At 69.6% G+C, this 56,178-nt stretch carries 54 protein-coding genes, 1 rRNA gene and 1 pseudogene (1 of these 56 only partly in view); 23 read left to right on the plus strand and 33 right to left on the minus strand.

Annotation, left to right across the window (positions count from 1 at the left end; all coding sequences use genetic code 11):
• Positions 1–91, plus strand: a 5S ribosomal RNA gene (gene rrf, locus AB0I98_RS37460); the annotation flags it as partial.
• A 69-nt stretch (positions 92–160) separates the two neighbouring features.
• A complete protein-coding gene (locus AB0I98_RS37465; RefSeq protein WP_362949692.1) occupies positions 161–706 on the plus strand; it encodes a GNAT family N-acetyltransferase in 546 nt (181 codons plus the stop codon).
• Between the two features lie 22 nt (positions 707–728).
• Here AB0I98_RS37465 and AB0I98_RS37470 read toward each other — a convergent pair whose 3' ends face one another.
• The 7 genes from AB0I98_RS37470 to AB0I98_RS37500 form a co-directional block, all read right to left on the minus strand.
• Positions 729–2,189: a type IV secretory system conjugative DNA transfer family protein gene (locus AB0I98_RS37470; RefSeq protein WP_362949694.1), complete on the minus strand. Its 1,461-nt coding sequence runs from the start codon at positions 2,187–2,189 to the stop codon at positions 729–731.
• A 20-nt stretch (positions 2,190–2,209) separates the two neighbouring features.
• On the minus strand, positions 2,210–3,631 hold the full coding sequence (locus AB0I98_RS37475; RefSeq protein WP_362949696.1) for an ATP-binding protein: 1,422 nt from the start codon (positions 3,629–3,631) through the stop codon (positions 2,210–2,212).
• Between the two features lie 6 nt (positions 3,632–3,637).
• Positions 3,638–5,194 carry an SCO6880 family protein gene (locus AB0I98_RS37480; RefSeq protein ID WP_362949698.1) on the minus strand — a complete coding sequence of 519 codons (1,557 nt, stop codon included), beginning with the start codon at positions 5,192–5,194 and terminating at the stop codon, positions 3,638–3,640.
• Positions 5,191–6,522: a hypothetical protein gene (locus AB0I98_RS37485; RefSeq protein WP_362949700.1), complete on the minus strand. Its 1,332-nt coding sequence runs from the start codon at positions 6,520–6,522 to the stop codon at positions 5,191–5,193. Before AB0I98_RS37485 ends, AB0I98_RS37480 begins: the two co-directional genes overlap by 4 nt.
• A complete protein-coding gene (locus tag AB0I98_RS37490; protein ID WP_362949702.1) occupies positions 6,512–7,354 on the minus strand; it encodes a hypothetical protein in 843 nt (280 codons plus the stop codon). Before AB0I98_RS37490 ends, AB0I98_RS37485 begins: the two co-directional genes overlap by 11 nt.
• 191 nt (positions 7,355–7,545) lie before the next feature.
• Positions 7,546–7,854, minus strand: a complete 309-nt coding sequence (locus AB0I98_RS37495) for a hypothetical protein (protein ID WP_210582519.1) — start codon at positions 7,852–7,854, stop codon at positions 7,546–7,548.
• Positions 7,855–8,156: 302 nt separating this feature from the next.
• Positions 8,157–8,762 (minus strand): TetR/AcrR family transcriptional regulator, encoded by a 606-nt coding sequence (locus AB0I98_RS37500; RefSeq protein WP_362949704.1) that lies wholly within the window; start codon positions 8,760–8,762, stop codon positions 8,157–8,159.
• Between the two features lie 71 nt (positions 8,763–8,833).
• Between AB0I98_RS37500 and AB0I98_RS37505 the strand changes: the two genes are divergently transcribed.
• Positions 8,834–9,760: an oxidoreductase gene (locus tag AB0I98_RS37505; RefSeq protein WP_362949706.1), complete on the plus strand. Its 927-nt coding sequence runs from the start codon at positions 8,834–8,836 to the stop codon at positions 9,758–9,760.
• A 20-nt stretch (positions 9,761–9,780) separates the two neighbouring features.
• Here the strand turns inward: AB0I98_RS37505 and AB0I98_RS37510 are convergent, their stop codons facing one another.
• The gene (locus AB0I98_RS37510; protein ID WP_362949708.1) at positions 9,781–10,197 is read right to left on the minus strand and encodes a hypothetical protein; all 417 of its coding nucleotides are present in this window, start codon (positions 10,195–10,197) and stop codon (positions 9,781–9,783) included.
• A gap of 101 nt (positions 10,198–10,298) precedes the next feature.
• On the opposite strand from AB0I98_RS37510, the gene AB0I98_RS37515 reads away from it, so the two are divergent.
• Entirely contained in the window at positions 10,299–11,057 is a 759-nt protein-coding gene (locus AB0I98_RS37515) for a PIG-L family deacetylase (RefSeq protein ID WP_362949804.1), read from the plus strand.
• Between the two features lie 19 nt (positions 11,058–11,076).
• Here the strand turns inward: AB0I98_RS37515 and AB0I98_RS37520 are convergent, their stop codons facing one another.
• From AB0I98_RS37520 to AB0I98_RS37545, 6 genes are all read right to left on the minus strand, one after another.
• Positions 11,077–11,508 carry an SRPBCC family protein gene (locus AB0I98_RS37520; protein WP_362949710.1) on the minus strand — a complete coding sequence of 144 codons (432 nt, stop codon included), beginning with the start codon at positions 11,506–11,508 and terminating at the stop codon, positions 11,077–11,079.
• 101 nt (positions 11,509–11,609) lie between these two features.
• Positions 11,610–12,377 carry an SDR family oxidoreductase gene (locus AB0I98_RS37525; RefSeq protein WP_362949712.1) on the minus strand — a complete coding sequence of 256 codons (768 nt, stop codon included), beginning with the start codon at positions 12,375–12,377 and terminating at the stop codon, positions 11,610–11,612.
• Positions 12,378–12,486: 109 nt separating this feature from the next.
• Positions 12,487–13,641, minus strand: a complete 1,155-nt coding sequence (locus tag AB0I98_RS37530) for an RNA polymerase subunit sigma-70 (protein WP_362949714.1) — start codon at positions 13,639–13,641, stop codon at positions 12,487–12,489.
• A gap of 148 nt (positions 13,642–13,789) precedes the next feature.
• Positions 13,790–14,023 carry a DUF397 domain-containing protein gene (locus tag AB0I98_RS37535; protein ID WP_362949716.1) on the minus strand — a complete coding sequence of 78 codons (234 nt, stop codon included), beginning with the start codon at positions 14,021–14,023 and terminating at the stop codon, positions 13,790–13,792.
• The gene (locus tag AB0I98_RS37540) at positions 14,016–14,201 is read right to left on the minus strand and encodes a DUF397 domain-containing protein (RefSeq protein WP_362949718.1); all 186 of its coding nucleotides are present in this window, start codon (positions 14,199–14,201) and stop codon (positions 14,016–14,018) included. The genes AB0I98_RS37535 and AB0I98_RS37540 overlap by 8 nt, the downstream gene beginning before the upstream one ends.
• An 11-nt stretch (positions 14,202–14,212) precedes the next feature.
• Positions 14,213–15,067, minus strand: coding sequence for a helix-turn-helix transcriptional regulator (locus AB0I98_RS37545; protein WP_362949720.1), 855 nt, complete (start codon positions 15,065–15,067; stop codon positions 14,213–14,215).
• Positions 15,068–15,205: 138 nt separating this feature from the next.
• Here AB0I98_RS37545 and AB0I98_RS37550 point away from each other — a divergent pair, with 138 nt between their 5' ends.
• The 7 genes and pseudogenes from AB0I98_RS37550 (at position 15,206) to AB0I98_RS37580 (ending at position 21,385) form a co-directional block, all read left to right on the plus strand.
• Positions 15,206–15,652 carry an ATP-binding protein gene (locus tag AB0I98_RS37550; protein ID WP_362949722.1) on the plus strand — a complete coding sequence of 149 codons (447 nt, stop codon included), beginning with the start codon at positions 15,206–15,208 and terminating at the stop codon, positions 15,650–15,652.
• A 5-nt stretch (positions 15,653–15,657) separates the two neighbouring features.
• Positions 15,658–15,980 (plus strand): annotated as a pseudogene (locus AB0I98_RS37555) (hypothetical protein); the annotation flags it as partial.
• Positions 15,981–16,016: 36 nt separating this feature from the next.
• Positions 16,017–17,030, plus strand: a complete 1,014-nt coding sequence (locus tag AB0I98_RS37560) for a bifunctional lytic transglycosylase/C40 family peptidase (protein ID WP_362949724.1) — start codon at positions 16,017–16,019, stop codon at positions 17,028–17,030.
• Positions 17,031–17,049: 19 nt separating this feature from the next.
• Entirely contained in the window at positions 17,050–17,496 is a 447-nt protein-coding gene (locus AB0I98_RS37565; RefSeq protein ID WP_362949726.1) for a helix-turn-helix transcriptional regulator, read from the plus strand.
• Between the two features lie 10 nt (positions 17,497–17,506).
• Entirely contained in the window at positions 17,507–17,920 is a 414-nt protein-coding gene (locus tag AB0I98_RS37570; RefSeq protein WP_362949728.1) for a VOC family protein, read from the plus strand.
• Between the two features lie 138 nt (positions 17,921–18,058).
• Entirely contained in the window at positions 18,059–20,419 is a 2,361-nt protein-coding gene (locus tag AB0I98_RS37575; protein WP_362949730.1) for an excinuclease ABC subunit UvrA, read from the plus strand.
• Between the two features lie 258 nt (positions 20,420–20,677).
• The gene (locus AB0I98_RS37580) at positions 20,678–21,385 is read left to right on the plus strand and encodes a phosphatase PAP2 family protein (RefSeq protein WP_362949733.1); all 708 of its coding nucleotides are present in this window, start codon (positions 20,678–20,680) and stop codon (positions 21,383–21,385) included.
• Positions 21,386–21,468: 83 nt separating this feature from the next.
• Here AB0I98_RS37580 and AB0I98_RS37585 read toward each other — a convergent pair whose 3' ends face one another.
• Positions 21,469–23,034, minus strand: coding sequence for an FAD-binding oxidoreductase (locus AB0I98_RS37585; RefSeq protein WP_362949735.1), 1,566 nt, complete (start codon positions 23,032–23,034; stop codon positions 21,469–21,471).
• Between the two features lie 472 nt (positions 23,035–23,506).
• On the opposite strand from AB0I98_RS37585, the gene AB0I98_RS37590 reads away from it, so the two are divergent.
• The gene (locus AB0I98_RS37590; protein ID WP_362949737.1) at positions 23,507–24,340 is read left to right on the plus strand and encodes a hypothetical protein; all 834 of its coding nucleotides are present in this window, start codon (positions 23,507–23,509) and stop codon (positions 24,338–24,340) included.
• A 135-nt stretch (positions 24,341–24,475) separates the two neighbouring features.
• Entirely contained in the window at positions 24,476–24,652 is a 177-nt protein-coding gene (locus AB0I98_RS37595) for a hypothetical protein (RefSeq protein ID WP_362949739.1), read from the plus strand.
• A gap of 94 nt (positions 24,653–24,746) precedes the next feature.
• Here AB0I98_RS37595 and AB0I98_RS37600 read toward each other — a convergent pair whose 3' ends face one another.
• On the minus strand, positions 24,747–25,103 hold the full coding sequence (locus AB0I98_RS37600) for a metal-sensitive transcriptional regulator (protein ID WP_246886631.1): 357 nt from the start codon (positions 25,101–25,103) through the stop codon (positions 24,747–24,749).
• A 227-nt stretch (positions 25,104–25,330) separates the two neighbouring features.
• On the opposite strand from AB0I98_RS37600, the gene AB0I98_RS37605 reads away from it, so the two are divergent.
• Both AB0I98_RS37605 and AB0I98_RS37610 read left to right on the plus strand, forming a co-directional pair.
• Positions 25,331–25,951 (plus strand): DUF47 family protein, encoded by a 621-nt coding sequence (locus AB0I98_RS37605; protein ID WP_210582535.1) that lies wholly within the window; start codon positions 25,331–25,333, stop codon positions 25,949–25,951.
• 9 nt (positions 25,952–25,960) lie between these two features.
• A complete protein-coding gene (locus tag AB0I98_RS37610) occupies positions 25,961–26,959 on the plus strand; it encodes an inorganic phosphate transporter (RefSeq protein ID WP_362949741.1) in 999 nt (332 codons plus the stop codon).
• 208 nt (positions 26,960–27,167) lie between these two features.
• Here AB0I98_RS37610 and pstB read toward each other — a convergent pair whose 3' ends face one another.
• The 10 genes from pstB to AB0I98_RS37660 form a co-directional block, all read right to left on the minus strand.
• Positions 27,168–27,944 carry a phosphate ABC transporter ATP-binding protein PstB gene (gene pstB, locus AB0I98_RS37615; RefSeq protein WP_328361965.1) on the minus strand — a complete coding sequence of 259 codons (777 nt, stop codon included), beginning with the start codon at positions 27,942–27,944 and terminating at the stop codon, positions 27,168–27,170.
• A 53-nt stretch (positions 27,945–27,997) separates the two neighbouring features.
• Complete coding sequence (gene pstA / locus AB0I98_RS37620) at positions 27,998–29,059, minus strand: phosphate ABC transporter permease PstA (protein ID WP_362949743.1); 1,062 nt, start codon at positions 29,057–29,059, stop codon at positions 27,998–28,000.
• On the minus strand, positions 29,056–30,057 hold the full coding sequence (gene pstC, locus AB0I98_RS37625) for a phosphate ABC transporter permease subunit PstC (protein WP_362949745.1): 1,002 nt from the start codon (positions 30,055–30,057) through the stop codon (positions 29,056–29,058). The genes pstA and pstC overlap by 4 nt, the downstream gene beginning before the upstream one ends.
• A gap of 104 nt (positions 30,058–30,161) precedes the next feature.
• Positions 30,162–31,286, minus strand: a complete 1,125-nt coding sequence (gene pstS / locus AB0I98_RS37630) for a phosphate ABC transporter substrate-binding protein PstS (protein WP_362949747.1) — start codon at positions 31,284–31,286, stop codon at positions 30,162–30,164.
• 220 nt (positions 31,287–31,506) lie between these two features.
• The gene (locus AB0I98_RS37635; protein WP_362949749.1) at positions 31,507–31,929 is read right to left on the minus strand and encodes an NUDIX hydrolase; all 423 of its coding nucleotides are present in this window, start codon (positions 31,927–31,929) and stop codon (positions 31,507–31,509) included.
• A gap of 38 nt (positions 31,930–31,967) precedes the next feature.
• Positions 31,968–33,116 carry a CHAD domain-containing protein gene (locus AB0I98_RS37640; RefSeq protein ID WP_362949751.1) on the minus strand — a complete coding sequence of 383 codons (1,149 nt, stop codon included), beginning with the start codon at positions 33,114–33,116 and terminating at the stop codon, positions 31,968–31,970.
• Positions 33,097–35,328, minus strand: coding sequence for an RNA degradosome polyphosphate kinase (locus AB0I98_RS37645; RefSeq protein WP_362949753.1), 2,232 nt, complete (start codon positions 35,326–35,328; stop codon positions 33,097–33,099). The genes AB0I98_RS37640 and AB0I98_RS37645 overlap by 20 nt, the downstream gene beginning before the upstream one ends.
• Positions 35,329–35,640: 312 nt before the next feature.
• Positions 35,641–36,624, minus strand: coding sequence for an ABC transporter permease (locus tag AB0I98_RS37650; RefSeq protein ID WP_362949755.1), 984 nt, complete (start codon positions 36,622–36,624; stop codon positions 35,641–35,643).
• Complete coding sequence (locus tag AB0I98_RS37655; RefSeq protein ID WP_362949757.1) at positions 36,621–37,487, minus strand: ABC transporter ATP-binding protein; 867 nt, start codon at positions 37,485–37,487, stop codon at positions 36,621–36,623. The genes AB0I98_RS37650 and AB0I98_RS37655 overlap by 4 nt, the downstream gene beginning before the upstream one ends.
• Positions 37,484–37,891 (minus strand): GntR family transcriptional regulator, encoded by a 408-nt coding sequence (locus tag AB0I98_RS37660; protein ID WP_362949759.1) that lies wholly within the window; start codon positions 37,889–37,891, stop codon positions 37,484–37,486. The genes AB0I98_RS37655 and AB0I98_RS37660 overlap by 4 nt, the downstream gene beginning before the upstream one ends.
• A 122-nt stretch (positions 37,892–38,013) precedes the next feature.
• Between AB0I98_RS37660 and AB0I98_RS37665 the strand changes: the two genes are divergently transcribed.
• The 5 genes from AB0I98_RS37665 to AB0I98_RS37685 are packed head-to-tail and all read left to right on the plus strand — an operon-like array spanning position 38,014 to position 42,435.
• Positions 38,014–38,556 (plus strand): RNA polymerase sigma factor, encoded by a 543-nt coding sequence (locus AB0I98_RS37665; protein WP_210582547.1) that lies wholly within the window; start codon positions 38,014–38,016, stop codon positions 38,554–38,556.
• A 39-nt stretch (positions 38,557–38,595) separates the two neighbouring features.
• Positions 38,596–39,423, plus strand: coding sequence for a zf-HC2 domain-containing protein (locus tag AB0I98_RS37670; RefSeq protein ID WP_362949761.1), 828 nt, complete (start codon positions 38,596–38,598; stop codon positions 39,421–39,423).
• Entirely contained in the window at positions 39,420–40,280 is an 861-nt protein-coding gene (locus AB0I98_RS37675; protein WP_362949763.1) for an ABC transporter ATP-binding protein, read from the plus strand. The genes AB0I98_RS37670 and AB0I98_RS37675 overlap by 4 nt, the downstream gene beginning before the upstream one ends.
• Positions 40,277–41,788 carry an ABC transporter permease gene (locus tag AB0I98_RS37680; RefSeq protein ID WP_362949765.1) on the plus strand — a complete coding sequence of 504 codons (1,512 nt, stop codon included), beginning with the start codon at positions 40,277–40,279 and terminating at the stop codon, positions 41,786–41,788. Before AB0I98_RS37675 ends, AB0I98_RS37680 begins: the two co-directional genes overlap by 4 nt.
• Complete coding sequence (locus tag AB0I98_RS37685) at positions 41,776–42,435, plus strand: ABC transporter (RefSeq protein WP_362949767.1); 660 nt, start codon at positions 41,776–41,778, stop codon at positions 42,433–42,435. Before AB0I98_RS37680 ends, AB0I98_RS37685 begins: the two co-directional genes overlap by 13 nt.
• 84 nt (positions 42,436–42,519) lie before the next feature.
• Here AB0I98_RS37685 and mshD read toward each other — a convergent pair whose 3' ends face one another.
• Positions 42,520–43,446 (minus strand): mycothiol synthase, encoded by a 927-nt coding sequence (mshD, locus tag AB0I98_RS37690; protein ID WP_362949769.1) that lies wholly within the window; start codon positions 43,444–43,446, stop codon positions 42,520–42,522.
• Positions 43,447–43,568: 122 nt separating this feature from the next.
• Here mshD and AB0I98_RS37695 point away from each other — a divergent pair, with 122 nt between their 5' ends.
• Together AB0I98_RS37695 and AB0I98_RS37700 are read left to right on the plus strand one after the other, a co-directional pair.
• The gene (locus AB0I98_RS37695; RefSeq protein WP_362949771.1) at positions 43,569–45,377 is read left to right on the plus strand and encodes a bifunctional metallophosphatase/5'-nucleotidase; all 1,809 of its coding nucleotides are present in this window, start codon (positions 43,569–43,571) and stop codon (positions 45,375–45,377) included.
• An 82-nt stretch (positions 45,378–45,459) separates the two neighbouring features.
• Positions 45,460–46,665, plus strand: coding sequence for a DUF2993 domain-containing protein (locus AB0I98_RS37700; protein WP_362949773.1), 1,206 nt, complete (start codon positions 45,460–45,462; stop codon positions 46,663–46,665).
• A gap of 12 nt (positions 46,666–46,677) precedes the next feature.
• Here the strand turns inward: AB0I98_RS37700 and AB0I98_RS37705 are convergent, their stop codons facing one another.
• Positions 46,678–48,741 (minus strand): pectinesterase family protein, encoded by a 2,064-nt coding sequence (locus AB0I98_RS37705; protein WP_362949775.1) that lies wholly within the window; start codon positions 48,739–48,741, stop codon positions 46,678–46,680.
• 180 nt (positions 48,742–48,921) lie between these two features.
• Between AB0I98_RS37705 and AB0I98_RS37710 the strand changes: the two genes are divergently transcribed.
• Positions 48,922–52,236, plus strand: coding sequence for a tetratricopeptide repeat protein (locus AB0I98_RS37710; protein WP_362949777.1), 3,315 nt, complete (start codon positions 48,922–48,924; stop codon positions 52,234–52,236).
• Positions 52,237–52,270: 34 nt separating this feature from the next.
• On the opposite strand, the gene AB0I98_RS37715 is transcribed toward AB0I98_RS37710, so the two are convergent.
• The 5 genes from AB0I98_RS37715 to AB0I98_RS37735 all read right to left on the minus strand — a co-directional run.
• Positions 52,271–53,158 (minus strand): hypothetical protein, encoded by an 888-nt coding sequence (locus AB0I98_RS37715; RefSeq protein WP_362949779.1) that lies wholly within the window; start codon positions 53,156–53,158, stop codon positions 52,271–52,273.
• A gap of 274 nt (positions 53,159–53,432) precedes the next feature.
• Positions 53,433–54,890 carry a HAMP domain-containing sensor histidine kinase gene (locus AB0I98_RS37720; protein WP_362949781.1) on the minus strand — a complete coding sequence of 486 codons (1,458 nt, stop codon included), beginning with the start codon at positions 54,888–54,890 and terminating at the stop codon, positions 53,433–53,435.
• On the minus strand, positions 54,887–55,624 hold the full coding sequence (locus AB0I98_RS37725; protein WP_328362034.1) for a response regulator transcription factor: 738 nt from the start codon (positions 55,622–55,624) through the stop codon (positions 54,887–54,889). Before AB0I98_RS37725 ends, AB0I98_RS37720 begins: the two co-directional genes overlap by 4 nt.
• Before the next feature lie 64 nt (positions 55,625–55,688).
• The gene (locus AB0I98_RS37730; protein WP_362949784.1) at positions 55,689–55,874 is read right to left on the minus strand and encodes a hypothetical protein; all 186 of its coding nucleotides are present in this window, start codon (positions 55,872–55,874) and stop codon (positions 55,689–55,691) included.
• Between the two features lie 9 nt (positions 55,875–55,883).
• Positions 55,884–56,178: the final stretch of a trypsin-like peptidase domain-containing protein gene (locus AB0I98_RS37735; protein ID WP_362949786.1), read on the minus strand. It continues 872 nt past the right edge of the window; only the last 295 of its 1,167 coding nucleotides appear in the window; its start codon lies beyond the right edge, outside the window; it ends in the stop codon at positions 55,884–55,886.

The raw sequence follows: 56,178 nt of genomic DNA on the forward strand, positions 1-56,178 counted from the left end.
GCCCGGTTACATTCCGAACCCGGAAGCTAAGCCTTACAGCGCCGATGGTACTGCAGGGGGGACCCTGTGGGAGAGTAGGACACCGCCGAACAAAACTTGAGAAAACCCCCGTACCGATAACCGGTACGGGGGTTTTCTGCGTTCAGCTACGGTGTCAGGCATGAACTACAAGGTCCGTTCCATACGTGCCGACGAATGGCCCGCGGTGAAGGCCCTGCGGCTTCTCTCCTTGCAGGATCCCGTGGCGCATCTCGCCTTCCTGGAGACCTACGAGCAAGCCGCAGCGCATCCCGACTCCTTCTGGCAGGAGCGGGCCGCGTCGAGCGCCGAAGGAGCGTCGGGTGCGCAGCAGATCATTGCTGAGGGGCCGGACGGGGAGTGGGTGGGCACCCTGACCGTGCTGATGGAGGAGGCCGGGGTGACGGACTGGGCCGGGTTTCCCGTCGAGCGCAGGCAGGGGCATGTGGTCGCGGTGTTCGTGCGGTCCGACCACCGTGGCATCGGGCTGACCGAGGTGCTCTTCGACGCCGGCCTGGAGTGGGCGTGGGCGCAGGGTGCCGAGCGGGTGCGGCTCATTGTGCATGAGGACAATGGGCGGGCTCAGCGGCTGTACCGGAAGGTGGGGTTCGTCCCGACCGGGGTGACTGTGCCGTTGGGGCAGGCCGACGGGGAGCGCGAGTTGGAGTTCGCGATCGAGCGTGAGTGATGTCGGACGGCGCGCAGTGACGTCAGACCGGGAGTTCGTCGTGTGGCCAGCGGGTGCGGGCCTGTTCCCGGGACCGGAGCAGGGCCAGGGTGGGCAGGCCCCGGTCCGCTCCGGTGGCCAGCAGCTCCGGGAGCTGGGGGAGCGGAGCCACGGCGGCGACGTCGTCCAGGACGAGCGTCAGTGGTGGGTCGAGGCGACCGGAGGATGACCGTTCGGCCATGCGCCGGCCGCGCTCGACCACGCTGGAGACGAGGGCCGTCAGGAAGGGCATCGCGCCGGGACTGGTCCTGGGGTCCTCGATGGATTCACCCACCACATAAAGCGTGCCCCCTTCGTCTACGAAGGAATCCAGGGCGAGAGCGTCGCTTCGGTTGGGTGTGCAGGTCTCTCGCACGTTGATCGTGGAGAGGGCGGCGAGGGCTCTGGTGGTCAACTCCTGGGCGATGTCCCTGCGTTCGGGATGTGCCGTGAGGGTTGCCTCCAGTTCGCCGGCGGCTCCGGGGGCCGCCTTCGGGTTGGTACGGAGGATTCGTACGGCGTCCTGGACCTGCATGCCCTGTGACCAGCGGTGGACGTGACGGATGGTGCGGCCGTCGATGGCGGCGGCGTGCAGATAGCTTCGCAGGAGCGTTTCGGCGGTGTCGGCCACGGCCTGGTCGATCTTCGCGGTCGGCCGGACCGGGCCGAGCAGGGCCGCGGCTCGCGCGACCGCCGTCGCCTTGTCCTCGCAGCCGGCCGTGGGTGACCAGTGGAGGCGGGCCGGGGTGTCGCAGAGGTGCGTGGGGTCGTAGAGGAGGACGGGGCCGAGTTTGGCTCGGGGGTCTTTCGTGTCCTGCCAGACGGACGGGTTGGACGTGACGACCAGGGTGGGGCCTGTCGCGTCTCGTACGGCTTGGGTCGCGGTGGTCTGGCGGGCTTCCCTGGGGGCTACGACGATCTTTTCCCACCCGCCCACCTGTTCACCGTTGGCCGGGAAGCGGGCCGGCTCCACCGGGGGCACCGTTTCCCGCGCCACCACCGCGGGCTCGGGCAGCGACTTCGGCTCGGGCTCCGCGCGCGGCATCGGGACCTCCTGGACCAGAGGTTCCTGGACCGGTGCCTTCCGTTCCACTCGCCTGTTCGCCCGGACCACGCGCCATCTCGCCACCGTGCCCATCACGAACACCGTGAGGACGACCAGGATCATCAGCTGGCCGATGAACAGGCCCCAGAAGAGGCCGTAGCCGGAGAGTTGGGCGGCGGGGGTGTCGGGCCAGGCGCCGGTGATGTCGTGGGGGTGGGCGATGAGGTGGCGCATGGCGAGGGGGGTGCGGGTGAAGGTGACCGCTTCCGGCCAGGCGCCGTGCGAGAACACGCCGGCCAGGCCCGCCGCTGACCAGATCAGCAGGGTCATGCCGAGGAGGAACGCGAGTATGCCGATCAGCAGGCCGTCGGAGATGCCGCCCTGGGCGTCCTGACGGCGGTTGCGGTCGTCGTGTCTCATTTCACGCTCTTCTCACGCTCTTACGCCACCGTCGACTCCGAAGAGCCGTCCAGGTCACCCAGGTGCTGTTCCACGAAGGCCGCCGCACGCTCCTCCGCCTCCAGCTCGGCGGCGCGCAGGGCGTCGTCCGTGAGGTCGGTGGAGGACTCGGTCATCGCGCGGTCGGTGAAGACGAGGGGCCGTTCCGTCTCGGTGACCAGGTGTTTGACGACCTGGACATTGCCGTTGACGTCCCACACCGCGATGCCTGGAGTGAGCGTCGGGATGATCTCGACGGCCCACCTCGGCAGACCCAGCACCCGGCCTGTCGCCCTCGCCTCGTCCGCCTTCTGGGCATAGATCGTCCGCGTCGACGCCATCTTCAGAATCGCCGCCGCCTCCTTCGCCGCCGCCCCGTCCACCACGTCGGAGAGGTGATGGACCACGGCCACGAAGGACAGGCCCAGCCGTCGGCCGAACTTCAGCAGGCGCTGGAAGAGCTGGGCCACGAAGGGGCTGGCGATGATGTGCCAGGCCTCCTCGACCAGGAAGATGCGCTTCTTCCGGTCGGGGCGGATCCAGGTGTGCTCCAGCCAGACGCCGACGATCGCCATGAGGATCGGCATGGCGATGGAGTTGCGGTCGATGTGGGACAGGTCGAAGACGATGAGCGGGGCGTCCAGGTCGATGCCGACCGTCGTCGGGCCGTCGAACATGCCGCGCAGGTCACCGTCGACGAGACGGTCCAGCACCAGCGCCACGTCCAGGCCCCACGCCCGTACGTCGTCTATGTCGACGTTCATCGCCTCGGCCGACTCCGGCTCGGGGTGCCGTAGCTGCTCGACGATGTCGGTGAGGACGGGCTGGCGTTCGACGATCGTCTCGTTGACGTAGGCGTGGGCGACCTTGAGGGCGAAGCCGGAGCGTTCGTCCAGGCCGTGGCCCATCGCCACTTCGATGATCGTGCGCAGGAGCGCCAGCTGGCCCGTCGTCGTGATCGCCGGGTCGAGCGGGTTGAGCCGGATACCCATGTCCAGGGCCGCCATCGGGTCCAGCCGGATAGGAGTTATCCCCAGCTCCTGCGCGATCAGGTTCCATTCGCCGACGCCGTCCTCGCCCTGGGCGTCGAGGACGACGACCTGGCGGTCGCGGAAGCGCAGTTGCCGTAGGACGTAGGTCTTCTCCAGGGCCGACTTGCCGTTGCCGGATTCGCCGAGGACCAGCCAGTGGGGGGCGGGGAGCTGTTGGCCGTAGAGCTGGAAGGGGTCGTAGATGTAGCCCTTGCCGGAGTAGACCTCGCGGCCGATGATCACGCCGGAGTCGCCGAGGCCGGGGGCGGCGGTGGGGAGGTAGACCGCCTGGGCCTGGCCCGTGGAGGTGCGCACCGGGAGGCGGGTCGTCTCGACCTTGCCGAAGAGGAAGGACGTGAAGGCGTCGGTGAGGACGGACAGCGGATCCCGCATCAGGTCCTACCTCCGGATGCCGGTGGCGAAGGGCAGTGTGTTGACGAAGGCGCGGTGGTGCTCGCGGTCGCACCACTCGATCTTCAGGTACGACTTCCCGGCCGAGGCCCTTATGGTCCGCTTGTCGCGCGCCAGGGCTTCCGGATTGCGGGAGGAGACGGTGATGTAGCCGACCAGGTTGACCCCGGCGGCGCCGCTCGCGAGGTCCTCTCCGCGTTGGTCGAGACGGTTGTGGGAGGCGATGTCGCGCGGGTCGACGGTGCGGTTCATCTTGGCCTGGCGGGACGCCTCGGCCTCGTCGTTCGTCTTTTCGGTCAGCATGCGTTCAATGGCTACCTCGGTGGGCTCGAGGTCCATCGTCACGGCGACCGTTCGGATGACGTCCGGGGTGTGGACGAGGAGCGGGGCGAGGAAGTTGACGCCGACCGGGGTCATCGGCCACTCCTTCACCCAGGCCGTGGCGTGGCACCAGGGCGCGCGGGTGGAGGACTCGCGGGTCTTCGCCTGGAGGTACGTCGGCTCCATCGCGTCCAGCTCGGCCGGCCACGCGTTGCGCTTCGTCATCGCCTGGATGTGGTCGATGGGGTGGTCCGGGTCGTACATGGAGTGGATGAGCGAGGCGAGACGGCCCTGGCCCAGCGGCTGTCGTACGCGGATGTCGGCTTCCTGGAGCCGGGAGCAGATGTCGGTCAGCTCACGGGCCATGACGACCGCGAGGCCCGCGTCCCGGTCCGCCTTGCCGCCGTGCGGGCGGGCCGCGCGGGCCATGGCGTTGGCCTCGGCGGCGAGTTCGCGGGAGTAGTGCATACAGGCGACGAGGTAGGCGCGGTGCTGCTCGCTGCTCGTCGACACCATCGACTGGAGCTGGTCGTACGACTGAGCGAGCCAGCCCGGTGCGCGGTCGTCGCCGCGTACGGCGACGTCCTTGGCGTGCGCGTCCGGGTCGGCGGGGAGGGTGCGGGCGAGCATCTGCAGCCGGGTGACGAATCCGTCGCCGTTCGCCACGTGCTTCAGCAGGGTGCCGAAGCGGTCGACGAGGGCTTCCTGGTCCTCGCTGTCGCGCAGGCCGACGCCGGGGCCCTCGATCTCGATGGCGGCGGTGACGGTCTTGCGGTCCGCGTGCAGCAGTACGGCGATCTCGTCGGGGCCGAACGGAGCGGCCAGCCAGGTGATCCGGCCGATGCCCGGCGGCGGGCCAACTTCGATCTCACGGCCGTCGAGCTGGATGCCGGCCTCCATGACGGCGGAGCGGTACACGGTGCCCTGCTTGAGGGTGCGCTTGTAGGTGCGGTTGATCTCGTACCACTTGTAGAACGTCCGGCGCTTGTACGGCACGTAGACCGCGGCCAGCGCGAGCAGGGGGAAGCCCGTCAGCAGCACGATGCGCAGGGACAGGACGGGGACGAGGAGGCCGCACATCATGCCGAGGAACGCGCCCGCGATGATCAGCGCGATCTCACCGGTCTCACGATTCCGGCCGACGATCGCGTTCGGCCGGGCGCGGCCGATCAGATATGTACGGCGGGGCGTGACCGGATGGGACAGGTGGGTCTCGGTCGTCAACGCCCTTCACCTCCCGTGCGGTTGGTACTGCTGTTGCGGGTGTTGCTGGCGTGAGGTGTGTTGACGTTGCTGCTCGAACGGGGGGCGGGTGCGGCGGAGGGGACGGATCCGCCGCCGTTCGAATTGCGTGTGCTGTGCGCGGCGACGCCGCCGGAGGCGGGGTTCGCGGGGCGGGGCGTGTTGGCCTGGTTGCCGCCGCCGTTGTTGTCGGCGCGGGAGCTGTGTGTCTTGATGCCCTGTGCGACCAGGGTCGCCGGGGAGCTGATGACCGCGGCGGCCTTGCCTTCGGCGCCCTGCATGATGCGGTTGTTGCGGGAGCCGGCGATCTCGTCGCCGAAGCCGGGGACGAAGCGGTAGATCATCGCCGACGCGAAGATGGCCAGCAGGATGATGGCGAGGCCGGAGACGACGGCGGAGAAGGCGTCGGGGCCGTCGTCGGTGGACAGCGCGCCGGCGAGGCCGAGCACGATCACGATCACAGGCTTCACCAGGATCACCGCGATCATGATGCCCGCCCAGCGGCGGACGTGACCCCACAGGTTCTTGTCGACGAGGCCGGCGTAGACGACGGTGCCGAGGAGGGCGCCGACGTAGAGCAGGGCGGCTCTGATGACCAGCTCCAGCCACAGGACGCCGGCGGCGAGGATCGACACGAGCGAGACGACGATCAGCATGATGGGGCCGCCGCCGATGTCCTCGCCCTTCTCCAGGGCGCCGGAGAAGGTGCCGAAGAAGGTGTCCGTCTGATCGCCGGTGGTCTTTGCGAGGACGTCGGTGACGCCGTCCGTCGCCGATACGACCGTGTACAGGATCAGGGGGGTGAAGGCGGATGCCAGCACGGTGAGCCAGAGAAAGCCGATGGCTTCGCCGATCGCCGTGGACAGGGGCACGCCCCGCACGGCTCGCTTGGCCACGGCCAGCAGCCACAGGAGCAGCGTGAGGATCGTCGACGCCGCGAAGACGACGGCGTACTGCTGAAGGAACTTCGTGTTCGTGAAGTCGACGTTCGCGGTGTCCTGTACGGCGTCACTGAGCTTGTTGACGGTCCAGGCGGCGGCGTCGGCGCAGCCTTTGGCGAGGGAGGAGAGGGGGTCGAGGGTGGAGGTGGGGTCGTCGAGGGTGGATCCGCCGGAGGAGCCGCTGCTGTTGTTGCCGCGTTCGCAGTAGTCCTTGGCGGGACCGCGGATGAGGTCGCAGGGGTCGTTGCTGCCCGTCGGCGTGGGGGTGGGCGTGGGCGCGGCGACGGCGTTGGTGGCGAGCAGCACCGCTGAGGTTTGTACGGCGGCGAATACCGCGGTGACCTTGAGGAACCGGTGGTTAGCGCGCATACGTGAAGCCTCCGTACTCCTCGACTGCCTTCGTCATGTCGTCGGATGTGGAGGCCCGCTGGTCGCGCCCCACGGGCACGGGGCCGTCCTTCTGCTGGAAGTCGGTGACCTTCCAGTCGTTGTCGGTCCATGTCAGCTGGTAGGTGGTGGTGTACCAGCTTTCGGACACCGGGTTGGTCGAGCTCTCGCCGGACAGGCCGAAGAGCGAGGTGTACCAGACCTCGACGGTTGCCGTGCTCGTGCTGAACGCCGTGGCCTTGGTGCCCACCGGGATGACCCGGGAGATGAAGGTCTGGCCGTTCGGAGCGGCGCCTTCCTTGGTGAGGCCGATGTTCGTGAGGAACTTCTCGCTGGAGTACGCAGTGTCCAGGTCGGCCTGCCGGGTGGCGGCGATATCGGGGGCGTAGACGGTGTTGACGATCTCGTGCCGCCGGTCCTTGTTGAACATCTCCGCCGACCCCAGCGCGACCGAGTAGTTGGCCGCCGCACTCTCCGCCCCCTGCTGATCCTGCGCGAACCCCGACGGAATTCCGCCCACCTCGGTCTGGACCGGCAGTTCCCCGCTCGCCGCCGTGCTCCCCGCCTCCGGCTTGTCCGCGCTTGTTCCGGTGCGCGTAGGGGAATCGTCTCCTCCGCGGTTGGCGAATGCGATGGCGGCGATGAGGAGGACGACCACGCCGACCACCGTGATGAGGCTCCGTGAGGAGGAGCGGGGGCCGCGTCTTGCGCCGCCGTAGACGTCGCCGGTGCCGTCGCCTTCGGGCAGGCGGGTGCGGGTGTGCCCGGTGCCGCCGTAACCCCCGGAGGGCTCGTGCTCGTCCCCGAGACTCATGCGCCGTACGCCCCCTCGATGTCATAGCGGACCGCGTAGATGTACGACGGTAGCCGTGCTGGTTCCCGCACGGGCGCGGTGTGGTGACTCGACATCAGGGACATCAGGGAAACGCAACCTCAGCCGGGGGCACGACGGGCGGGTGGGGTAGGGGAGAGGGGGACCGGACCGGCGCCCGGAGGGGCAGGTCGCTAGACGGCCATGCCGTACACGATGGTGAAGAGTGTGCCGAGTGAGCCGATGATGAAGACTCCGGTGAGGCCGGCGACGATGAGGCCCTTGCCCTGTTCCGCGCTGAAGGTGTCGCGCAGCGCTGTCGCGCCAATGCGCTGCTTCGCGGCGCCCCAGATGGCGATGCCGAGGCAGAGCAGGATGGCGACCGCCATGACGACCTGGATCATCGTCTTCGCTTCGGCCCCCAGTGCCCCGAAGGGGCCCCAGTCCGGAGCGATCCCGCCGATGATGGTGTTGATGTCTCCCTTGTCGGCCGCAAAGAGCATGTAAGTCACCGCCCCTGTTGGGTAGTTCCGCATCCCCTGCGGTGCGCAGAGGTCAGGTCTCATTCTCGCCGACAATTCCGCTGTCGTATGTCGACTTGGCGCCATTGATGGGCGGGATTCGTACGAATAGCTCGTACGGTCACTCTGTGTATCACGGCGGGTTACGCCGGGCAATGAGGCCTGAGCGGAACCTTCGTGTGGTTCCGTCGTTGACCTCCGGATGAAGGCTATCCTCCGCCGACCCGGGTGTACGAACGGGCCGTGGCTCAGCAGCCGCCGCCTGCCGGTGAGGTGACGTGCCGTCAGCGGGGCTTGAGGCCGTGCAGCATGTGGTGGACCAGCTCGTCGACGCCGTCGAGGGCGGCCTCCGGGGTGAGCATGCAGGCGGCCGTCATGGAGGCGAGTCCGTGGAGTGCGGCGCCCGTGAAGAGCGTGAGGTGCTCGGGGTCCGCCTCGATGATCTCGCCGCGCTGCTGGGCGTCGGCGAGGACGCGGGCCAGTGAACCGATGGTGCGGTCGACGGCGGCTGCCATCTGCTCGGCGGCGTCGGGTTCGTGCTTGCGGGCGTACATCAGCTCCAGCAGGGCGGCGTTGTCGATGGAGAACTGGAGATAGGTGCGGGCGAGCCTGGTGAGCCGGGACTCGAGCGGCAACGCGGGGTCGTCGGCGGTGTTCAGGGCCTGGGCGAGGCGCTCGTATCCGCTGAGGGCGAGGGCGTTGAGCAGGGCCTGCTTGTCCTTGAAGTGCCGGCCGGGGGCCGCGTGACTGACGCCGATCTCGCGGGCCAGCTCGCGCAGGGACAGCTCGGCGACGCCCTTCTCCCGCAGGGTGCGCTCGGCGGTGGCGAGCAGGGCGGAGCGGAGGTCGCCGTGGTGGTAAGGGCGGCTGGCTGCGGGCATGGGGCTCATCGTAACTCGATGTAGGCGACGTCAGCTTTGTTGGCATTGACATCATTGTAGGCGGCGCCTACATTCGAAGCATGGCTGAGACAACGAGCAAGCAGACTCACAAGTGGGATGCCTCGCACCTCCCCGACCTCACCGGCCGCACCGTCGTCGTCACCGGCGCCAACAGCGGCATCGGGCTCACCGCGGCGGACGCGCTGGCCCGTGTGGGGGCGCATGTGGTGTTCGCCGTACGGGATCTGGAGCGCGGGCGGGCGGCAGCGGCGACCGTGTCCGGGAGTACGGAGGTGCGGCGGCTGGACCTGGCCGATCTGCGGTCCGTACGTGACTTCGCGGACGGATGGCGGGACCCGATCCACGTCCTGATCAACAACGCGGGCGTGATGATGCTGCCGCGGCAGCGGACCCGGGACGGCTTCGAGATGCAGTTCGGCACGAACCATCTGGGCCACTTCGCCCTGACGAACCTGCTGCTGCCGTACGTCCAGGACCGCGTGGTGACGCTGTCGTCGGGCGCGCACCGCTGGGGAGCGGTGACCATCACCTTCGACGACCTGAATCTGACGGCCGGGTACACGCCGCGCCGGGCCTACGCCCAGTCCAAGCTGGCGAACCTGCTCTTCACGCTGGAACTGCAGCGCCGGCTGACGGAGTCGGGCTCGTCGGTACGGGCGTACGCGGCCCACCCCGGGTACGCGGCGACCAACCTCCAGAGCCACGCGGCGAATCCGGTCGCCCGCGCCGGGATGGCGTTGGGCAACAGGTTCTTCGCCCAGGCCGACCGCGCGGGTGCCCTGCCCACGCTGTACGCGGCGACGCAGGATCTGCCGGGTGCGAGCTACGTCGGACCGGACGGGCTGGGCGAGATGCGCGGGGCGCCGACGCTGGTGGGCCGTACGCAGGCGGCGAGCGATCCGGCGGTGGCCCGCCGCCTGTGGACGGTGTCGGAGGAACTGACCGGAGTGACCTGGCCGTTGAGGCAGCCGGCCGCTCAGCGGTAGAAGGACCGACCGCTACGCCGTCAGCCCTCCGGCTGCGTCACGGTCAGTGCCCACCGAAGGGTGTCAGCCGAGGCATCCACACCCACGCCGAAAGAGCCCGCAACCACGCCTGCGGGCAGGGTCACCGAACCCACCCCCGCCGTCCCGGCAGGACAGTCGACCGAGAACGCGGCGACCTGCACCTCCTGCGACTCCATCGTCACCCGCACGCTGCCGCCGCCCTCGCAGGCCACCGTGAGCACGGTCGGCAGCCCCCGCCACGCGCCCCCCGACACGACGCCGCCGTCCCCCGTCCGCTCGTCCACCCAGACCAGGCCCTCCGGACCGGGATGGGGCAGCAGGCCATCGCTCGACGCGGCGGCCGGACCCGCCGCCACCCCCGTCAGCCCGCAGGCCACCAGTGCCGTCACGGCCAGCGCACGACTCGTCCGTCTCAACTTCGCTCCCCTGTCGATGTGTTGCGGAACCCACAGTCTGCCGGGGCGCGTGGTGTCGTACATGAGTATTGGTGCTCATGGGAGGTGGTCGACCGATGGCGGTGTCGGCGCCGAGTCTGCTCGGGGTCTTTGCCCATCCGGACGACGAGTCGCTGTTCTCCGGCGGAGTGCTCGCCCGGCATGCCGCCGCGGGCGCCCGGACCGCCGTCGTGACGGCGACCTGGACCGAGGGCACCCGGCGTGCTGCGGAACTCGCCGAGGCGCTGGGGATCCTGGGCGCCGGTGGGCCGCGGATGCTCGGTTATGCCGACGCCCGGGTGCCGGAGTCCGCACCTGGCCGGGCGCGGCTGTGCGATGCGCCGCTCGACGAGGCGGTGGGGCGGCTGGTGGCGCATGTCCGGCAGTTCCGCCCGGAGATCGTGGTCACCCACGATGCGTACGGCGGGGTGACCGGCCACCCGGACCATGTGCACACCCACCGGGTGACCACGCTCGCGGTCCAGGCGGCCGGGCTGGAGCGGCTCTACCCGGAGGCCGGTGAGCCCTGGCGGCCGAACGCCCTCTACCTGGCGACGCATCCGGACTCGGCGGTCGCGGCGCTCAGCGAGTTCGCGCACGTCGGCAAGGGCATGCGGACGGTCCCCGACGAGCTGATCACCGCGACCGTCGATGTGAGCCCCTGGCTGGAGCGGAAGTGGGCCGCCGTACTGGCTCATCGCAGTGAGGTGAAGCGGGGTGCCGCCCCGGGACTGCTCGCCGGTTTCCCGGCGGCCGTCCGGGAACGGTTCCTGTCCACCGAGTGGTACATCCGCCACGACACCGTCTCCAGTGCGCCGGCCCAGACGGAACTGACGGCCTGAGAACGGGTGGCCCAGCTGGTTACTTGCTCACCCCACTCTCCAGCCTCCGCTTCAGATTCCGGTAGCTGATCGGCGTCCCCTTCGCGGCCTGCCTCCGCACCAGCGGCAGCAGCGGTACGCCGATGCCGTGCGGCTCGAAGTCGAGGGCGAAGGTGACACGGGAGGCGGTGCCGTCGGCGACCGGCTCGACGGTGATGGTCATCGACGGGCGCAGCGGTCCGTCCAGGCCACGGACGCTCCAGCGGGCCGGCGGCCGGGACTCGGTCACCTCCTGCGTGAACGTCCGCTCGCGGGGCCCGATGCGCCGGGTCGTGGTGAACCGGCCGGGCGCCTGCTCCTGTACGCGTACGACGTCGCCCTGCCACTCGGTGAAGCGGGATGGGTCGGTGACGTACGCGAAGACCTCGGCCGGTGGACGGGCGATCTCGATGGTGGATACGAGGGGTGCCATGATGCGCCCTCCTCACGTGTCATGTCGTCGGCTGGGCTTGTGCTGTCCCTCCCGTCTCCATGACGGATCCCGGACGGCGTTTGTGACCGCCGGTCCCCAGCTCAGCTCGCGAACATTCCGGCGGTCGCGTTGATCCAGGTGCCCGTGATGGCGGCAGCGGCGTCGGAGGCGAGGAACGTCGCCAGGGCGGCGATGTCCGCGATCCGCGGTGAGCGCTTCGTCATCCGGAGGCTGTCCAGGTGGGAGCGGATGCCATCCACCGCGGCCTCGTCCATGGCCGGAGCGCCCGCCGCGGTGAGTTTCTCGGGGGTCAGGCTGTCGGTGACACCCGCCGTCCAGATCCCGCAGACACGGACGCCGACCGGGCCGACCTCCTGGGCGAGCTGGCGGATCAGCGCGTCGATCGCGCCGTCGGCCGCGGCGGTGCCGCCCATCATCGGGCTGCCGTTGGCGGACCCGCTGTCCAGGGAGAGGATCACCCCCGAGCCCTGCGCGGCCATCCGCCGGGCCGCGGCCCGCGCGGTGACGAACTGGCAGGTGATCCCCTGCGTCACCGGACGCGTGTAGTCCTCGACCGACATCTCGGTCAGCGGTACGCCCTGGAAGTCGCCCCGCGGCACCAGGTTGACGGAGATGTCGATCCGTCCCGCCCGTTCGACGACCGACGTCGCATGGGCCTCGACGGCTTCCTCGTCCCGCGCGTCGAGCACGTCGTACTCCGCACCGGCCTCGGCGGCGGCCTTCCGCAGCGTGTCCTCCGTACGGCCGGCGAGGAACACCCGCGCCCCCGCCTGTACGTACGCCTTCGCGACGCCCGCGCCGAGGGAACCGGCTCCGCCGTAGACGACCGCGACCTTGTTCTTCAGCATGGTTCTCCGCCTCCGTGAGTGGAGGGCGCCGGGTGCGCCCGTCACTCCGTGGGACGTGCGGGCCGGGAAAACTCATCGCGGCAGCGCGAAATCCATCCTCAGAGCGCCGTCAGAGCGTCATCGGCAGTCCGAACGCGGGGAACAGGTGCGGTTCGAAGGTGGTGATCTGGGCGATACGGCCTTCTTCGACCCGCAGTACGTCGATGAGCTGCGCCCGGAACACGCTGGTCCCGGGCCGTTGCAGATAGCCGGCGACGGCCAACTGGCCATTGGCCCGCACCGGCAGGGCCCGCCAGTGCCCGGCGAACATCGGCGAGGCGGGATCGAGGTTCGGCCGTACGAAGGCGAACATGGCGTCCCGCGAGGTGAACCAGAACGGGTTCGGCGGCATGGTGAGCACGATGTCCTCGCGTACCAGCTCGACCATGGCGTCGATGTCGGTCCGGGCGAACGCGTCCAGGTAGCGCTGGAGCAGCGCCAGGTCCTCGGCGCCGGGAGCGGGGGCCGACCAGTCCTCGCGCCGCCCCGGCAACGCCTGCCGCAGCGTGGAACGGCCGCGCTGTACCGCGCTGTTGGCGGAGGGGACGCTGGTATCCAGCAGCTCGGCGGTCTCCTGGGCCGACCATCCGGCGACGTCGCGCAGGATCACCGCGGCCCGTTGGCGTGGCGGGAGCTGCTGGATGGCGGTGAGAAAGACCAGTTCGAGCGTCTCGCTCGCCACGGCCTGTTCGTCGGGCTCGTGCTGCGGCGCGGGGGCCTCGGGCAGCTGATCGTCCGGGAACGGCTGCAGCCACGGCAGCCGCGGGGGCGGCGGGCCGTCTCCGGAGTCCATGCCGGGTACGGGTTCGTACGAGGTCGGGCGCCGGTTCTGCTTGCGCAGGAAGTCGAGGCAGGCGTTGGTGGCGATCTTGTACAGCCAGGCACGCGGGTTCTCGACGCCGTCCAGCGTCTCGCGGGCCCGCCAGGCTCGCAGGAACGTCTCCTGGGTGAGGTCTTCTGCCTCGTCGTACGAGCCGAGCAGGCGGTAACAGTGGACGCGGAGTTCGCGGTGGTGGGCCTCGATGAGGACCGTGAGGGCGTCGTCCTCGCCGGATTTCGTCACGTCGGTGGGCGTGACGTTTTCGGCGGCCGCGCTGGCCTCGCGTGCCTCGCGGGCGAGACGCCGCAGTTGGGCGAACCGGGGTGACAGGGCCTCTACGTCGGCCTGGAACGCGAGTGCGGGTTCCAGACGTAGCCGGGTCAGCCGTTCCCCGATGTCCGACACCAGCTCCCGGGCGGGAACACCGGTCGGCCGCCGTCGCTCGCGATACGCCCGCTGCCGGCACGCCTGCGAGCAGTACGACGCGGTCCGCCCCGGGCCGCCGGTGCTGTCGATCGTTCGCCCGCAGGCTTGGCAGCGCGCCGTCATCCGTCTACGCGTCTTCCACGAAGTGGTCGAACTCGCCCGCCTGCACGCCGAGTACGAACGCGTCCCACTTGCGGCGGTTGGTGGTGACCACGTTGTCCGGGGCGCTGGTCTCGCGGATGTAGACAGGCGCGTCGCCGTCGTCGCCCTCGCCGAAGGCGATCTCGATCCAGGGTCCGGGGCCGGTGGCGTCGGGTGGGGCGGCGCGTTCCCAGGTGAGGTTCGGGGGGATGTCAGGCACGGGCGGTTTCCTTCTTGAGTACGAGGAGAAGGGCGCCGAAGGCGGTGGGGGTGGCCGTGAGTATCGCGCGGGTGGGGTCGCTGCTTTCAGTGAGATGGATCGTTTCGGTGGCGGTGGCGACGTGGAGGCAGGAGGCGCCCTCGGAGCAGTACGACGACTTCTGCCAGCGCGGGTTCATGGGCATGTCCTTCACAGCTCTCGCATCACGTTGTGGACAAGGTCCTGGGTCTTCTCCGGGGCGAGCGCGACAGCCTCGATCCGGTCGAACAGCGTGCGGTACTTGTGCAACTGTGCCTCGGCGTCGAGGAAGGCGAGGCCGTGGGCTTGGTCGAGATAGACGGTGTCCAACTGCGGTACCGGGCCGCGCGCGTAGTGGATCGACTGGCCGGATCCCGGGAAGGCCCCGGCGTCGAAGGTGACGGCGCGCAGGGTCACGTGGTCCCGGTCATTCATGTCGAGCAGGTGCTGCAACTGTTGGCGGGCAACCGTGGAGCCGCCGACCTTCATGCGCAGAGCGGCCTCATGGATGATCGCCTCGTACGGTGTCGGTTCTTCCTCGCGGAAGAGGATCGCCTGGCGTTTGATGCGGAACGACAGGCGGTGCTCGATGTCGGGCGGTGAGAGTTCCGTGACCGCCTGACGGAAGATCTCCAGTGCGTACTCGCGTGTCTGAAGCAGTCCGGGAACGCGGGCCGTGGTGAAGTCGCGCAACGACCTGGCGTGGTGCTCCAGTTCGGCCAGATCGAGGAGCGGACGGGAGAGCTGCTCGCGGTACTCCTCCCACCAGCCGCGCTTCCGGTCGCCGGTCATTCCTGCGATCGCCTCGACGAGTGCCTTGTCCGGGCAGTCGTAGTGGCAGGCCAGTGTGCGTACGCGCTCGGCGCTCACACCGAGGCGGCCGGTCTCCATATTGCTGACCTGCGCCTGCTTCATGCCGAGCAACTCTGCGGCCTGCGTTGAGGTCAGGCCTGCGCGCTCGCGCAGCTTGCGCAGCTCGGCGCCAAGCCGGAGTTGACGTCCCGTCGGGTTGGTCCTCACGGGCATCCCCGTCTCTCCCTGCGCACTGCCGTCACCTACACGGGTGAATGCTTTTAGTATCCCCGGGTTTGGGAGAAGAATATATCCGGAGCCCGCTACCTTCGTAGTGAGGCCCCAACTCCCATCAGTGATCGGAGACTTCCAATGTCCACCGTATCCCCGCCCTGGACCTACACCCTCCACCTCCCGCACGATCCCCGCGCCCCGCGTATCGCCCGCGCCACCCTCCGTACCGTCCTCGCCGCCCACGGGCTCACCCATGTCATCCCCACCGCCGAACTCATGGCCTCCGAACTCCTAAACAACGCCCACCTCCACACCACCGGCCCCTACGCCCTCCGCGTCCGCCCGATGGAATCCGAACGCCTCCGAGTCGCCGTATGGGACACCGACCCCCGCGTCCCGCCCGGCTTCACCACCGACGGCGCCACCGTCGCCGTACCGCCGGACGACGCCGAATCCGGACGCGGCCTGCACCTCGTACGCGCGTGTGCCGACTCCGTAGGCGCGTCCGTGCTGCGGGAACTCGGCGCGTCGAAGGGCGGGAAGCTGCTGTGGGCCGAGTGTCAGTGGGGTGTCGGCGATGTCTGACATTCGTCACCGCGGCGCACTGCGTGCGAGGGAGCGCCGAGGACGTCGGGTTCGCGCCGGGGTACCGGAACGGGCGTACTCCGTACGGCGTGTGGAGGGTCGGGCGGTGGTTCGTGTCGCGGGGGTGGGCCGACGGACGGGAGGGGACAGTGATGTGGCGTTCGGGGTGGTGGAGCGGCGGGACGGGCAGGTCGTGGGGGTTCTCGGTGGGCACGAGGGGGGCGGGGCGACGGCTGATGTGTCGTACAGCGTGGTGTTCCGTGCGGAGGCGGCGGCGCTGTATCGCGAGGCTGCCGGTTGCGGCCCGTCCCAGGTGGGAAGCTCCTAGACTGGCGCGGGCGGACACCCGGTGGGCGAGGGGCGGTTGACGGTGCGTAAGGCATGGATCGTGGCGGGTGCCGCGCTCGCGGCGGGGCTCAGCTTCGTCATGCTGCTCGTCGTCGGCGTGTACATCGTCGCCGGGAACCTCGCCAACGGGGTCGGCGGAGGCGCGAAGACGCTCGCCAAGGGGGCCGTGCCTGCCGCCTATCAGCCGCTCGTGCAGAAGTACGGCAACATGTGCCCCGCGATCAATCCCGCGCTGCTCGCCGCCCAGCTGTATCAGGAGAGCGGGTTCAACCCGAAGGCGCAGAGCCCTGCGGCGGCGCAGGGGATAGCGCAGTTCATTCCGGGGACCTGGGCCACGCACGGCGTCGACGGGGACGGGGACGGGGACCGGGATGTGTGGGATCCGAACGATGCGATTCCGTCGGCTGCCAAGTACGACTGTTCGCTCGCGAAGTATGTGAAGGACGTGCCGGGCGACGCGACGAAGAACATGCTCGCCGCCTACAACGCGGGGGCGTACGCGGTCATCAAGTACGGGGGTGTGCCGCCGTACGCGGAGACCCAGAACTACGTGAAGACCATCACGACCCTCGAGGACAGCTTCGCGGCGCCCGTCTCCCGGGTGGACCCCTCCAAGCAGGCCGCCGGCGCCATCTACTACGCCCAGAAGAAGCTCGGCACGCTCTATCTGTGGGGCGGCAACGGGACCGCCGACCAGGGAGGGCGGTTCGACTGCTCCGGGCTGACCAAGGCGGCGTACGAGAGCGTCGGCATCACGCTGCCCCGGGTCGCCAACGATCAGTACAACGCCGGGCCGCATCCCTCGCGGGCGGAGCTGCTGCCCGGGGACCTGGTGTTCTTCTCGGACGACCTCACCAATTCCCGGGCCATCCGGCACGTCGGGATCTATGTCGGCGGCGGGTACATGATCGACGCGCCCCGGCCGGGGGCCGTGATCCGGTTCGACCCGATCGACACCCCCGACTACTTCGGGGCGACGCGGGTCACCGAGGACGGCGGGAAGGCGCTGGCGCTGACGGGGCAGGGATGAGCGTCGTAGGCTCTCGGATGTGACCAGCCCCCCGCCCGTCCCGGAACAGCGCCTGCGCGATCTGGCGCGGCTGCGCCGGGTCCGTGACCGGATCGACCGCGAGTACGCGCAGCCGCTGGACGTCGAGGCGCTCGCGCGCGGTGCGCACATGTCGGCGGGGCATCTGAGCCGGGAGTTCCGGGCCGCGTACGGGGAGTCGCCGTACAGCTATCTGATGACGCGGCGCATCGAGCGGGCGATGACGTTGCTGCGCCGCGGCGATCTCAGCGTCACCGAGGTCTGCTTCGAGGTCGGCTGTGCCTCGCTGGGCACCTTCAGCACGCGCTTCACCGAGCTGGTCGGCATGCCGCCCAGCACCTACCGGCGGCTCGCGGCGACCGCGACGGAGGGGCTGCCGGCGTGCGTGGCGAAACAGGTGACCAGGCCTGTCAGGAATCGAGAAGCGGCGCCGGTGAGCCGCCGATAGCGTGACGTCCATGGACATCACCATTCACACAAGCTTCCTTCCGCAGGACGACCCGGAGGCGGCGCTGGCCTTCTACCGGGACGCCCTCGGCTTCGAGGTCCGCAGCGATGTCGGACAGGGCACGATGCGGTGGATCACGGTGGGGCCTGTCGGGCAGCCGGATACGTGCATTCTGCTGGCGCCGCCTTTCGCCGATCCTGGGATCACTGAGGAGGAGCGGCGCGTCATCGCCGAGATGATGGCGAAGGGGACGTACGGGTGGATTCTGCTGGCTACGAACGATCTCGACGGTGCGTTTGAGAAGGTGCAGGGGAGTGAGGCGGCGGAGGTTGTGCAGGAGCCGACTGAGCAGCCGTACGGGGTTCGGGACTGTGCGTTTCGCGATCCCGCGGGGAACATGGTGCGGATCCAGGAGTCGAAGTGAGTTGAGCTGAGCGCTCCGGTCGTTGCTTGTCTGCGGGGCCGTTGTGGCTGGTCGCGCCCACGCGGCGGAGCCGCAAATTGATACAGCCCCGCGCCCCTGAAGGGGCGCTGTCGTACCGTTCCTTGATTTGGAGACTCGATGACTTCGCACGCTGCTGACCTTCACGACATGATCCGTGTGCATGGTGCGCGGGAGAACAATCTCAAGGACGTCAGTATTGAGATACCCAAGCGGCGGCTGACGGTGTTCACCGGGGTGTCCGGGTCGGGGAAGAGTTCGCTGGTGTTCGACACCATCGCGGCGGAGTCGCAGCGGCTGATCAATGAGACGTACAGCGCGTTTGTGCAGGGGTTCATGCCGAATCTGGCGCGGCCCGAGGTCGATGTGCTCGATGGGCTGACGACTGTGATCAGCGTGGATCAGCAGCGGATGGGGGCCGATCCGCGGTCCACGGTCGGTACCGCCACCGATGCGAACGCGATGCTGCGGATCCTGTTCAGCCGGCTCGGCAAGCCGCACATCGGGCCGCCCAGCGCGTACTCGTTCAACACCGCCACGGTCAAGGCGGCCGGTGCGATCACCGTCGAGCGGGGCGGCAAGACCAAGGCGGAGAAGGCGACGTACCAGCGCACCGGCGGGATGTGCACGCGGTGCGAGGGCCGGGGCAAGGTCTCCGACATCGACCTCACGCAGCTCTACGACGACTCCAAGTCGCTGGCCGAGGGCGCGTTCACCATCCCGGGCTGGAAGTCGGACAGCCAGTGGACGGTGGGGCTCTACGCCCAGTCGGGCCTCCTCGACCCGCACAAGCCGATCCGTACCTTCACCAAGCGGGAGATGCAGGACTTCCTCTACGGCGAACCGAGGAAGGTGAAGGTCAACGGCATCAACCTCACCTACGAAGGCCTGATCCCCAAGATCCAGAAGTCGTTCCTGTCCAAGGACAAGGAGGCGATGCAGCCGCACATCCGGGCGTTCGTGGAGCGGGCCGTCACCTTCACCACGTGCCCCGAGTGCGACGGCAGCCGGCTCAGCGAGGGTGCCAGGTCGTCGAAGATCGGGAAGATCAGCATCGCGGACGCCTGTGCGATGGAGATCCGTGACCTGGCCGAATGGGTCCGCGGTCTCAAGGAGCCGTCGGTGGCGCCGCTGCTGACCGCGCTGCAGCAGAGCCTCGACTCGTTCGTGGAGATCGGTCTCGGCTATCTCTCGCTGGAGCGGCCCGCGGGCACGCTGTCCGGCGGTGAGGCGCAGCGCGTCAAGATGATCCGCCATCTTGGTTCCTCGCTCACCGATGTCACGTACGTCTTCGACGAGCCGACCATCGGTCTGCACCCCCATGACATCCAGCGGATGAACAACCTGCTGCTGCGGCTGCGGGACAAGGGCAACACCGTGCTCGTCGTGGAGCACAAGCCGGAGGCGATCGCGATCGCCGACCATGTCGTCGACCTCGGCCCCGGCGCCGGTACGGCGGGCGGCACCGTCTGTTACGAGGGCACCCTCGACGGGCTGCGGGCCTCCGACACCATCACCGGGCGTCATCTCGACGACCGGGCCGTGCTGAAGGAGACGGTGCGGACGCCGAAGGGCGCGCTGGAGATTCGCGGCGCGACCGCGAACAACCTCCAGGGCGTCGACGTCGACATCCCGCTCGGGGTGCTGACCGTCGTCACCGGTGTCGCCGGCTCCGGAAAGAGCTCGCTCGTGCACGGCTCGATCCCCGCCGGCGAGGGTGTCGTGGCGGTCGACCAGACGCCGATCCGCGGCTCCCGGCGCAGCAACCCGGCGACGTACACCGGACTGCTCGACCCGATCCGCAAGGCCTTCGCCAAGGCCAACGGCGTGAAGCCGGCGCTGTTCAGCGCCAACTCCGAGGGCGCCTGCCCCACCTGCAACGGCGCCGGTGTCGTCTACACCGACCTGGCGATCATGCAGAGCGTCGCCACCCCTTGCGAGGACTGTGAGGGGAAGCGGTTCGAGGCGTCGGTCCTCGAGTACCGGCTCGGTGGGCGGGACATCAGCGAGGTGCTGGCGATGTCGGTGACCGAGGCCGAGGAGTTCTTCGGCGCCGGTGAGGCACGTACGCCCGCCGCACACACGATCCTCGACCGGCTCGCCGACGTCGGGCTCGGCTATCTCACCCTCGGTCAGCCGCTCACCACACTGTCCGGCGGCGAGCGGCAGCGGCTCAAGCTGGCCACGCACATGGGCGACAAGGGCGGGGTCTACGTCCTCGACGAGCCGACGACCGGCCTCCATCTCGCCGATGTCGAGCAGCTGCTCGGCCTCCTCGACCGGCTCGTCGACTCCGGCAAGTCCGTCATCGTCATCGAGCACCACCAGGCGGTGATGGCGCACGCGGACTGGATCATCGACCTCGGACCCGGTGCCGGGCACGACGGTGGCCGAATCGTGTTCGAAGGGACCCCCGCCGATCTCGTCGCGGATCGTTCCACCGTCACTGGTGAGCACCTCGCGGAGTACGTCGGAGGCTGACCGGCGAGCGGTCGGAGCGGAATGGGTAACCATGGCCGACTTGGCCTGAACCGATCCCTGAACTGAGCGTCAACCACCCCCCTGAGCTGCGGTGATGAGTCTCTCTTCGATAACGTCTGCGTGATCATTCGGTGGAGTGTGGAACGTATTAACAGGAGCCGTGCGTTCCTGGTGACGTAGCGGATCTACATCCACGGGGGTGGCAGTTCGGCGTACGCGCAGGTACGCCGGGGAGAGACGACGAAGGGGCCGTGCACCATGGCTGGACTCGCCGAATCCGGGTCGAACCCCGACGTCGAGCTGCTTTACGACATCAATGGCCTGGCCAAGGACGCGCCCCGGTGGGTCGACCGGGGGGTGGAATTCCTTGGTGAGTTCGGGCTGCTGATCGCGATGGTGCTGCTGGTGCTCTGGTGCTGGTGGGCTGTGCGGCGGCGGGGTGGGGAGGATGCGGCTTCTTCTGTCGCCGCGTTGGTGTGGGCGCCGCTCGCTGCGGGGATCGCGGTGCTCGTGAATGTGCCGATACGGGGATTTGTGGAGCGGCGTCGGCCCTTTCTCGATCATCAGGGGCTGGACGTTCTGGTGGATGGGAAGACCGATTTCTCCTTTGTGAGCGATCACGCGACGATTGCCATGGCGATGGGGGTCGGGCTGTTCGTCGCGAACCGGAAATTCGGTGTTGCGGGGATCTTGCTGGCCTTTGTTGAGGGGTTTTGCCGGGTTCTCATGGGTGTGCACTATCCGACGGACGTCGTGGGTGGGTTTGCGCTCGGTACGGCTGTGGTGCTTTTGCTGTCGCCGCTGGCCATGGCTTTGCTTACGCCGGTGATGAAGGCGGCTGAGGGGTCTGGTCGGGGGGCTTGGTTGATCCGGGGGCGGGGGAGAGCCGGGGGGACTGAGCAAGCGGTGATTCCGGGGGCGCGGAGTGAGTCGGCCGACGCTGCTGAGCGGGACCTCGCTGCGTAAGCGCTCCGCTGGAAGGCCGGTTCGTCGTCTGCTGGTCCGTCGTGGCTGGTCGCGCAGTTCCCCGCGCCCCTTCGGGGCGCTATCTACAGCGCCTGTGGGTATGTGAAGAACCTCTTTGGGTCGTACTGCCTCTTCAGTTGCTGGAGGCGGGGGGCTGCGTCGCCGTAGTACGCCTTGCGCCAGTTTCTCAAGCCTGCGTCTGTGTAGTTCTGGTAGGCCGCGCCGGAGGCGTAGGGCTGCATTGCTGTGTGGGCCGAGGTGAGCCAGGTCTGGGATGTTGTGCCGGGGGTGCCGGCTCGCCAGGAGGCGACGTACTGGGCCAGCATGCGGGAGCGGCGGTGGACGAAGGCTGTGGTGGTGGGGGAGACGCGGTTGACGGCGCCGCCGAGGGCTGTGAGCTGGATGCTGCCGGCTCCGCCTCGGACCGAGGTCAGTTGGGAGAGCAACTGCTGGATGCCGTTCGTCGGGAGTGAGGCGTCGAAGAAGGCCGACTTTGCCGCGTACGTCTCCCGGTTCAGGGCGCCTTCGGGGGAGCGGCCGGGGGTGGAGCCGGGGAGGTGGCACTGGGCGTCCGACGCGAAGGACGAGCAGCCTGCGTAGAGCTCCATCGAGGCCTCGTAGGAACGGCGCTTGAGGGAGACGCTGGTCGCCGGGGAGCCTATTCGGTCGGCCAGTCGGTCCACCGCGTTCTGCAGTTCGCCGTACGTGCCGAGGGAGAAGGCCGCTACGGAGATGGTCGGGGTGCCGCCCGCCGCGTTGGCCAGGTGCAGGGAGGACCAGATCTCGTCGGGCTGGCTGGGACCCCACTGCTGCCAGGCCCGTACCACCGCCGCCGCCTTCGACCACGGCCAGCTCATATACGCCGACACGGCCTGCGGGGCCGGGTGGGTCTTGAACCGCAGCTCCGTCACGACACCGAAGTTGCCGTTGCCCGCGCCGCGCAGCGCCCAGAACAGGTCCTTGTTCTCGGAGGCGTTGGCCGTCAGCTGCTTGCCGTCCGCCGTGATCAGCGTCGCCTGGGTGAGGCTGTCGCAGGTCAGGCCGTACGCCCGGGAGACCACGCCATGGCCGCCGCCCAGGGTGAGGCCCGAGATTCCCACCGTCGGGCACGAGCCCCCGGGGACCGTCACGCCCTTGGCCGTGAGGGAGCGGTAGACGTCGATCAGCTTGGCGCCGGCGCCGACCACGGCCGAACCGCCGCTCGCGCGGACTGAGCTGAGCTTCGATACGTCGACGATCAGGCGGCCGTCGCCGGACGACCAGCCCGCGTACGAGTGGCCGCCGTTGCGGATCGCCACCCGGAGATCGTGGGCCTGGGCGTAGGCGAGGGCTGTACGGACGTCGTCCGCGTGCGCCACATACGCCACCGCGACCGGCTTCAAGCTGTCGAAGCGGGTGTTGTAGAGCTGGTGGGCCGCTTTCCACTGCTGCTCGCCGGGGCGGACCAGGGTGCCGTCCAGGTCCTCGGCCAGGCCGGACCAGTTCTTCGCGGCGGCGGGTATGGCGCCGGTGGAGGTGGACGTGGACATGCCCGTGGTGGCGGCGGTGGTGGTGCGGGCCGCGCCCGAGGTGCCCCCGCCGCTGCACGCGGCTGTCGTCAACCCTGCGAGCGCGGCCGCGCCGCCTCCGATGAACGTACGCCGTTCCATGTGCGCCTCCCGTCGGCTTCCGTGGAGCGAGACGGGACCCCGGAGTCACGGGTTCCACAGCATCCTGCCCTGTGACAAGAGCGCGGTCATGTCACAGGACAGGATGCCGGAGTACGGCCCGACGTGCCGGAACAGCGGCACTACCCGGATGTCGCTACCCGGGTGCGTTCGCGTGCCCTTCCGCGTCCGTCCTGGCCAGGCTGCGGGCTCTGCGGGCCGGGCCGCGCCAGCCGCAGCTGCAACGCGCTGTGCAGAACTTGCCTTGGTCAACCGTTGTTGTCCGATGTTCCGGGTGTGCCTGGCGGGAATTCAGGCCGTCGTGCTGCGCCACGCCCTCCACGGTACCCAGCGTGGGTAAACGGTTTCTCTCCTCGCCGTCCGTCTTCGGCCAGCGTGACGAGGCCACCGACGCGTCGTTATCCGGAACGACAGGGGGCCCGGGACGGACGTAGCGGCTGGGGGTAGGCAGGCGATGGCGGAGCGGCAGCGGCGACAGTGGCGGACAGTGGCGGGGGTCGCGGGACTCATGGTCAGCGCCTGCGCCACCGGGTGTTCCGGCGGAGCCGCCGCGGAGGACTCGCGTGCGGCCGCCGATCCCGTCGAGGCCCTGCACCGGGCCGCCGACCGGCTGGTGGACGCCGGCAGCGCCCAGGCCCGTACCTCCATGGAGATGGCCACCGGCGGGACCCGCGTCACCATCCGCGGAGAAGGGGTCTACGACTTCTCCCGGCAGCTCGGGCGGCTGAAGGTGCAGCTCCCGCAGGATCCGGCGGGGAGCCGGGAACACCGGTCGATCACCGAGCTCCTCGCCCCCGGAGCGCTGTTCATGAAGAACCGGGGGGCCGGGGTGCCCGCCGACAAATGGGTGCGCGTGGACACCGCCACGCTGTCCGACGGCAACCTCGTCACCGGCGGCGCCACGGACCCGTACGCCGCCGCCGAGCTGCTGCGCGGGACGCGGAAGGCGACGTATGTGGGGGAGACCGAGGTCGCGGGGACCGCCGTACGGCACTACCGGGGGACCGCCGATCTGGCGGAGGCGGCGCAGGAGGCCTCGGCAGGGAACCAGAAAGCGCTCACCGCGGCGGCGAAAGGGTTCGCCAGGGCCACCGTGCCGTTCGACGTCTACCTCGACGAACAGGGACGCATCCGCAAGATCCGGCACCGGTTCAGCTTCGTCAACGGACAGCAGCAGAACACCGTCGCGGTCGCCTCGACGACGCTGCTGTACGACTTCGGGGCCCCCGTCGACGTAGAACTGCCGGCGGCCGGGGACATCTACGCCGGGAAGATCGCCGAGGAGTGAGCGGGGGCCTACGGGGAAGCCGTGCGGAAAGGTGCGCGGATGCATGACGGGCGTCAAGAACTAGCCCTTCCGTGCCATGCGCGTTGTGTAGGCCGCTCCCTACTCTAGGAAGTCGGTGACGGCAGAGAAGAGGTGATGCACGTGGCTCCGGTCGGCGGTACGGCAGTTCAGGACCACGTGGCCCTCGCCGAGATCGAGCTGTGCGGAGACCTGATCATCGCGGCGTCCGCCGCCGAGGACCGGCTCAGCCTTGAGAGCATCGACGAGGTGCTGAAAGTGGCCGAAACGCGTGATCGTGACACGGGTGCGTAGCGAGGGCGGTTGTTGTCTGCGGGTCCGTTGTGGCTGGTCGCGCAGTTCCCCGCGCCCCTAAGGGGCGCGGGAAACATCACGTATGCGACAAAGGTCACGTACGTAGCAGGCGGGCGATTGCCTTTGTTGCTTCCTCTACCTTTGCGTCGATTTCCTCGCCGCCCTTGACGGCGGCGTCGGCGACGCAGTGGCGCAGGTGTTCCTCCAGGAGCTGCAGGGCGAAGGACTGCAGGGCCTTGGTGGAGGCGGACACCTGCGTGAGTATGTCGATGCAGTAGACGTCCTCGTCGACCATGCGCTGCAGGCCACGGATCTGGCCCTCGATCCGGCGCAGGCGCTTGAGGTGCTCGTCCTTCTGCTTGTGGTAGCCGTGGATCCCGCGGTCGTGGTCGGTGACCACGGCCGGGGTGGCCTCGGAGGGCACTCCCGCGCCGGCCTCGGTGGTCGTCATCGCGTCCTCCAGACACATATACCCCTACTGGGTATATCGTACCGAACTTTGCTGGGTATAGGGCTGTTGGCCAATGCCGCAGGCAGAAGCCAGGACCGAAGCCTTGGTACGCCCCTGTGTGGATCAGTCTGCGCGATGGGTGACACTGGGGGACGGCCCATTAGCCATGGCCGGATGATGTGCCTAGCATCAGCCTGTCCGAAACCGAAGCATCCTGAGGACCCCACGTGCGCTTTCGTCTGACCCCCAGGGAGACGAGCTTCTATGACATGTTTGCCGCGTCCGCGGACAACATCGTCACGGGCTCGAAACTCCTGATGGAATTGCTCGGGGCGGACACCGCCGGCCGGGCCGAGATCGCAGAGCGTATGCGGGCCGCGGAACATGCGGGTGACGATGCCACACACGCGATCTTCCACCAGCTGAACTCCTCGTTCATCACGCCGTTCGACCGTGAGGACATCTACAAACTCGCTTCGTGCCTCGACGACATCATGGACTTCATGGAGGAGGCCGTCGACCTCGTCGTCCTCTACAACGTGGAGGAACTGCCCAAGGGCGTCGAGCAGCAGATCGAGGTGCTGGCGCGGGCGGCCGAGCTGACGGCCGAGGCGATGCCGAGTCTGCGGACGATGGACAACCTCACCGAGTACTGGATCGAGGTCAACCGGCTGGAGAACCAGGCCGACCAGATCCACAGAAAGCTTCTTGCACACCTCTTCAACGGCAAGTACGACGCGATCGAGGTGCTGAAGCTCAAGCAGATCGTGGATGTGCTGGAAGAGGCGGCGGACGCGTTCGAGCATGTGGCGAACACGGTGGAGACCATCGCCGTCAAGGAGTCCTGAGCCCACGCCATGGACACCTTCGCGCTGGTCGTGACCATCCTGGTCGCGCTCTTCTTCACGTACACCAACGGCTTCCACGATTCGGCCAACGCCATCGCCACGTCGGTGTCCACGCGTGCGCTGACTCCCAAGGCCGCGCTGGTGATGGCGGCCGTGATGAATCTCGCCGGGGCCTTTCTGGGCAGCGGGGTCGCCAAGACCGTCAGTGAAGGCCTGATTCAGACACCCGAGGGGTCGAAGGGGATGGGGATCCTCTTCGCCGCGCTCATCGGGGCGATCACCTGGAATCTGGTGACCTGGTACTACGGGCTGCCGTCGTCGTCCTCGCATGCGTTGTTCGGTGGCATGGTGGGCGCCGCGCTGGCGGGTGGGACCACCGTCTACTGGGACGGGGTGCTGGAGAAGATCGTCATTCCGATGTTCGTGTCGCCGGTGGTGGGGCTGGTGGTCGGATATCTGGCGATGACGGCGATCATGTGGATCTTCCGGCGGGCGAATCCGCACAAGGCCAAGCGGGGGTTCCGGATAGCGCAGACGGTGTCCGCGGCGGGGATGGCTCTGGGGCACGGTCTGCAGGATGCGCAGAAGACCATGGGCATTGTGGTGATGGCGCTGGTCATCGCCGATGTCGAGGATTACGGCGATCCGATTCCGGTGTGGGTGAAGATCGTGTGCGCGGTGATGCTGTCGCTCGGGACGTATGCCGGGGGGTGGCGGATCATGCGGACGCTGGGGCGGAAGATCATTGAGTTGGATCCGCCGCAGGGGTTTGCCGCGGAGACTACTGGGGCGTCGATCATGTTCACTACGGCGTTCTTGTTCCGGGCGCCGATTTCTACGACGCATGTGATCACGTCGGCGATCATGGGCGTGGGGGCCACTAAGCGGGTCAATGCCGTGCGGTGGGGTGTTGCCAAGAACATTGTGCTGGGGTGGTTCATCACCATGCCGGCGGCTGCGGTTGTGGCTGCGGGGGCGTATGGGGTTGTGCACCTGGCGTTTCTGTAGCGGTGCCGGTGGGTGAGGGCTGGGCGGGGTGGGGTGCGCAGCCCGGCGCTTGCGGGGTGCCGCCTGCGCCCACCCGTGCCGCCCTAGGCGGCACGAATGCCCGCAGCCATAGCAGCGGTACGACGACGGGCCCGCCCCCCGGTAGCCCGGGGAGCGGGCCCTTATCGGCCTCGCGGTGGCACCGCCATGCAGCACCGCGAGGGGTCTGTCAGCCGAAGCGGCCGGAGATGTAGTCCTCGGTGGCCTGGACCGACGGGTTGGAGAAGATGCGCTCCGTGTCGTCGATCTCGATGAGCTTGCCGGGCTGGCCGACGGCGGCGAGGTTGAAGAAGGCGGTGCGGTCGGAGACGCGGGCCGCCTGCTGCATGTTGTGCGTCACGATGACGATCGTGAAGCGTTCCTTCAGCTCGCCGATCAGGTCCTCGATCGCGAGGGTGGAGATGGGGTCGAGGGCCGAGCAGGGCTCGTCCATCAGCAGCACGTTCGGTTCCACCGCGATCGCCCGCGCGATGCACAGACGCTGCTGCTGACCACCCGACAGGCCCGAACCCGGCTTGTTCAGGCGGTCCTTGACCTCGTTCCAGAGGTTGGCGCCCTTGAGGGACTTCTCGACCACGTCGTCCAGCGCGGACTTCTTGTACGAGCCGTTGAGCCGCAGGCCGGCCGCCACGTTGTCGTACACCGACATCGTGGGGAACGGGTTGGGACGCTGGAAGACCATGCCGACCTCGCGCCGCACGGACACCGGGTCGACCCCGGCGCCGTACAGGTTCTCGTCGTCGAGCATGACCTTGCCCTCGACCCGGCCGCCCGGCGTCACCTCGTGCATGCGGTTGAGCGTGCGCAGGAACGTGGACTTGCCGCAGCCGGAGGGGCCGATGAAGGCGGTCACGGAACGGGGCTCGACGGTCATCGAGATGTCTTCGATGGCGCGGAAGGAGCCGTAGTAGGCGTTGAGCCCGCTTACGTCGATTCGCTTGGCCATGGGTATCACTGCTTCTTTCGGAAAAGTCTTAGATCGGTCGCTGTATGGCCGCGTCAGCGACCGGTCTTCGGCGCCTTCCAGCGGGCGATGCCGCGGGCTGCCAGGTTCAGGATCATCACGAAGGCGATCAGCGTGAGGGCTGCGGCCCAGGCACGGTCGTACGCCGCACCCGAACCGGCGCTGTTCTTGAACTGCTGGTAGATGTACAGCGGCAGCGACGCCTGCGCACCCTCGAAGGGGTTGTTGTTGATGAACGGGTTGCCGAACACCAGCAACAGTACGGGCGCGGTCTCACCGGCGATGCGGGCCACCGCCAGCATGATGCCGGTGGTGATACCGCCGATCGCGGTCGGCAGGACCACCTTCAGGATGGTGCGCCACTTCGGGATGCCCAGCGCCAGGGACGCCTCACGCAGCTCGTTCGGGACGAGCTTGAGCATCTCCTCCGTGGAGCGGACCACGACCGGCATCATCAGGATCGTCAGCGCGAGCGCCCCGGCGAAGCCGGAGAAGCCCAACTTGAAGATCAGCAGAAGGCTGAGGATGAACAGACCGGCGACGATCGACGGGATACCGGTCATCACGTCGACGAAGAAGGTGACGGCCCGGGCGAGGTTGCCGCGCCCGTACTCCACCAGGTAGATCGCGGTGAGCACACCGATCGGCACGGCGATCAGCGTGGCGATGCCGACCTGCTCGAGGGTGCCGATGATGGCGGCGTAGATGCCGCCGCCCGGCTCGGTGTCGGCGACGACGCCCATCGAGTGGCTGAGGAAGTATCCGTCGAGCACCTTGGTACCGCGCTCGATGGTCGCCCAGATCAGCGAGGCGAGCGGCACCACGGCGAGCAGGAAGGCGACCCAGACCAGCGAGGTCGCGATGCGGTCCTTGGCCTGGCGGCTGCCCTCGACCCGTCCGGCGATGACGAACGTACCGATGACGAAGAGGATCGCGGCGATCAGACCCCACTGGATCTTGCTGTCGATCCCGGTGGCCAGGCTGAGGCCGATGGAGACGGCGACGGAGCCCGCGGCCAGCGCCCACGGGAACCACTTCGGCAGCCGGTCACCCTGCAGTGAGCCGCGGTGCTTGTTGTTGATGGCGGTGGTGCTCATGCGTTGGCCCCCGAGAACTCCTTGCGACGGGCGATGATCATGCGCGCCGCGCCGTTGACCAGCAGGGTGATGACGAACAGGACCAGACCGGAGGCGATCAGCGCGTCCTGGCCGAACGTGTCCGCCTCGGGGAACTTGGCGGCGATGTTCTGGGCGAAGGTGCCGCCGCCCGGGTCGAGCAGGCTGCCGTGGATCAGGAAGTCCGGGGAGAGCACGGTGGCGACGGCCATCGTCTCGCCGAGCGCGCGGCCGAGGCCGAGCATCGAGGCGGAGATCACGCCGGAGCGGCCGAAGGGCAGCACCGACATGCGGATGACCTCCCAGCGCGTGGCGCCGAGGGCCAGTGCCGCCTCCTCGTGCATCTGCGGGACCTGGTTGAAGACCTCACGGCTGACGTTCGTGATGATCGGCAGGATCATGATCGCGAGCAGGATGCCGACGGTGAGCATCGAGCGGGCGGGGCCCTCTTCCCAGGAGAAGATGCCGGTCCAGCGGAAGTAGTCGTTCAGCCAGCCGAAGAGGCCGTCCATCTGCGGTACGAGGATCAGGGCGCCCCACAGGCCGTACACGATGGACGGTACGGCGGCGAGCAGGTCGATCACGTACGCGATGGGGCCGCTGAGCCTGCGCGGGGCGTAGTGGGTGATGAACAGCGCGATGGCGACCGCGATCGGGACCGCGATGGCCATGGCGATGATCGAGGAGACGACCGTGCCGTAGGCCAGGACCGCGATGCCGAAGACCGGCGGCTGCGTTCCGGTGTTCCACTCGAAGGTCGTGAGGAAGTTGCCGTCGTTCTTGCTGATGGCGATGGCGGCACGCCAGGTGAGGAAGACCGCGATCGCGGCCATGATCGCCAGCAGGAAGATGCCGGACCCTCGGGCGAGACCGAGGAAGACCCGGTCTCCGGGGCGGGTGGCGCCGCGGGCGGCGCGCTTGCGCTCTGCCTCGGTCGGCTGGGGTGCGGGGGGAGGTGTGTCTTGTGTGGCTATGTCCATCGGGTTCTCCGGTCTGCGGAGCCACACTGGCGTACGGCTCCATGGCGGCGGTGCACCGGACGGTGCGGCCCGGCCCCGCAGTGGGACCGGGCCGCACACTCAGGTCAGCTCAGGTCCGCGATGGTGGTGCGAACCTTGGCGATGATCTCGTCGGGGATCGGGGCGTAGGAGTTGTCGGCGAGGATGCCCTGACCCTCCTCGCTGGCGATGTAGGTCAGGAACGACTTGACGGTGGGCAGCGTCTCCGCCTTGTTGCCCTTGTCGCAGACGATCTCGTAGGTCACCAGGGTGATCGGGTAGGCGCCGTCGGCCTTGGTGTTGTAGTTGATCTCGAGCGCGAGGTCCTTGCCCGTGCCGACGACCTCGGCGTCCGCGATGGCGGCCGTGGCACTGTCGGAGCTGGGCTTGACCGGCTCAGCGGCGCCCGTGTCGATGGCGACGGTCGACATCTCCTTGGCGTAGGACTCCTCCATGTAGCTGATCGCGCCGGAGGTCTGCTTGACGCTCTGCGCGACACCGGAGGAACCGGACGCGGCCTGGCCGCCCGGAGCGGCCCACGCCTTGCCGTCGCCGTAGGTCCAGTCCGCCTTGGCGGCGGCACCCAGGTACTTGGTGAAGTTGTCCGTGGTGCCGGACTCGTCCGAGCGGTGGAACGCCTGGATCTTGGTGCTGGGCAGCTTGGCGTCGGGGTTCAGCTTCTTGATCGCCGCGTCGTCCCAGGTCTTGATCTTGCCGCTGAAGATCTGGGCGATCGTCTTCGCGTCCAGGACCAGGTCGTCGACACCCTCGACGTTGTACGCGAGGGCGATCGCGCCGCCGACCATCGGGAGGTCGATGCCCTGGCCGCCGGAGCAGACCTTCTTGGACTCGGTGACCTCTTCGGGCTTCAGCGCGGAGTCCGAGCCGGCGAACGCGACCGTGCCCTGGTTGAACGCGGTGATGCCGGCGCCGGAGCCGCCGCCCTTGTAGTTGATCTGTACGCCGGAGCACTGAGCCGAGAACTGCTTGACCCAGGCGTCGATAGCGTTCTTCTGCGCGGACGAGCCGTCGGCGAGCAGCTGACCCTTGGCATCGCCGCAGTCGATGGAGCCGGCCTGGGCGGTCGCGGTGGAGTCGCCGCCGTTGCTGTTGCCGGTGTCGTCCGAGCCGCACGCCGTGAGGGCCAGGGCGCCGGAGAACGCGATCGCGCCGAGAGCGAGAGCCCGCCGGTTCTTGCGCTGAAGCTTCACTTGAGGGAATTCCTTCCAGGAGCCGCCGTCCTGAATCGGCGGCGTGCGAAGACTTGTTGAAACGGGCGCGTAATCGAGGCGCACCCGTCATCAGGTAAGGCCGAAATTAGGCAGATCAGGTGAAGCCGCCAATGGCTGAAAATGAACGGAGGGTGAACCCCTGCCGTCGGTGTGGTTAGGTCACGGAAGGCTTACGTTGAGGACACGGGGCGATTCCGGACTATGTCAGGCGAAGGGCGTCCAGCAGCGCGTCCACGAGGGTGCGATCCCTCGGCTGGGTGAGCCGGTCGCGGGCGGCCGTCGGGGAGAGCCACAGCATGCGGTCCACTTCGTCGTTGGGGGTGAAGGTGCCGGGTCCCGCCTCGGCCGCCCAGTAGCGCACCTGCTTGGGGCGGCCGGCCGTGAAGTAGTGGGCGGCGGGCAGCTCGGCGCCCGGCACCGCGCGGTAGCCCGTCTCCTCCGCCACCTCTCGTACGGCGCCCGTGAGCGGTTCCTCGTCGCGCTTCAGCTTGCCCTTGGGGTGGGACCAGTCGTCGTATTTCGGGCGGTGCACGAGACATATCTCCAGTTCACCGTCTACCGGCGAACGGCGCCACAGGACACAGCCGGCCGCCTGGACGATGCCGTCGTTCGTGTGAGTCACCGGGGCTCCACCGCCTCCTCGAGGGTGCGCGTGCGGGTTCAGGCCGTGCCGACGGCCTGCTTCTGCCATGACTGCTGGAACGCGAAACGTGCCGCCTCCACCTCGTGCCGTTGGTCGGCGTGGAGCACGCCGAGGGCGTACGCCGTCGCCGGGGCGATTCGCGGAGTGCGTGCCGCGGCGGCAGCGGCGGCCGCCGCCTCCGAGGCGTCGCGGTGCCGGTTGAGGGCCTGGCCGGCGGTGAGCAGGCGGGCGTCCACGGGTGCCTTCTCGCCGTGCAGGACCTCGAGGGCGTACCGGTGCAGGCGCAGCAGCAGGCGGACCTGGTGCCAGGGGGCGTCCTGCGGGTGCGGGGCCGGGTCCGGTGAGAGGCCGTGGATCAGCGCCTCCGCGTTGTACGGGCTGCCGGCCGTCACCAGGGGGAGCGCGGCGATCGCGTCGGTGAGGCGCTCCTCGGCCGCGGCGGCGAGGGGGCGGAGGTCGGCGGTGGGGGCCGTCGGCGTCAGCGGGACGTCGCTGGCCAGTACGGCGATGTTGTCGGCGACCGCGTGGAAGCGGGAGGAGCCGAGGGCCTGGAGGGCCGTGGAGTGGGCGCGGGTCCGGGCGAGGGTGAGCTGGCGTTCCAGCAGGGCGCCTGCTTTGGCGGCGCCTACTGTGAGGTTGCCGCGTTCCGTAGTGGGCGGGTGGGAATCCGGGCCGGCGGTGCCGGGTGCCGCTGTGCCCACCCGTTCCGCCCCAGCGGAACGACTGCCCACAGCTGCGCCGGTTGAACGGTTGCTCCCGCCCGCCGTCTCCGCCGACTGGTCCGGGAACACCGTCGCCCCCGACAGCCGGTGCAGCGCCAGCAGCAGCCGCTCCAAGCGGCCCGAGTACGCGTGTTCCATCGCCAACGTGCCGGAGAGCCAGGCCAGTTCGGGGCGGATGGCCTCGGCCCAGTCGGGGTCGAGCAGGGGGCGGAAGGTGTGCAGGCTGCCGCTGATGCGGCGGGCCGAGCGGCGCAGGGCGCGCGCCGCGTCGACGGCCTCCTCCGAGCCCGAGCCCGCGCTCGAGCCGTTGGCCGAGCCGCCGGTCTCCCGGTGCAGCCGCAGTGCACGGAGGAACTCCGTGGCCTGGGCGCGCAGATAGCCCGCGAGGGCATCCCCGGTCAGCCCGGCCGTGGGGTCCGTCGGTTCAAGGTGTTGCTGTGCCACGCCGGCGCCTCCGGGCGTCTATGAGCATCTCCTGGATGTTCCGCAGGGGCTGGCCGTCCGCGTCGAGCGCGTGCCGGTTCCACTCGCCGTCCGGGCCGAGATGCCAGGACGAGGTGGTGTCGGACATGCCGGTCTCAAGGAGCCGGTTGAGCGCGGCGCGGTGAGCCGGGTCGGTGACCCTCACCAGGGCCTCGATGCGGCGGTCGAGGTTGCGGTGCATCATGTCGGCGCTGCCGATCCACACCTCGGGCTCGCCACCGTTGCCGTAGGCGAAGACCCGGGAGTGCTCGAGGAAGCGGCCGAGGATCGAGCGGACCCGGATGTTCTCCGAGAGGCCCGGCACCCCGGGGCGGATCGCGCAGATGCCGCGTACCCAGATGTCGACCGGCACGCCCGCCTGGGACGCGCGGTACAGGGCGTCGATGACGGCTTCGTCCACCATCGAGTTGACCTTGATCCGGATGAACGCGGGACGTCCGGCACGGTGGTGCTGGACCTCCTTGTCGATCCGTGCGATCAGGCCGTCCCTCAGGGACTTGGGGGCCACCAGCAGCCGTCGGTAGGTCTCGCGGCGCGAGTATCCCGACAGCCGGTTGAACAGGTCGGACAGGTCCGCGCCGACCTGGGGGTCGGCGGTGAGCAGGCCGAGGTCCTCGTAGAGGCGGGCCGTCTTCGGGTGGTAGTTGCCGGTGCCGACGTGGCAGTACCGCCGTAGCGTGTCGCCTTCCTGGCGGACCACCAGCGACAGCTTGCAGTGCGTCTTCAGGCCGACCAGGCCGTAGACGACATGGCAGCCGGCCTCCTCCAGCTTGCGCGCCCACTTGATGTTGGCGTGCTCGTCGAAGCGGGCCTTGATCTCGACCAGGACGAGGACCTGCTTGCCGGCCTCGGCGGCGTCTATGAGCGCGTTGACGATCGGGGAGTCGCCGGAGGTCCGGTACAGGGTCTGCTTGATCGCGAGGACGTCGTCGTCCTCGGCCGCCTGCTCCAGGAACGCCTGCACTGAGGTGGAGAAGGAGTCGTACGGGTGGTGCAGCAGCACGTCCCGGTTGCGCAGCGCGGCGAAGATGTCGGCCGCTGACGCCGACTCGACCTCGGCGAGGTCGCGGTGGACGCCGGCGACGAACTTGCGGTACTTCAGCTCGGGCCGGTCGATGCCGCCGACGCGGAAGAGGCCGGTGAGGTCGAGGGGGCCCGGCAGCGGGTACACCTCGGCCTCGCTGATCTTCAGCTCCCGCACCAGCAGGTCGAGCACCTCGCGGTCGATGGACTCCTCGACCTCCAGGCGCACCGGCGGCCCGAAGCGGCGCCGCATGAGTTCCTTCTCCAGGGCCTGGAGGAGGTTCTCGGCGTCGTCCTCCTCGACCTCCAGGTCCTCGTTCCGGGTGAGCCGGAAGGCGTGGTGCTCCAGGACCTCCATGCCCGGGAACAGCTCCTCCAGGTGTGCGGCGATGACGTCCTCGATGGGGACGTACCGGCCGGGGGAGCTCTCCAGGAAGCGGGACAGCAGCGGCGGCACCTTCACGCGCGCGAAGTGGCGGTGGCCGGTGACCGGGTTGCGTACGACGACGGCCAGGTTCAGGGAGAGGCCGGAGATGTACGGGAAGGGGTGCGCCGGGTCGACCGCGAGGGGCGTGAGGACCGGGAAGATCTGGTGCCGGAACAGGGTGAAGAGACGCGCCTGCTCCTTCTCGGTCAGCTCGGCCCAGCGGACCAGGTGGATGCCCTCCTCGGCGAGCGCGGGGGCGACGTCCTCGTGGTAGCAGGCGGCGTGCCGGGCCATCAGCTCGCGGGAGCGGGCCCAGATCATCTCCAGCACCTCGCGGGGCTGGAGTCCCGAGGCGGACCGGGTGGCGACGCCGGTGGCGATACGGCGCTTCAGGCCGGCCACCCGGACCATGAAGAACTCGTCCAGGTTGGAGGCGAAGATCGCGAGGAAGTTCGCCCGCTCCAGCAGGGGCGTGTTCGGGTCCTCGGCGAGCTCCAGGACCCGTTCGTTGAACGCGAGCCAGCTCCGCTCCCGGTCGAGGAAGCGGCCCTGGGGCAGCTGTGGCCCGTCGTACGGGGCCTCCTCGTAGGCGTCGAGGTCGGCATCGATGTCGGGTTCCAGGTCGGACACCGCGGCGGACACCGTGTGTGGCCGGTGCGCGGCTATGGAACCGACGGACGGCTGGGCATGCTGGACCTGTGCCTGGGTGTTCGACTGACTCATGAACCCATTGTTCCGCGCCGGGAGCGCTACGGGCGCGTCGGAGGACGCGGGAGGCAGGGCGGCGACGGTCAGTCTGCTCTCCCCGTTCCTCGCACGGCCCTCCTCGGGCGTCGAAGGCTCTGGCACGGCTTGGTTCATTGGCTGAGCGTCGCAAGCCCGCCTGAACCAATGGTTACGGCGACATGACGTGCGGGATAGCGGGGGGCGGCCCCCGGGCGTCTACGTCCCCCGGGTTTCCGTACGACGGGCAGCGCGAAGCCCTGCGCATACGCCCCCTACCCACTCTCGGGGACGTATGCGCATGACGACGCGTCAGCCTGTACGGTGCCTGACCAGCCGGAACGCGATCAAGGCGGCTGTGGCGGCCACGGCGAGGACGATGGCCGTCGCGGTGAGCTGGAGGGGCCAGTAGTGGGAAACGGGGTGGTAGTCGTTGTAGTAGCTGGTCGCGTCGAGGCGTTCCAGGGTGACCTTGCACGTCGCGACGAACGAGCCGCCGCACTGAGGGTCGGCGATCCGGTCGCCGGACGCGGTCACCAGACCGTGGCCGACCGCCATGCCCTCACCCCACGGGCCTTGCTGCAGGCTGCTGAGCCGGGTGTCCGACGGCCACAGATGCGGCAGCGCCTGCTGGACGGCGAGCCACAGCCCGGCCACCGTGACCGCACCCGCGCCGAGCGCGCCGAGTGAGCGGCGCAGGACCAGGCCCGCGAGGGCGCCGACGAGGAGGCCGGTCAGGGCGAGGGCGACGGTGACGGGGCCGCCCGCGTAGAAGGTGGCCGAGTCGTACCAGGGCTTGGCGGTGTCGATCTCGACCCGCCCCGCCGACCAGGCCAGATGGTGCAGGAGGACGAGCAGTCCGGTGCCGGCGGTGACCAGGACGGCCGGCGCGGCGAGCTTGGCGGCCAGCCAGCGGGCGGGGGAGACGGACTGGGTCCAGGCCAGCCGGTCGGTGCCGTTCTCCAGTTCACGGCCGATCAGCGAGGCGCCCGCCCAGGCGGCGACCAGGAAGGGGAGAGCCAGGACGGCGATGGTCGCGTAGTTGTAGACGTCCTTGTAGAGGACGATCGCGTCCTGGTCGTACACGCAGGACGGTGTCCCGCCGCATGCGTTGTACTCCCGCCAGGCCGCCGCCGCGTCGTCGACGAGCGGGCCGCCCAGCCACAGGAGCGTGGCGGTGGTGACGACGAGGAGTGCCGCCCAGATGTACAGGGCGGGCCGGTGGAGTCGTATCAGCCAGCGCAGCAGGTGGGGTGCGGGCGCCGGAGTCGGGGCGGGGGCGGTCAGGGCGGTCACGCGGCGGTCTCCTGGCTGTCGGCCTGCGGGTTGCGGAGGTAGGCGAGGACCAGCTCCTCCAGGGACGGGGCGCTGGTGCGCATGTCGTCGGGCAGCGGGCCCGTCGGGCGGAGCAGCGCGGTGAGCTGGCGGCCGGTGGTACGGGACTCGACGACGGTGTGGTGCGCGGCGAGGGGCGTGTCGGCGGGGCCCGACACGCGTGTGTGCACCTGAAGCAGCTCGTCGAGCTCGCCCGCGAGCCGTACCCGGCCGCCGCCGACCAGCAGCAGATGGTCGCAGGAGTCCTCCAGCTCGGCGACGACATGCGAGGACATCACGATCGTGGTGCCGTACTGAGCGGCCTGGGACATCAGGACGCCCATCAGCTCGTGCCGGGCCAGCGGGTCGAGGTCGGCCATCGGCTCGTCCAGGAGCAGCAGTTCGGGCCGCTTGGCCAGCGCGAGGGCGAGCGCGACACGGGTGCGCTGGCCGCCGGAGAGGGAGCGCACCCGGGACTTGGGGTCGAGGTCGCCGGCGGCCACGATCCGCTCGGCGGCAGGCAGGTCCCAGCGGCCGGGGTTGAGGTCGGCGCCCATACGCAGCGTCTCGGCGACCGTGAGCTGCGGATACAGCGGCTTGTCCTGGGCGACGTAGCCGACACGCGCGCGTGCCGCCGCCGGAGTTCCGCCGAGGACGCTCACCGTGCCCTCGGTCGGGGCGAGCAGCCCGGCGGCGAGGGCGAGCAGTGTGGACTTGCCGGCGCCGTTCGGGCCGACGACCGCGCAGACGCGTCCGGCGGGCAGCCGGACGGTGCAGTCCCGCAGCGCCCAGCGTTTGCCGAAGCGTTTGCCGAGGCCGGCTGCCTCTATGGCCGTGTCGGTCATGACGGGTCTCCCTGGAGGTGCTTCTCGCCTGCGGCGAAGTGTGAATCGAGTACGGCGGTGAAGAGTGCGGCCACGTCCTCCCGCCCGAGCCCCGCCTCGCGGGCCCGGTCCGCCCAGGCGCTCAGCTCGCTGCGCAGGGGGGAGTCGGCGGGGGTGGTGCTCAGTCCGCGGCGGACGAAGGTGCCCAGGCCCCGGCGTGCCTCGACCAGGCCCTCCCGCTCCAGTTCGCGGTAGGCCTTGAGGACGGTGTTGGGGTTGATGGCGGTGGCCTCGACGACCTCGCGGGCCGTGGGGAGCTTGTCTCCCTGCTCCAGCAGGCCCAGGCGGAGCGCCTGCTTGGTCTGCTGGACGATCTGGACGTAGGTGGCCACGCCGCTGTGCCGGTCGATGCGGTACTCGACCATGGGACAACCCCCTTTCACTAATTGAGTAGTGAAAGGGTGGTGGAAGGTCGTCCCGAAAGTCAAGCCGGAACGCCATGGGCGAGGGTGTGAACCGATCCGTGATGCCGGTGCGATGAGGAGACGTGAGCGAAACGAGAAGCGACGGGGATCTGCTGCGGGCCATCGCGGCGGACGGGGACCGGCGCGCCTTCGAGGAGCTGTACCGGCGGTTCGCGCCCTGGCTCGCCGCCCGGCTGCGCGGCCGGTGCGCCGACGCCGGGATAGTCGACGACGTCGTGCAGGAGACGTTCCTCGCGGTGTGGCGGGGCAAGGCCCGCTACCGGGAGGACGGGGACGTGGCCGGGTGGCTCTGGCGCATCGGGTCGCGGCGGCTGGTCGACGCGCTGCGGGGCGACGGGGCGCGCGGCCGGCTGCGGCAGGCGCTGACGCGGCTGCGGCACCGGGACGAGGCGTCCGCGGAGGAGCGCGTGCTCGCGGGGGTTGAGCACGGGGACCTCGCGGGTGCGCTGGTCAGGCTCTCACCGGAGCTGCGCGCGGTGCTCCAGGCGACGGTCATCGACGGGCTGACCACCCGCGAGGCCGCCGTCGTGCTGGGGATTCCGCCCGGCACGGTCAAGACGCGGGCGATGCGCGCCCGCAAGCAACTGCGGGAGGCGCTGGCATGACGCACGTAACGCCCGCACACGAATGGAGGAGGTGTCCGCATGACCTGGCACGTACCTGAAGAAGATCTACGGTCGTACGCCCGCGGTGAGCTGACCGCCCCCGCCCTCTGGTCCACCGACACCCACCTCACCGCCTGCGCCCCCTGCCGGGCCGTGCTCGCCGAGGTGAGCGACCCGGTCGCGCTCGACGCCGGCTGGGAGCGGCTGGACGCCGAGCTGGACGTGCCCCGGCCGGGGTGGCTCGAGGGGCTGCTGGTGCGGCTCGGGGTGCCCGACCACACGGCGCGGCTGCTCTCGGCGACGCCGGTGATGCGCGGCTCCTGGCTGGGCGCGGTCCTCGCGCTGCTCGTACTGACCGTGCTGGTGACGAACCTGTCCCCGGTCACCGACTCGCCCACGCTGTTCCTCGCCCTCGCGCCGCTGCTGCCCCTCGCCGGGGTCGCGGTGTCGTACGGGCCCGCGCTGGACCCGACGTACGAGATGGCCGTCGTCTCCCCGGTGCACGGGTTCCGGCTGCTGATGATCCGGACGGTCGCCGTGCTCACCGCCGGACTCGCCCTCAACGGACTGGCGACGCTCGCCCTCCCGGCGTACGGCCTGCGTGCCCTCGCCTGGCTGCTGCCCGCGCTCGCGCTGACCGCGACCGGGCTCGCCCTGACCCCGCGGCTGGGGCCGGTGCTCGCGCCGTCCCTCGTCGGCGGGGGCTGGATCGCGCTGCTGCTGGTGGCGGACGTGACGGCCGACGGCCCGCTCGCCCCCTTCACCGCCGCCGGACAGAGCACGGCAGCCGCCGTCGCCGTACTCGCCGCCGGTCTCCTCTTCTACCTCCGTGACCGCTTCGACCTCTTCCACGGGAGCCCCGCATGACCCCCACCGTCTCCGCCTCCGGGCTCAGCCTCCGCTACGGCGGCACACGCGCCCTGGACGACGTCGCGCTGCGGCTCACGCCGGGTGTGACAGGCCTGCTCGGCCCCAACGGCGCGGGAAAGACCACCCTGTTGCGGGTGCTCGCCACCGCGGTCCCCGCCGACAGCGGCGCCTTCACGGTCCTCGGCCACGACCCGTCGACCGCCTCCGGCCGCCAGGAGGTCCGCCGCAACCTCGGCTACCTCCCCCAAACCCCCGGCTTCCACCCGGACTTCACGTCCTTCGAGTTCGTCGACTACGTGGCGATCCTCAAGGAGCTGACCGACCGCACCGCACGACATCGGGAGGTGCGGCGGGTGCTGGAGTGCGTCGATCTGTCCGACGTACGCGGCAAGCGGATCAAGAAGCTGTCCGGCGGGATGCGGCAGCGGGTCGCACTGGCCGCCGCGCTCGTCGGCGACCCCGGTTTCCTGGTCCTCGACGAGCCGACCGTCGGCCTCGACCCCGAACAGCGCATGCGGTTCCGGGAGTTGATCGCCACGGCCGGAGAGGGCCGCACGGTCCTGCTGTCCACCCACCAGACCGAGGACGTGGCGATGCTCTGCCACCGGGTCCTGGTCATGGCGGGCGGCACCATCCGCTTCGACGGCACCCCCGCCGAGCTGACCGCATGGGCGGCCGGCCGGGTGTGGAGCAGTGCGGAGCGCGCGCCGGGCGCGAAGGCGGGCTGGCGGACGGGGATGGGGACATACCGCAACGTCGGCGACCCGCCCCCCGGCGCCGAACTCCTCGACCCCACCCTGGAGGACGGCTACCTCCTCTCCCTCGACGGCGAGCACGCGGAGGTGGCCGCGTGAGCACCGTGCTGCAGGCGGCCCCGCCCGCCGTGACCACCGCGCCGAGCCACACCTGGGCGGCCGTGTTCGCCCTCGCCCGCTTCGAGACGCGAAAGCTGCTGCTGAGCAGCCCCGTGCTGCTGGCCTTCGCCGGATACATCGCCTGGATCGTCTACATGGACCGCGAGGCCTTCCCCGCGCTCCAGGACGCCGACCGCGCCACGCAGGGCGCACCGCTGCTGGTCGCCCTGGCGGTGCTGCTGTCGGCGAACCTGGCGGTGCTGAGATCCAGGCGGCAGGACACGGAACGCCACTTCGGGGTGCTGGTGCTGCTGCCCTGGCAGCGCACGGCGGCCCACGCGCTGTCCGTGGTCCCGGCGGCCCTCCTCACCGCGCTCTGTGTGGGAGGCCAGTTCACCTGGCAGGCGCTCAAGCCGGGTGCCATAGGGCACGGTTCTCCGGCGGAGCTCCTCGTCGGGCCGCTGACAGTGCTGCTGCTCGGCACGATCGGGGTGCTGATGGCACGGCTGGTGGCGTCGGTGGTGGTGGCTCCGCTGGCGGCGGTCTTCTTCCTCTTCTTCTACGTCATGATCGCGGCCCCCATCGGAAGCGGGCAGGGCACGCGATGGCTGGCGCCCGTGGTCGGCGAGAGCACGACCAACACGCTCCCGTCCGACCTGCTGGGCCGCCCGGCCGCCTGGCACGCGCTGTATCTCGCGGGGCTGGTCCTGTGCGCGGCGCTGGCCGCGGTGCTGGTCAGCGGTGGCCGCAAGGTGATCGTCGCGGGTGCCTTGGCCGCGGCGGTGCTCCTGACGCTGACCGGCGCCGTCGCCCAGACACGGGACATCTCGCCGGAGCTGACGGCGGCCCGGGAGCGGGTCTCGGTGACGCCGGCGAAGGAACAGACCTGCGTACGGCACGACGGCTCGACGTACTGCGCCTTCCCGGAGTGGGTGCCGCGGACGGAGACCTGGGCGGACGTCGTGAACCACGTCCGGTCGCTGGCCGGCGCCGGCGCGCAGAACCGCGAACTCCTCGTACGGCAGCGGATCGACGCCCGGTACGGCCTGGACGGCGACGCCGCACTGGATCCTTCGGCCACCCCGGACCAGGTCACCGTGGGCACCAACTGGGGCGGCAACCGCGTCCCCGAGTTCTCGGCGGCGGTCGCCTCCGTGCTGGTGACGGGCACCGAGAAAGAGGCGGGCGGGATATGCGACGGCCGCATGGTCACCGTCATGTGGCTGGCGCTGGGCTGGGCGGACGACCCGATGCAGTCGTTGCGCGACGTCCGCCTGGACGACAGCGTGTCCGGCTCCGCGATCGTCCTGTCGCCGACCGATCCGCTGTCCATGACGTCCGGTCACACCGACGTCGTACGGGAACTGCTGGAGCAGCCGCGCGACACCGTCACCGCGAAGGTGAAGGCGAACTGGGCCGAGCTGACCTCACCGGACGTCAAGACCAGCCGGGTCGCCCAACTGCTGGGCGTCGACGCACCGAAGGACGCGGACTCGTGCGAGGAGTGACGGCGCTGGTGGTGCCGGTCTTCCGCGCTCTGCCGTGGCGGGTGCTGGGCGCCTCCGCGGTGGCGGGGCTGCTGCTCGCGGGGTTGCCTCGGCTGTTCGGCCTGAACGCCTGGTGGGCCCTGGTCCTCCTCAGGGGCGCCGTCCTGGCCTTCGCCCTCGGGCTCGCGTTCGTCCTGGACGACCCCGCCCGGCACACGACGGCACCGGTGCCGACCCGCCGCTGGATCCGCCACGCCCTGCGGGCGGTGCTCGTCGCACCGGCGGCGGGGGTGTGGTGGGCGGGCGCGGTGTGGCTGGTTCCCGGGCCGGTCCGGCCCCCGGTCGCCGATCTCACCCTGGAGGCGGGCGCGGTGTTCGCCGTGGCGCTGGCAGTGGCTGCGGCAGCAGTCCACCGCACCGACGAACCCGCGCCGGGCACGCTGGTCGCGGCGGCCCTGCTCGCGTCCGCCGCCCTGACCCCGCTCCTCCTGCCGGACGACTGGGCCCTGTTCGTGTCCGTCGCCGACGAGCGGTGGGCGGCCGCGCACGACCGGTGGGGGATGGTGCTGGCCGGTGCGGTGGTGGTGTGGGGGGTGTGCGGGACGGAGCCGGTGCGGAGCTTGAAGCCGGGGCCGGCCACGCTGCGGCTGACCGCGTCGAGGCGGTGAGGGCGCGTTTCGGCTGACCGAGGGGGGGCTCGCACCGACGCCGGTCACGGCACCCGCACCGGCACAGCGCAGCGCCCCGCAGCCTCACGTCTCCGTGCGGTACATCAAGTCCGTCTCATGCGTGACGAAGCCCAGCCGCTCGTACACCGACACCGCCGCCTTGTTGTCGGCGTCGACGTACAGCATCGCGGTCGGGAGGGCCTGCGCCGCGAGGTGGCGTAGCCCGATCGTCGTCAGGGCCTTGCCCAGGCCGCCGCCCTGGGCGCCGGGGCGCACGCCGAGGACGTACACCTCGCCCAGCCCTTCGGCCGCGTGGACCTTCGTCCAGTGGAAGCCGATCAGCTCGCCCTCGCGCTCCGCGAGGAAGAACCCGGCGGGATCGAACCACGGCTCGGCCTTACGGTCGTCGAGGTCCCGCTGGGTGAGGGAGCCCTGCTCGGGGTGGTGGGCGAAGGCGGCGGCGTTGACGGCGAGCCAGGCGGCGTCGTCCTGACCGGGGACGAAGGTGCGGACGGTCACGCCGGGCGGGAGGACCGGGTCGGGCAGGTCGAGGTCGGTCAACGGCCGCCGCATCTGGCGCAGTTCACGGAACAGGGTCAGCCCCAGCACCTGGGCCAGATGCCGCGCCGCCGAGTGACCGCCGTGCGCCCACACCCGTAGCCGCTTCCCGGACGCGGCAAGGAGCGCCGAGCCCAGCGCGCGCCCGTGCCCGTGCCCACGGTGCGCGGGATGGACGACCAGTTCGGCGGCGGGCGCCTCCACCGGATCGGTGTCCTCCAGCTGGGCGTAGCCGACGAGTTCGTCGCCGACGGTGAGGAGGAGATGGGCGATGCCCTCACGGGCGCCGCCGCGCAGATAGAGCCGCCCCTGCTCGGACACCGCCTGCCGCCCGTCGTGGTCCGCGGCCTCCGCCAGCAGCGCGAGCACGGATTCGGTCTGTTCCGGGGAGAGCACGGAGTAGGTCTCGATGGCGCGGGAGAGGGCCGGGTATGCCGTGTCGTCGCTGGTCATGAGTACGAGGGTACGGCGGCAACCAGGTTGTAACCCCGAAAACCCTGTCGCGCTACGCGCGTTGACTTTAGGCTGCCGCCCTACGGAACCACACCTACCTCAGCAGACCCACAGGGGAGCGCATGCCAGCCACATCTCAGCCGCACCACCGCCGCAGACGCCGTACGCACGTACTTCTCGCAGCAGCGGCGGGACTGGCGACCGCCGGTGCGCTGCTCGCGGCGATACCGGCCGGGGCGGCACCGGACAGCAAGGGGGCCGGCCACCATCTGCCCGGCCGCTACCAGGACGTCCAGCTGCTGTCCTTCAACGACCTGCACGGCAACCTGGAGCCGCCGTCCGGTTCCGCGGGCCGGGTCACCGAGGTGCACGAGGACGGCACGACGAAGACGATCGACGCGGGCGGCGTCGAGTACCTCGCGACCCATCTTCGTGACGCCCGCGAGGGCAACAAGTACTCGATCACCGCGGCCGGCGGCGACATGGTCGGCGCCTCCCCGCTGATCTCGGGCCTCTTCCACGACGAGCCCACCATCGAGGCGCTGAACAAGCTGAAGCTGGACGTGACGAGCGTCGGCAACCACGAGTTCGACGAGGGCGCCAAGGAGCTGGCCCGGCTGCAGAACGGCGGCTGTCACCCCACCGACGGCTGCTACGCGGACGAGGAGTTCGAGGGTGCCGACTTCCCGTACCTCGCGGCGAACGTCCTGGACGAGAAGACCGGCAAGCCGATCCTCAAGCCCTACTGGGTCTGGAAAAAGAACGGCGTCAAGGTCGGCTTCGTCGGCGTGACCTTGGAGGACACCCCGGGTGTCGTCTCCGCCGAGGGGGTCAAGGGTCTCAAGTTCAAGGACGAGGTCGAGACGATCAACAAGTACGCCAAGGTGCTGCAGCGCCAGGGCGTGAAGTCGATCGTCGCGCTGATCCACGAGGGCGGGGCCCCGGCCTCGTCGGCGTACAACTACGACTGCGACTCGCCGGGCGCCGGCGACGGCATCTCCGGCCCGATCGTCGACATCGCCAAGAACATCACCCCGCAGGTGGACGCGCTGGTCACCGGGCACACCCACGCGGCGTACGCGTGCACGATCAACGACCCGTCGGGCAAGCCGCGCACGGTCACCTCGGCCGCGTCCTTCGGCCGCCTCTACACGGACACCACGCTGACGTACGACCGGTGGACGGGTGACATCGCCCGTACGGCCGTCAAGTCCGCGAACCACGTGGTCACCCGGACCGTCCCCAAGGCGACGGACATGACCGAGCTGATCGCCAAGTGGAACACCCTCGCCGCGCCCATCGGCAACCGCGCGATCGGCCACATCTCCGCCGACATCAGCAACTCCGGTACGGAGTCCCCGATCGGCGACCTCATCGCCGACGCGCAGCTGGCGTACGGCAAGGAGCTGGACGCGGAGACCGACCTCGCGCTGATGAACCCCGGCGGTATCCGGGCGCCGCTGACCTTTGCGGCCAAGGGTGCCGAGGGCGACGGTGTGGTGACGTACGCAGAGGGCTTCACGGTGCAGCCGTTCGCGAACACCGTGAATCTGCAGGACTTCACCGGCGCCCAGCTGATCCAGGTGCTGAAGGAGCAGGTGAGCGGCACGAACACCGCGTCGCCGAAGATCCTCCAGCCCTCGTCCGGGCTGACGTACACGCTGGACATGACGAAGACCGGCGCCGACCGTGTCGTCACCGACTCGATCAAGCTCAATGGCACGGCCGTCGACCCGGCCGCCACCTACCGCGTCGCGACGAACAGCTTCCTCGCGGGCGGCGGCGACGGGTTCCCGACGCTGGGCCAGGGCACGAACGACCTGGTCGGCGCGGACGATCTGACCGCTCTCGAGAAGTACCTGACGGCCAATTCCTCGGCCACGAATCCGATCGCGCCCCCGAAGGCGGACCGGATCACGATCATGAGCTAAAGCGTGAGGTAGATCGTGAGGTACATCGCATACCTGGGGTAGAGGTTGCGGGTGGGGTCGGTACGCATGTTCGGATGGCACGATGCGTACCCCCCACCACATAGCGACGCATTATCGTTCAAACCCGTACGAAGAGCTGGCCGCTCTCGACGACGGCCCTCTGGAGGAGTTCCTCCATGAGCCCAAGGACAAGGACGACGAAGACGAGTGGTCCCCGCCCAACCACCGGCGCAACGGCCGGCGTCGGCGGGGCCGCTTCGCGGGCCTGTCGCTCGGGATGAAGGCGGTGGTGGGAATCGTCGCCCTCGCCGCCTGTCTCACCCTCGCCGACCGCTGGGCCCTGCTGTATGCCGAGCGCAGGGCGGCGGACGCCCTCAAGGACCGTCTCGACCTGGCGGCGGCGCCCGAAGTCGAGATCAGCGGCTTCCCCTTCGTCACCCAACTCGCCGACGAACACCTGGACTCGGTGAAGGTGACCGTCCCCGACGTGGCCGCCGACCGGGTCTCGCTGGCGCAGGTGTCGGCGACGGCGAAGGACGTACGACTGGACGCCGACGGCCCGACGGCCGTGCGCGGCGCGAGCGTCCCCGAGCTGGACGGCGACGTACTGCTGTCGTTCGCCGACCTGAACCGTGAACTGGGCGCGTCCCAGGTGACGTTCACCGGCGAGGGCCACGACCGCATCCGGGCGCGCGGCACGCTGCCGGTCGCCGGACATGACCTGCGGCTGCGCGCCGAGGCCCGCATCCAGCGGGAGGGCGACCGCGGCATCGCGACGCACATCGGCGGAATGCGCCTGGACATCGGGGACTTGGCGACGTACCGCCCGGGTACCGCCGCCTCGGAGGGCCTGCATCTGACCTCCGACGCGGCGGCCCGCCTCACCCGTGAGACGCGCAAGGCGAAGGCGCTGCTGTCGGTCCCCGCGGTCGTACGTCGCCTGGGCGTGCCGGACTCCGCCGTACGCGAGGCCCTGCGCGACGACTCCAAGCTGGCCGAGTTGACCGGCTCCGCGCGCTTCGCCCGCCAGGCGATGGGCCTCAACCTCATCGACCTCGCCCTCGCCCACCCCCAGCTCCTGAAGCTGCTGGGCTTCGACCCCACCCTCCTGGACGCCCTGCCCCGGCTGACCCGCCCGGTCCTCGCCGACCAGCTGTCGCTGGGGTTCGAACTGCCGAAGCCGCCGAGCGGGGAACTGCGGCTGCGGGACGTGCGGGTGGAGAAGGACGGAATCAGGGTGCGGCTGGAGGGGTCGGGGCTGTCCATTGGCCAGACAAGTTCTGGGTGAATCCCATGGGGGTCACGATGCGGTCGGCGTCCAGCCGCCGAGCCAGTCCGCGACCTCCTGGCCGGCGGCCTGGGCGTCGGTCAGCTGCGGCCGGTCGCTGCTCGCGGCGCCCGCGCCCGGGCCGGTGTTCTTGTACTCGGCGAACCGGTCGTCCTTCCAGGAGAAGCCGCCCATGTCGGACCAGGGCGTGGACTTGACGGCGGCGCTGAGGGAGGACTGGCGGACCGTGGTCTGCGGGTCGACCGTGGTGGAGCCGCCGGGGTGCCAGTTGCGGCCGAGGAAGAAGCTGGCGGCGGAGACGTCGCCGTTGACCGTCGAGCGGTTGATCAGCAGGCCCTTGCGGTCGGCCGGGGTGCTCGGGGCCGTGATGTAGCCCGCCGACGTGCCGTTCCAGCGCTTCTTGAGCGTGATGACCGAGCGGTCGATCACGGCGGTCGCCCGGCCGAAGATGAAGTCGACGTTGCCCGTGATGTAGGAGTTGGTCACGTACACGCGGCCGGGCTTGTCCGACGCCGCGGTCTCCAGCTCCAGCGTGTCCTGGTCGCCGTTGACGATCAGCGAGTCGAGGACGACCTTGTCGGCCTGGCTCAGCAGCGCGACCGCCTGGTGGCCGGAGAGGGACTGGTTCGCGGCCTCGTCGAAGTCGTTGGTGACGGTGAGATTGCGGACCTGGGAGTCGTCCGACTGGATGGACAGGGTCGCGCTGCCCGGAGTGCCGTACGTCCCCGACCCGTCCGGCTTCTGCATCCCGGCCGCGTTGCCGTAGACGATCACCGTGTCCTTACGGCTGCCGCCGGTGCCCTGGATGGTGACGTGCGGCTTGTTGGCCGGGACCTTGACGACCTCGCGGTACGTCCCCGGCTTCACCGAGATGACGACCCGGGAGGCGTTGTTGGCGGGTACGGCGTTGACGGCGGCCTGGACGGTCCGGTACTGGCCGGACCCGTCGGCGGCGACGGTGAGGGTGGTCGCTGCGGCAGCGGTCGTCGAGGCGGTCGCCGTGCCGATGGAACTGCGGGGCCCGGCACCGGACTTGAGGAGGTTCGGAACGTCCGAGGCCTGGTCGAGCGTGTAGCTGTAGTAGGTCTTCGGATCAAAGGCGGTACCTCCGCTCTCGTTGCGTCCACTGGTCCCGGAGAAGACGTTCCCGCGCTGCACGATGCTCGCGGTGCCGTCCTTGATGACGGGGTTGGTGACGCCCTGGAAGGAGGAGTTCTCCAGGACCATCTTGGTCGCGCCGCGCGAGTAGTTGCCGTACGAGGACTTGATGTCCGTCCCGGCCACGTCCTCAAGGAAGTTGTTGTAGAGGTGCGCGTGAGCGGCGTTGTCCGTCGACGGGTTGCGCTGCTCGGTCTCGCGGATCCAGTTGTGGTGGATCGTGATGTCCGTCTTGACGTTCTCGGTCCAGCCGATGCCGAAGGTCTTGTTGTTCTGGCTGAGCTTGTTCCAGGAGACGGTGACGTTGGTGCTGTCCTTGCGGACGTCGATGAGCCCGTCGGCCATGTGCCGCAGATCGTTGTGGTCGATCCAGACGTGATGGGCGCCGTCCATCTGGATGGCGTCGAAGTCGTGGTCCTTGTCGTTCCAGATGCCTTGGTAGGCGTCCCGGATGGTCAGGTTCCGGATGATGACGTTATGAACCCCGGACCCGAGGAAGAAGCCACCACCGACGATGTGCCCGGAGGTCCCGGCCCCGACGATGGTCTTGTCGGACGCGACCTTGATCTCTTTCCCGACGGGATTCATGTTGATGGTGGCCGCGACGACGATGACGTACGGCTCGGCGGCGGTCGCGTACTTCTCCAGGTCCGCAAGCGTCTTCACGGTGACGGTCTTGCCGTCCCGCCCGCCATAAGTCCCGTTCTGCCCCAGCGAGTTGACCGAGGCGAAGCCGTCGGCGGTGGCGGTGGCCCAGGCGGGCGCGGCGGCGGAGGCCGTGCTCTGCGCGTCCTCACCGAAGAAGCCGAGGTCCGTGCCGTACGCGAGGGTTCCGGCGGCGGTGAGGGCGAGCGGGACGCCGACGGCCAGGGCCTTGCGGCTTCTGCGGTGACGGGGCTTGCTGTGCTGCTCACTCATACGGCGATCCGTTCCGTGCGGGGGGATGGGGTCCGAGAGATCGGTTGCCGCCCCGCACGGAAAGGTTGCCGGGTCGAAACCCTTTACTTGGCGCAGGACTTGGGGTCGTCCCGTTTCCGCCCGTCCCAAAGGAGGAATCGGTCGAGCAGCCGGAGGACAGCACAGCGGGGGTACAGGGCCATGGACACCATCGACGCCGAACCCGACTACGAACGCTTCGTCGCGCTGGGCCGCGCTGCGCTGGCCGCCGGGCGGTTCGAGGAGGCCGGGCGGCTGCTGGGGGAGGCCGTGGCGTTGCGCCCGGACCGGGCCGTGGCGCACGTCGAGCTTGCCGGCGCCTTGCGCGGACTCGGACGTACCGGGATGGCGCGCCGCGCCTACGCCCAGGCCCTGTCCATCGACTCGGACTGTGCGGCAGCCGAGGCCGGCCTGCGCGGCATGAGCCCCGACCAGCACGCGCGGGAGAACTTCCGGGTCGGCCAGCGCCTTGGCAGTCACCGGCACGTCGGCCACTGGACCGTGCTGGACGTGCGCCGCGGCGGATTCGGCGTCGTGTACGTGGTCCGCAGCAGCGACACCGGCGAGCGCAAGGTGCTCAAGACCTACGACACCCGCCTGCTGTGGAGCGACGCGGACCGGGCCCGGTTCGAGCGCGAAGCGCTGACCTGGGTACGGCTCCCCCCGCACCGGCACGTCGCCCCCGCCGACCACGTGGAGTGGATCGAGAACCTGCCCTGTGTGGTCACCGAATACGCCGAGGGCGGCGATCTGGCCGGGCTGATGGCGGACGGCGCGCTGCCGCCGGCGAAGGCGCTGCGGTTCGCCCGGCACCTGTGCGACGGGCTGCGCCACGCCCACGACCAGCTGGGCCTGGTGCACCGGGATGTGAAACCGGCGAACTGCCTGCTGACCGGGGACGAGACGCTGTGGGTGACCGACTTCGGACTGGCCCGTGCCTTCGAGTCCGGCGAAGCCGGTCTTCCCGGCCTGGGCGAGCTGCCGGCGGACGCGCAGGCGCTGTACACGACGGTGGCCGGCACGCCGCGCTACATGGCCCCCGAGCAGTTCGTCCCCCGCGCCGTGCTGGACACCCGTGCCGACGTGTACGCGTTCGGCGTGGTGTTCTTCCAGATGGTCACCGGCGCGCTGCCGCCCGGGAACGGGCGGGCGAAGGCGTACATCGACCGCACCGTCGGCCTACGCACCCGCCGTACCCGGCTCTACCAGCTGATCCGCGCGTGCACCGAGCCGGATCGAGATGACCGGCCGCCGGACTTCGCCGCGGTGCGCGAGCTGCTGGACGGGGTGTACCGGGAGGTGCTGGACCGCCCGGCACCGGCGCCCTCGAAGCCGGCGCGGCTCACCGCCGAGGGCTGGCTGTCCAAAGCGGTGGGGCTGCACCAACTGCACTGCTACGACGAGGCATTGGATGCGGTGGAGCAGGGCTTGGAGACGGCCGAGCAGAACGGGGACGGCGACGTCGTCCGCAGCAAGCTGTGGCAGGTGCGCGGCATGTCCCTGGGCGGCTTGCGCAGGGCCGACGAAGCGCTGGCCGCGTACGACCGCAGCGTCGAGCTGAACCCGGACGAGCCGAGCGCGTGGCTGAACAGGGGGAACCTTCTCCGCAGCCTGGAGCGGAGCGAGGAAGCTCTGGCGTGCTACGACCGTGCTCTGGAGCTCCGGTCCGACATGGCTCATGCCTGGGGAGGCAGGGCGGGCGCCCTGCGGGAGCTGGACCGCTTCGGGGAAGCGGAGGAGGCGTTCGACCGGGCCCTGGAGCTGCGGCCGCGCGACCAGAACTTTCTGCTGGACCGGGCCCTGCTGCGAAGTCGGCAGAATCGGCATGCCGAGTCGCTGGTGGACCTCGACCGGGCGCTGAGCATCGCCCCCCGCTTTTTCAAAGCGCACTACAACAAGGCGGTCGCGCTGCTGGATCTGTCACGTCCGGCTGAGGCCGTCGAGGTCCTGAAGCGGGCGGCCGAGATGGAGCCGGACGACGCGGGCGTCTGGTCGAACCTGATGCGCGCGGCCTACCGGCTGGAGCGCTACGAGCAGGCCCTGGAGTACATGGAGAAGGCACGGCTGCTGGGCGGGGACACCGTCGACCTGCTGGTGTACGAAGGGGCGATACACGCCGATCTCCACGGGAACGACGAGAAGGAGCTGGCCTGCTACGAGCGTGCGCTCGAGCTCGATCCGGACTCGGCCTGGGCGTGGTTCCGCAAGGCCGGGGCCCTGTATACGCTCGGCCGCGCGCAGGAGACCCTGCCTTGCTACGACCGTGCCGTCGAGCTCCTTCCGGACTACACCGCGGCCTGGAAGTGGAAGTCCGTCGTCCTGCGGGAGCTGGACCGGCCCGACGAGGCGCTCGCGTGGATCGACCGTGCCACGCAAGCCCTGCCGGACGAGCCCACGCTGTGGGAACAGAAGGGCGGAATCCTGAACAAGCTCGACCGCCTGGAGGAGGCCCTGCCCTGCTTCGAGCGATGGCGGGAGCTCGATCCCACAGACGTCGGCGCATGGGTGAGCACCGGCTGGGTCCTGGGTGAGCTGGGCCGCAGCGAGGACCAACTCACTTGCTACACCGAGGGGTTGGCGATCTGGCCCGACGACGGGAAGTTGTGGAACGGCAAGGCGGTGGCGCTGCGGGACTTGGGCCGCCTCGAGGAAGCGGAGCAGGCGTACGCCCGCACTCTGGAGCTGCGGCCGCGCGCGGAGAACTGCCTCTTCGGCCGGGCCCTGCTGCGGCGGCGGCAGAACCGGCAGGCCGACGCGCTGGTGGACCTGGACCGAGCTCTCTCCGTCGCGCCCCGTTACGTCCCGGCCCTCCTGGAGAAGGGATGCGTGCTGCTGATGCTGGGACGTCCGGCCGAGGCCATGGAGGTTTTGGAGCAGGCAGCCGAGATCGACCCGGACGACCGGGACGTGCGCTGGAACATCCTGCGGGCCGCCTTCGATCTCGGGCAGTACGAGCGGGCCAAGGAGTGCTGCGAGGAACTTCGGCGGACGGGTGAGGACTCGGCCGACCTGCTGGTCTACAAGGGCTCGATCCACTGGGCGCTGCACGGGCGCGACGAGGAGGAGCTGGCCTGCTACGAGCAGGCGATCGAGCTGGACCCCGAGCTGCCGGAGGCGTGGCAGAACAAGGCCGACGTCCTGTGTGCGCTAGGCCGTCAGGACGAGGCCCTGCCCTGCTACGACCGCGCCATCGCGCTCGCCCCGCTGGCGACGCACTGGTACCAGAAGTGCCGGGCGCTGAGTGAGCTGGAGCGGCACGAGGAAGCACTCACCTGCGCCGACCGCGCCCTCGCCGCCGACCCCGATGACGTCCTGGCGGCCAGGACCAAGGGGATGAAGGGGGCCGCCCTGGCGAACCTCGGACGGCTGGAGGAGTCACTGGCCTGCTACGAGGAGAGCCTCAGGACCCTGCCGGACACCTCCTGGCTGCGGGAAGGCAGACGGTGGGTGCTCGAACGCCTCGGCCGTACCGACTAGGCGGCGGCCGCGCGATGCAGCGCGGCCGCCTCCTTTACTTGGCGCAGGACTTGGGGTCGAGGTTCTCCTGCCACTTGTCCTCACGGCCGTCGGGCTGGCCGTTGGGGAGGAGCTTGTCGGAGATGCCGTCGATGTAGTAGCCGTGCGAGTAGATCGTCTTCCAGCCGGCGTCCCGGCCGCGCCAGGTGTGCGCGGTGACGCGGTCGTCGCCGGTCTTGTTCCACTCGTAGTCCTCGACGTAGAAGACCGGGTTGACGCGGACCACGCGCTGGTACGGCGTCCAGGTCGTCGCGACCTGGGTGCACGGCGGGATGGACTTCTCACTCCGCCGCTCGAAGGACGAGGTCTTCTCCCAGCCCCACTCGTAGCTGAAGCTGCCGCCCGCGGTGCCCGAGAAGATGCTCTTGGCGAGGGAGAGGCTGATGTTGGCGCCGACGCTCTTCTTGACGGACGTCTTGGTGCTGTAGCCGCTGACGAAGGTCACCTTGTCCTCCGTCGTGCCGTGGTTGCCGGTCCACTCGGAGGTGCGGACGGGCTCGCCCTTGATGGACCAGGTGGAGGCCTGCCCGTAACCGCACCAGCCCCGGAAGGTCTCCCACGGGCCGATGGGCTCCCACAGCGGGATGACGTCGTTCAGGTACTCGTCCCGCGTCTTGAACTCCCCGGTCTCGACGTTGAGGGCCCCATAGACCCCCGTCAGGCTCGTCTCCTGACCGCAGAGCCGGTCCAGCATCCGGTCGGTGTCACCGGGATCCACACCGCGGACGTTCTGCGCACCGGCCGGTCCGGCCTGCGCCGTGCCGGCACCGGTGACGACGGCGGCCAGGGCGAGGGCGGCGGAGGCGGTCATCAGAGCGCCCTTCTTCAAGACGCCTTTCTTCAGAGCGGCCTTGTTCAGGACAGACGTGAGCGCATGGCTCATGGGCATGCTCCTGCTCTTCTGATCGTGAAGTGGGGGGCGATGCCGGCAGCAGTGAGCACGAGGCGTCACAGGGGACCCAGCAGCATCAGAAGCGATCGGAAGATAACAGGGGTGATTGAATCTTTAGCAACTTGCCAGAGCTTCGGCATGGCCGAAAGTAGCTCCGAGCGCAGCGGCCCCTGTCTGAGCGCAGGCCGCCCTGCCAGGGGATTTCCGACGGGGTCGTGGACGCACCGGGCAACCGGAACGTCGCGATCGTGCCGCTGCCTTTTCTCTACGGCGTCTCCGGCGGAGGCGTCGGCGCCCCCGGCAGTCGTACGGTCGCGATCGTGCCGCCGCCCTCGGCGTGGCCCAGGGTCACCTCGCCGCCCGCCTGCTGCACCGTCCGTGCCACGATCGACAGGCCCAGCCCCGAGCCCGGCAACGCCCGTGCGCTCGGGGAGCGCCAGAAGCGGTCGAAGACGTGGGGGAGTTCCTCGGCGGGGATGCCGGGGCCGTGGTCGCGGACCGTGAGGATGCCGGACGCGAGCTGGACCTCGATCGTGCTGCCCTCGGGGCTGAACTTCACCGCGTTGTCGAGGATGTTGACGACGGCGCGTTCCAGGGCCGCCGGTTCCGCCCGTACGTACCAGGGCTGAAGGTCCGCCGTGATCGTCAGCTCCGGGCCGCGGAGCCGTGCCCGGCGCAGGGCCGACTCCACCGTGTCCTCCAGAGAGATCACCTGAACGCGCTCGCCGCGCTGGCCCTCCGAGCGGGACAGTTCCTGCAAGTCCCCTATCAGGGACGCCAGTTCCGTCATCTGTGCCTTGACCGAGGCGAGCAGTGCCTTGCGGTCCGCCTCCGGGATCGGGCGGCCTGTTTCCTCGCTGCGGGTGAGGAGTTCGATGTTCGTGCGGAGGGAGGTGAGGGGGGTGCGAAGTTCGTGGCCGGCGTCTGCGATGAGCTGCTGTTGGAGATCGCGGGAGCTGGCCAGGGAGGACGTCATGGAGTTGAAGGAGCGGGAGAGACGGGCGACTTCGTCTTCAGCCTCGTCCTCCACGGGGATGCGGACGGTCAAGTCTTCCGTGCGGGCTACGTGTTCGACCGCGTCCGTGAGCTTGTCGACGGGGCGGAGGCCCGCGCGGGCGACTGCGAGACCGGCGGCGCCGGCGCCGACGACTCCGATGCCGGAGACGAGGAGGAGGATCAGGGCGAGGTCGTTGAGTGTGTCCTGGGTTGCTTTGAGGGACAGCCCGACCTGCAGAGCGACGTCGGGGTAGACCTGAGCATCGGGGCCCAAGCCAACGATGAGGGGCGTGGTTCGTACCCGTACGTCGTTGCCGTCCGTGTCGGTGGTGTTGTGGAAGGTACGCACGCCTGGCTCGGGGTACGCGGCCATGTCCTCGTCCCGGGCTGTGGCTTTCAGGACGCCTGCTGAGTTGGCGAACACACAGACCGTTCCGTCCGACTTCACCACCTGAACGTAATAGTCCCGGGGTCGCATCTCGTTGGACGCATCGAAATCAGTGACCTCCTGGGGACAGGCGGCCAGCAAAGCCGTGACCTGCCGCTCGGTCAGCTTGAACTCCGCGCTGTCGAGCCGCGTGTCTACCTGCTCGTACGTCTTCCCCTGCACAATGAACCAACAGGTAACCGAAACCGCCGCCACCCCAAACGCCACCGCCGCCGCCACCAGCATCGCCAGTCGCGCCCGGATCGGTAGCGACCGGAACCGCCGCACAACCTTGCTCACTCGGCGCCACCCTGACGCAACACATACCCCACCCCACGCACCGTGTGCACGAGCCGCGGCTCGCCCCCCGCCTCCGTCTTGCGGCGCAGGTACATCACATACACGTCGAGGGAGTTGGAGGACGGCTCGAAGTCGAAGCCCCAGACCGACTTCAGGATCTGCTCGCGGGTCAGCACCTGGCGGGGATGTGCCATGAACATCTCCAGGAGCGTGAATTCGGTGCGGGTCAGCTCCACGGGGCGTCCACCCCGCGTCACCTCGCGCGTGGCCAGGTCCATCCGCAGGTCGGCGAAGGTCAGGGCCTCGTCGTCCTGGGCGGCACCCGCCCCGGCCGCGGCCGCGTACGAGCTGCGGCGGAGCAGCGCGCGGACGCGGGCGAAGAGTTCGTCGAGTTCGAAGGGCTTGACGAGGTAGTCGTCGGCGCCGGCGTCGAGGCCGGTCACGCGGTCGCCGACCGTGTCACGGGCCGTGAGCATGAGGATCGGGGTCGTGTCGCCGGCGCCGCGGATGCGGCGTGCGGCGGTGAGGCCGTCCATGCGCGGCATCTGGATGTCCAGGACCACCAGGTCCGGCTTGTACAGCGTCGCCTTCTCCAACGCGTCCGCGCCGTCGACCGCGACCTCCGTGCCGTACCCCTCGAAGGCGAGGCTGCGCTGGAGTGCTTCGCGTACCGCCGGCTCGTCGTCGACGATCAGGATGCGCTGGGGGTCACGGTCGCCGTCGGCGGGGCTCATGGGCTCGGGTTCCTCAGAGAATGTGGTGGGACGGGGGACTGACGGATCTCAGCGTCGCACGCTTTCAGCCCAGTGCGGTACGGCGGCGGGTGCGGGACGCGGACGCCGTACGGCGGGTCCGGGCGCCGCCGCTCGCCGCCACCTCCGGCGCCCGCGGCACCGGTGCGTGCAGCTCGTACGCCACCTCGACGGCCAGGGCGAAACCGGCCGGGTCGGCGCCGGTCACCGTGTGTGAAACCTGCTGGATCATGCCGTACTCCTAGTCGGTGGAGCCCGCGCGCAGCGTGGCCAGGTCGGACTTGACGGTGTTGATCGGGATGGCGAAGCCGAGGCCGACGCTGCCCGCGCTCGACGAAGTCGCGTCCGCGGCGGAGTACATCGCGGAGTTGATGCCGATGATGTTGCCGTTCATGTCGATCAGGGCGCCGCCGGAGTTCCCGGGGTTCAGGGACGCGTCCGTCTGGAGCGCCTTGTACGTCGTCGTGGACGAGCCGGTGTCGCCGTTGAACTGCTGGCCGCCGAACTCGAACGGCCACTGCCCGCTGCCACCGCCC

The sequence above is a fragment of the Streptomyces sp. NPDC050211 genome, assembly GCF_040656035.1.
GTDB lineage: Bacteria > Actinomycetota > Actinomycetes > Streptomycetales > Streptomycetaceae > Streptomyces.

Excerpts from the sequence above, each read along its gene's own strand:
- AB0I98_RS37465 (WP_362949692.1), top strand. The coding sequence starts at position 161 with ATGAACTACAAGGTCCGTTCCATACGTGCCGACGAATGGCCCGCGGTG.
- AB0I98_RS37470 (WP_362949694.1), bottom strand. The coding sequence starts at position 2,189 with ATGAGACACGACGACCGCAACCGCCGTCAGGACGCCCAGGGCGGCATC.
- AB0I98_RS37475 (WP_362949696.1), bottom strand. The coding sequence starts at position 3,631 with ATGCGGGATCCGCTGTCCGTCCTCACCGACGCCTTCACGTCCTTCCTC.
- AB0I98_RS37485 (WP_362949700.1), bottom strand. The coding sequence starts at position 6,522 with ATGCGCGCTAACCACCGGTTCCTCAAGGTCACCGCGGTATTCGCCGCC.
- AB0I98_RS37490 (WP_362949702.1), bottom strand. The coding sequence starts at position 7,354 with ATGAGTCTCGGGGACGAGCACGAGCCCTCCGGGGGTTACGGCGGCACC.
- AB0I98_RS37495 (WP_210582519.1), bottom strand. The coding sequence starts at position 7,854 with ATGCTCTTTGCGGCCGACAAGGGAGACATCAACACCATCATCGGCGGG.
- AB0I98_RS37500 (WP_362949704.1), bottom strand. The coding sequence starts at position 8,762 with ATGAGCCCCATGCCCGCAGCCAGCCGCCCTTACCACCACGGCGACCTC.
- AB0I98_RS37505 (WP_362949706.1), top strand. The coding sequence starts at position 8,834 with ATGGCTGAGACAACGAGCAAGCAGACTCACAAGTGGGATGCCTCGCAC.
- AB0I98_RS37520 (WP_362949710.1), bottom strand. The coding sequence starts at position 11,508 with ATGGCACCCCTCGTATCCACCATCGAGATCGCCCGTCCACCGGCCGAG.
- AB0I98_RS37525 (WP_362949712.1), bottom strand. The coding sequence starts at position 12,377 with ATGCTGAAGAACAAGGTCGCGGTCGTCTACGGCGGAGCCGGTTCCCTC.
- AB0I98_RS37540 (WP_362949718.1), bottom strand. The coding sequence starts at position 14,201 with ATGAACCCGCGCTGGCAGAAGTCGTCGTACTGCTCCGAGGGCGCCTCC.
- AB0I98_RS37545 (WP_362949720.1), bottom strand. The coding sequence starts at position 15,067 with ATGCCCGTGAGGACCAACCCGACGGGACGTCAACTCCGGCTTGGCGCC.
- AB0I98_RS37550 (WP_362949722.1), top strand. The coding sequence starts at position 15,206 with ATGTCCACCGTATCCCCGCCCTGGACCTACACCCTCCACCTCCCGCAC.
- AB0I98_RS37570 (WP_362949728.1), top strand. The coding sequence starts at position 17,507 with ATGGACATCACCATTCACACAAGCTTCCTTCCGCAGGACGACCCGGAG.
- AB0I98_RS37575 (WP_362949730.1), top strand. The coding sequence starts at position 18,059 with ATGACTTCGCACGCTGCTGACCTTCACGACATGATCCGTGTGCATGGT.
- AB0I98_RS37580 (WP_362949733.1), top strand. The coding sequence starts at position 20,678 with ATGGCTGGACTCGCCGAATCCGGGTCGAACCCCGACGTCGAGCTGCTT.
- AB0I98_RS37585 (WP_362949735.1), bottom strand. The coding sequence starts at position 23,034 with ATGGAACGGCGTACGTTCATCGGAGGCGGCGCGGCCGCGCTCGCAGGG.
- AB0I98_RS37590 (WP_362949737.1), top strand. The coding sequence starts at position 23,507 with ATGGCGGAGCGGCAGCGGCGACAGTGGCGGACAGTGGCGGGGGTCGCG.
- AB0I98_RS37595 (WP_362949739.1), top strand. The coding sequence starts at position 24,476 with ATGCACGTGGCTCCGGTCGGCGGTACGGCAGTTCAGGACCACGTGGCC.
- AB0I98_RS37600 (WP_246886631.1), bottom strand. The coding sequence starts at position 25,103 with ATGACGACCACCGAGGCCGGCGCGGGAGTGCCCTCCGAGGCCACCCCG.
- AB0I98_RS37610 (WP_362949741.1), top strand. The coding sequence starts at position 25,961 with ATGGACACCTTCGCGCTGGTCGTGACCATCCTGGTCGCGCTCTTCTTC.
- pstB (WP_328361965.1), bottom strand. The coding sequence starts at position 27,944 with ATGGCCAAGCGAATCGACGTAAGCGGGCTCAACGCCTACTACGGCTCC.
- pstA (WP_362949743.1), bottom strand. The coding sequence starts at position 29,059 with ATGAGCACCACCGCCATCAACAACAAGCACCGCGGCTCACTGCAGGGT.
- pstC (WP_362949745.1), bottom strand. The coding sequence starts at position 30,057 with ATGGACATAGCCACACAAGACACACCTCCCCCCGCACCCCAGCCGACC.
- AB0I98_RS37645 (WP_362949753.1), bottom strand. The coding sequence starts at position 35,328 with ATGAGTCAGTCGAACACCCAGGCACAGGTCCAGCATGCCCAGCCGTCC.
- AB0I98_RS37655 (WP_362949757.1), bottom strand. The coding sequence starts at position 37,487 with ATGACCGACACGGCCATAGAGGCAGCCGGCCTCGGCAAACGCTTCGGC.
- AB0I98_RS37660 (WP_362949759.1), bottom strand. The coding sequence starts at position 37,891 with ATGGTCGAGTACCGCATCGACCGGCACAGCGGCGTGGCCACCTACGTC.
- AB0I98_RS37670 (WP_362949761.1), top strand. The coding sequence starts at position 38,596 with ATGACCTGGCACGTACCTGAAGAAGATCTACGGTCGTACGCCCGCGGT.
- AB0I98_RS37675 (WP_362949763.1), top strand. The coding sequence starts at position 39,420 with ATGACCCCCACCGTCTCCGCCTCCGGGCTCAGCCTCCGCTACGGCGGC.
- mshD (WP_362949769.1), bottom strand. The coding sequence starts at position 43,446 with ATGACCAGCGACGACACGGCATACCCGGCCCTCTCCCGCGCCATCGAG.
- AB0I98_RS37695 (WP_362949771.1), top strand. The coding sequence starts at position 43,569 with ATGCCAGCCACATCTCAGCCGCACCACCGCCGCAGACGCCGTACGCAC.
- AB0I98_RS37700 (WP_362949773.1), top strand. The coding sequence starts at position 45,460 with ATGCGTACCCCCCACCACATAGCGACGCATTATCGTTCAAACCCGTAC.
- AB0I98_RS37705 (WP_362949775.1), bottom strand. The coding sequence starts at position 48,741 with ATGAGTGAGCAGCACAGCAAGCCCCGTCACCGCAGAAGCCGCAAGGCC.
- AB0I98_RS37710 (WP_362949777.1), top strand. The coding sequence starts at position 48,922 with ATGGACACCATCGACGCCGAACCCGACTACGAACGCTTCGTCGCGCTG.
- AB0I98_RS37715 (WP_362949779.1), bottom strand. The coding sequence starts at position 53,158 with ATGAGCCATGCGCTCACGTCTGTCCTGAACAAGGCCGCTCTGAAGAAA.
- AB0I98_RS37725 (WP_328362034.1), bottom strand. The coding sequence starts at position 55,624 with ATGAGCCCCGCCGACGGCGACCGTGACCCCCAGCGCATCCTGATCGTC.
- AB0I98_RS37730 (WP_362949784.1), bottom strand. The coding sequence starts at position 55,874 with ATGATCCAGCAGGTTTCACACACGGTGACCGGCGCCGACCCGGCCGGT.